Origin of the sequence: Streptomyces sp. MCA2 (assembly GCF_023544705.1) — a bacterium.
In the GTDB taxonomy this organism is placed as follows: Bacteria; Actinomycetota; Actinomycetes; order Streptomycetales; family Streptomycetaceae; genus Streptomyces; species Streptomyces decoyicus.
The window spans coordinates 1-57,671 of sequence record NZ_JAMJFM010000034.1 but is presented as its reverse complement, the minus strand read 5'-3'; the positions used below and the strand labels follow the sequence as shown (position 1 = coordinate 57,671).

33 protein-coding genes and 5 pseudogenes (1 of these 38 running past the window's edge) are annotated in these 57,671 nt (G+C 68.4%); 13 read left to right on the top strand and 25 right to left on the bottom strand.

From position 1 onward, the window contains the following. From M8I34_RS25800 to vanH, 8 genes are all read right to left on the bottom strand, one after another. A protein-coding gene (locus M8I34_RS25800) for a non-ribosomal peptide synthetase (RefSeq protein ID WP_250052942.1) crosses the window boundary here: on the bottom strand, nucleotides 1-11,021 show its 5' portion. The gene continues 1,384 nt to the left of window position 1, outside the view; the window shows 11,021 of its 12,405 coding nt (coding positions 1-11,021); it begins with the start codon at nucleotides 11,019-11,021; its stop codon lies off the left edge, out of view. Nucleotides 11,022-11,273: 252 nt separating this feature from the next. After that, complete coding sequence (locus tag M8I34_RS25795; RefSeq protein WP_308372718.1) at nucleotides 11,274-12,359, bottom strand: prephenate dehydrogenase; 1,086 nt, start codon at nucleotides 12,357-12,359, stop codon at nucleotides 11,274-11,276. A gap of 164 nt (nucleotides 12,360-12,523) precedes the next feature. Continuing rightward, complete coding sequence (locus tag M8I34_RS41430) at nucleotides 12,524-21,970, bottom strand: non-ribosomal peptide synthetase (RefSeq protein WP_284050802.1); 9,447 nt, start codon at nucleotides 21,968-21,970, stop codon at nucleotides 12,524-12,526. Further along, nucleotides 21,967-23,925 (bottom strand): ABC transporter ATP-binding protein, encoded by a 1,959-nt coding sequence (locus M8I34_RS25780; RefSeq protein WP_250053022.1) that lies wholly within the window; start codon nucleotides 23,923-23,925, stop codon nucleotides 21,967-21,969. The genes M8I34_RS41430 and M8I34_RS25780 overlap by 4 nt, the downstream gene beginning before the upstream one ends. 378 nt (nucleotides 23,926-24,303) lie before the next feature. Further along, a complete protein-coding gene (locus M8I34_RS25775; protein ID WP_250052940.1) occupies nucleotides 24,304-24,975 on the bottom strand; it encodes a hypothetical protein in 672 nt (223 codons plus the stop codon). Then, a complete protein-coding gene (gene vanX / locus M8I34_RS25770; RefSeq protein WP_250052938.1) occupies nucleotides 24,947-25,555 on the bottom strand; it encodes a D-Ala-D-Ala dipeptidase VanX in 609 nt (202 codons plus the stop codon). Before vanX ends, M8I34_RS25775 begins: the two co-directional genes overlap by 29 nt. Further along, the gene (vanA, locus tag M8I34_RS25765) at nucleotides 25,552-26,592 is read right to left on the bottom strand and encodes a D-alanine--(R)-lactate ligase (protein WP_250052929.1); all 1,041 of its coding nucleotides are present in this window, start codon (nucleotides 26,590-26,592) and stop codon (nucleotides 25,552-25,554) included. The genes vanX and vanA overlap by 4 nt, the downstream gene beginning before the upstream one ends. Further along, nucleotides 26,580-27,620: a D-lactate dehydrogenase VanH gene (vanH, locus tag M8I34_RS25760; protein WP_308372717.1), complete on the bottom strand. Its 1,041-nt coding sequence runs from the start codon at nucleotides 27,618-27,620 to the stop codon at nucleotides 26,580-26,582. The genes vanA and vanH overlap by 13 nt, the downstream gene beginning before the upstream one ends. Before the next feature lie 292 nt (nucleotides 27,621-27,912). On the opposite strand from vanH, the gene murF reads away from it, so the two are divergent. Then, entirely contained in the window at nucleotides 27,913-29,295 is a 1,383-nt protein-coding gene (gene murF, locus M8I34_RS25755; protein ID WP_250052927.1) for a UDP-N-acetylmuramoyl-tripeptide--D-alanyl-D-alanine ligase, read from the top strand. 16 nt (nucleotides 29,296-29,311) lie between these two features. On the opposite strand, the gene M8I34_RS25750 is transcribed toward murF, so the two are convergent. Then, nucleotides 29,312-30,436: a HAMP domain-containing sensor histidine kinase gene (locus tag M8I34_RS25750; RefSeq protein WP_250052925.1), complete on the bottom strand. Its 1,125-nt coding sequence runs from the start codon at nucleotides 30,434-30,436 to the stop codon at nucleotides 29,312-29,314. Beyond that, complete coding sequence (locus M8I34_RS25745) at nucleotides 30,429-31,124, bottom strand: response regulator transcription factor (protein WP_250052923.1); 696 nt, start codon at nucleotides 31,122-31,124, stop codon at nucleotides 30,429-30,431. Before M8I34_RS25745 ends, M8I34_RS25750 begins: the two co-directional genes overlap by 8 nt. Nucleotides 31,125-31,210: 86 nt before the next feature. Between M8I34_RS25745 and vanY-N the strand changes: the two genes are divergently transcribed. The 4 genes and pseudogenes from vanY-N to M8I34_RS25730 all read left to right on the top strand — a co-directional run bounded on the left by vanY-N (nucleotide 31,211) and on the right by M8I34_RS25730 (nucleotide 33,717). Continuing rightward, nucleotides 31,211-31,762 carry a D,D-peptidase/D,D-carboxypeptidase VanY-N gene (vanY-N, locus tag M8I34_RS25740; protein ID WP_250052921.1) on the top strand — a complete coding sequence of 184 codons (552 nt, stop codon included), beginning with the start codon at nucleotides 31,211-31,213 and terminating at the stop codon, nucleotides 31,760-31,762. After that, a pseudogene (locus M8I34_RS42010) lies at nucleotides 31,743-31,901 on the top strand (hypothetical protein); the annotation flags it as partial. The gene vanY-N and the pseudogene M8I34_RS42010, both read left to right, overlap by 20 nt. Before the next feature lie 25 nt (nucleotides 31,902-31,926). Further along, nucleotides 31,927-32,994, top strand: a complete 1,068-nt coding sequence (locus tag M8I34_RS25735; protein WP_250052919.1) for a hypothetical protein — start codon at nucleotides 31,927-31,929, stop codon at nucleotides 32,992-32,994. Between the two features lie 93 nt (nucleotides 32,995-33,087). Next, nucleotides 33,088-33,717: a hypothetical protein gene (locus M8I34_RS25730; RefSeq protein ID WP_308372716.1), complete on the top strand. Its 630-nt coding sequence runs from the start codon at nucleotides 33,088-33,090 to the stop codon at nucleotides 33,715-33,717. A gap of 504 nt (nucleotides 33,718-34,221) precedes the next feature. Here M8I34_RS25730 and M8I34_RS25720 read toward each other — a convergent pair. The 5 genes from M8I34_RS25720 to M8I34_RS25700 form a co-directional block, all read right to left on the bottom strand. Further along, entirely contained in the window at nucleotides 34,222-35,280 is a 1,059-nt protein-coding gene (locus M8I34_RS25720; RefSeq protein WP_250052908.1) for a transposase family protein, read from the bottom strand. A 70-nt stretch (nucleotides 35,281-35,350) separates the two neighbouring features. Continuing rightward, nucleotides 35,351-35,743 (bottom strand): hypothetical protein, encoded by a 393-nt coding sequence (locus M8I34_RS25715; RefSeq protein ID WP_250052906.1) that lies wholly within the window; start codon nucleotides 35,741-35,743, stop codon nucleotides 35,351-35,353. Between the two features lie 342 nt (nucleotides 35,744-36,085). Next, nucleotides 36,086-37,810 carry a hypothetical protein gene (locus M8I34_RS25710; protein ID WP_250052904.1) on the bottom strand — a complete coding sequence of 575 codons (1,725 nt, stop codon included), beginning with the start codon at nucleotides 37,808-37,810 and terminating at the stop codon, nucleotides 36,086-36,088. 263 nt (nucleotides 37,811-38,073) lie between these two features. Continuing rightward, entirely contained in the window at nucleotides 38,074-38,715 is a 642-nt protein-coding gene (locus tag M8I34_RS25705; RefSeq protein WP_250052902.1) for a hypothetical protein, read from the bottom strand. 8 nt (nucleotides 38,716-38,723) lie between these two features. Continuing rightward, nucleotides 38,724-39,323: a hypothetical protein gene (locus M8I34_RS25700; RefSeq protein WP_250052900.1), complete on the bottom strand. Its 600-nt coding sequence runs from the start codon at nucleotides 39,321-39,323 to the stop codon at nucleotides 38,724-38,726. Nucleotides 39,324-39,586: 263 nt separating this feature from the next. Between M8I34_RS25700 and M8I34_RS42005 the strand changes: the two are divergent. Next, nucleotides 39,587-40,194 (top strand): annotated as a pseudogene (locus M8I34_RS42005) (glutamate ligase domain-containing protein). A gap of 75 nt (nucleotides 40,195-40,269) precedes the next feature. On the opposite strand, the gene M8I34_RS25690 reads toward M8I34_RS42005, so the two are convergent. The 4 genes and pseudogenes from M8I34_RS25690 to M8I34_RS25680 all read right to left on the bottom strand — a co-directional run bounded on the left by M8I34_RS25690 (nucleotide 40,270) and on the right by M8I34_RS25680 (nucleotide 44,229). Beyond that, a complete protein-coding gene (locus M8I34_RS25690; RefSeq protein ID WP_250052896.1) occupies nucleotides 40,270-41,235 on the bottom strand; it encodes a ParB N-terminal domain-containing protein in 966 nt (321 codons plus the stop codon). Between the two features lie 177 nt (nucleotides 41,236-41,412). Continuing rightward, a complete protein-coding gene (locus tag M8I34_RS42000; RefSeq protein WP_367214388.1) occupies nucleotides 41,413-41,763 on the bottom strand; it encodes an FMN-binding negative transcriptional regulator in 351 nt (116 codons plus the stop codon). Between the two features lie 145 nt (nucleotides 41,764-41,908). Then, nucleotides 41,909-43,015 (bottom strand): annotated as a pseudogene (locus M8I34_RS25685) (SidA/IucD/PvdA family monooxygenase); the annotation flags it as partial. Nucleotides 43,016-44,022: 1,007 nt separating this feature from the next. Further along, nucleotides 44,023-44,229, bottom strand: coding sequence for a hypothetical protein (locus tag M8I34_RS25680; RefSeq protein WP_250052892.1), 207 nt, complete (start codon nucleotides 44,227-44,229; stop codon nucleotides 44,023-44,025). A 686-nt stretch (nucleotides 44,230-44,915) separates the two neighbouring features. On the opposite strand from M8I34_RS25680, the gene M8I34_RS25675 reads away from it, so the two are divergent. The 4 genes from M8I34_RS25675 to M8I34_RS25660 all read left to right on the top strand — a co-directional run bounded on the left by M8I34_RS25675 (nucleotide 44,916) and on the right by M8I34_RS25660 (nucleotide 48,740). After that, a complete protein-coding gene (locus tag M8I34_RS25675; RefSeq protein WP_250052890.1) occupies nucleotides 44,916-45,425 on the top strand; it encodes a helix-turn-helix domain-containing protein in 510 nt (169 codons plus the stop codon). Nucleotides 45,426-45,673: 248 nt separating this feature from the next. Beyond that, nucleotides 45,674-46,174 (top strand): hypothetical protein, encoded by a 501-nt coding sequence (locus M8I34_RS25670; RefSeq protein WP_250052888.1) that lies wholly within the window; start codon nucleotides 45,674-45,676, stop codon nucleotides 46,172-46,174. Nucleotides 46,175-46,296: 122 nt separating this feature from the next. Continuing rightward, a complete protein-coding gene (locus M8I34_RS25665; RefSeq protein ID WP_250052886.1) occupies nucleotides 46,297-47,484 on the top strand; it encodes an MAB_1171c family putative transporter in 1,188 nt (395 codons plus the stop codon). A gap of 455 nt (nucleotides 47,485-47,939) precedes the next feature. Beyond that, nucleotides 47,940-48,740 (top strand): trans-aconitate 2-methyltransferase, encoded by an 801-nt coding sequence (locus M8I34_RS25660; RefSeq protein ID WP_109893298.1) that lies wholly within the window; start codon nucleotides 47,940-47,942, stop codon nucleotides 48,738-48,740. Between the two features lie 383 nt (nucleotides 48,741-49,123). Here M8I34_RS25660 and M8I34_RS25655 read toward each other — a convergent pair. The 3 genes and pseudogenes from M8I34_RS25655 to M8I34_RS25645 all read right to left on the bottom strand — a co-directional run. Next, a pseudogene (locus tag M8I34_RS25655) lies at nucleotides 49,124-49,384 on the bottom strand (hypothetical protein); the annotation flags it as partial. A 123-nt stretch (nucleotides 49,385-49,507) separates the two neighbouring features. Then, entirely contained in the window at nucleotides 49,508-50,044 is a 537-nt protein-coding gene (locus M8I34_RS25650; RefSeq protein WP_284050808.1) for a tyrosine-type recombinase/integrase, read from the bottom strand. Nucleotides 50,045-50,137: 93 nt separating this feature from the next. Then, nucleotides 50,138-51,445, bottom strand: a complete 1,308-nt coding sequence (locus M8I34_RS25645) for an IS256 family transposase (RefSeq protein WP_374210987.1) — start codon at nucleotides 51,443-51,445, stop codon at nucleotides 50,138-50,140. A gap of 719 nt (nucleotides 51,446-52,164) precedes the next feature. Between M8I34_RS25645 and M8I34_RS25640 the strand changes: the two genes are divergently transcribed. Then, a complete protein-coding gene (locus tag M8I34_RS25640; RefSeq protein ID WP_250052874.1) occupies nucleotides 52,165-52,491 on the top strand; it encodes a helix-turn-helix transcriptional regulator in 327 nt (108 codons plus the stop codon). Nucleotides 52,492-52,918: 427 nt separating this feature from the next. Further along, on the top strand, nucleotides 52,919-53,320 hold the full coding sequence (locus M8I34_RS25635) for a hypothetical protein (RefSeq protein WP_250052873.1): 402 nt from the start codon (nucleotides 52,919-52,921) through the stop codon (nucleotides 53,318-53,320). Nucleotides 53,321-54,040: 720 nt separating this feature from the next. Here the strand turns inward: M8I34_RS25635 and M8I34_RS25630 are convergent. The 3 genes and pseudogenes from M8I34_RS25630 to M8I34_RS25620 form a co-directional block, all read right to left on the bottom strand. Beyond that, nucleotides 54,041-54,958 carry an AraC family transcriptional regulator gene (locus tag M8I34_RS25630; RefSeq protein ID WP_250052871.1) on the bottom strand — a complete coding sequence of 306 codons (918 nt, stop codon included), beginning with the start codon at nucleotides 54,956-54,958 and terminating at the stop codon, nucleotides 54,041-54,043. A 70-nt stretch (nucleotides 54,959-55,028) separates the two neighbouring features. Then, on the bottom strand, nucleotides 55,029-55,937 hold the full coding sequence (locus tag M8I34_RS25625; RefSeq protein WP_250052869.1) for a zinc-binding dehydrogenase: 909 nt from the start codon (nucleotides 55,935-55,937) through the stop codon (nucleotides 55,029-55,031). Nucleotides 55,938-56,711: 774 nt separating this feature from the next. Next, nucleotides 56,712-57,390, bottom strand: a pseudogene (locus tag M8I34_RS25620) (transposase family protein); the annotation flags it as partial. A 92-nt stretch (nucleotides 57,391-57,482) separates the two neighbouring features. Between M8I34_RS25620 and M8I34_RS25615 the strand changes: the two are divergent. After that, nucleotides 57,483-57,671 (top strand): hypothetical protein (locus M8I34_RS25615; protein ID WP_250052868.1); only part of this gene is annotated, 189 nt, incomplete at its 3' end.

Below are 57,671 nucleotides of genomic sequence, written 5' to 3'. Positions count from 1 at the left end.
ACGCCCTTGGGCACCCCTGTCGACCCCGACGTGTAGATCACGTACGCCGCGTCCTCGGGTGCCACGCGCGGCAGCTGAACAGCCGGATCGGCGGCGGGCAGCTCCTCAAGCACCAGCACCGTGCCCGCGAACTCCGCGGGCACGACCGCTCGTGTCGCCTTCGTGCACACCAGCACCTGTGGCGCCGAGTTCGCCAGGATGAACTCGATGCGCTCACGGGGATAGTCCGGATCGACCGGTACGAACGCCCCTCCGGCGAACGACACCCCCATCAGGGTCACCGCCAGCTCGGCCGAGCGCTCGACCAGTACGCCCACCCGGGCCTCACGCCGCACGCCCAGGCCCACGAGCAGTCGCGCCAGCGCGTGAACCTCGCCGAGCAAGTCGCTGTAGGACAGGCTCCGCGCCGCGTCCTGCACCGCGGGCGCGTCCGGTGTCCGCTCGACCTGCCGGTGGAAGAGCACCGGCAGTGTCTCCGGGGCGAGCGGCTCGTCGGTCCTGTTCCACTCGTCCACCACCAGGCGGCGTTGCTCGGGTCCGATCAGGCCGACCCGGCCCACCGGCGTTCGCGGATCGGCCACGACCTGCTCGAGAGCCTTGAGGAGCGAAGCGAGCAGCTCCTCGACCTCGGTCCGCTCGAACGCGTCCGGGCGGAAGATGACTTCGCCGTGGACGGGACCGGCTACGGATGCGCGCATGGACAGGGGATAGTGCCCGGTGTCGTTCGGGATTCCCGCGGGACGCATGACGATCGCGTCGGGTTCTTCGGACACGGGCGGCGGGGGCGGGTAGTTCTCGAACACCACGATGGTGTCGAAGGCCGCGCCGGGCCCGGCAAGCTGATGGAGCTCGGTCAGCCCGATGTGCTGATGCGGTATCAGCGCGACCTGTCGTTGCTGGAGGTCCGCCAGCATGTCGAGGAATGGTTCAGCGCCTGCCAGGCGGGCCCGCACGGGCAGCATGTTCATGAACAGGCCGACCGCGGACTCGACACCGGGGATCTCGGGCGGCCGACCGGCCACCGCGGCGCCGAAGACCACGTCCTCGCGACCGGTCAGCCGGGCGAGCAGCAGGGCCCAGACCCCTTGGAAGAGCGTGTTCGCCGTCACACCGTGATGGCGGGTGAACTCCCTCAGACGCCGGCTCAGATCGTCGTCGAGTTCGAACCCGACCCGGTCGGGCTCGACGGGCGCGATGATCGTTTCCGGTGGCACGACGTGGGTCGCCTCGTCGAGCCCGGCGAGTTCGGCCTGCCACGCCTGTCGGGCAGCTGTCTTGTCCTGGTGAACGGTCCAGGCCAGATAGTCGCGGTACGACGTCGGGGTCGGCAACGCCCGCCCTTCACCGCCCGCGTGGTATGCCGCAAGGACCTCACCGGTGATGAGCGGCAGGGACCATCCGTCCGCCGCGATGTGATGCGACGTGAAGACGAGCCGGTGCCGGCGCTCCCCGAGGCGCAGCAGGTGCAGACGCAGCTGTGGCGCCCGGGTCAGGTCGAACCGTTCGGCATGCAGCTGTGCCGCGAGACGGTCGACTTCCGCCAGTGCCTCGTCCTCGGGCAGCTGGGACAGATCGGTCTCCTGCCAGGGCGGCGTCACCTCGGCGGCGACCGCCTGCACCGTCGCGCTGGATTCGAGCTGATGAAAACTCGTCCGCAGGGCGGGGTGCCGGTCCAGAAGTACCTGCCACGACCTGCGGAAGCGGGCGACGTCCAGCGGTCCCTCGATGACGAGGGTACGCATGCTCGCGTAGACGTCCGGGCCGCGCTCGTCGGCGGCGTGGAACAGCAGGCCCTCCTGGAGCGGAGACAGCGGCCAGATGTCGAGCAGGCCCGGTACGGCGGCCTCGACCTCCGCCACATCCTGCTGCGTCAGGGCGGTGAGCGGGAAGTCGGACGGCGTGTGCCCGCCGGCGCCGTCGGCGTCGACGTGGGCGGCGAGGCCGGTCAGCATGGCCAGCCAGCCCTGCCCGAGCGACTCCGCCTCGGCTTCGCCGAGTAGGCGCCCGGCCCAGGTCACGGTCAGTTCGAGCTCGGGTCCTTCGGCGGAGTCCAGCACGACCGCGTCGATCTCCAGGGTGTGCCGCAGTGCCGTGTCCTGGTCCGTCGTACCGCCGATGGTCCCCACCATCTGCCAGGGCTGCGCGCCGCCGTCGGGCCCGGGCGAGAAGCGGCCGAGGTAGTTGAACCCGATCTCCGGCTTCGGCAGCGCCGCCAGCACCGGCCCGGTCTCGGCGTTGAGGTACCGCAGCATCCCGTAGCCGAGCCCGCCGTCGGGCACGGCCCGCACGTTCTCCTTGACGCTCTTCAGCAGTCGGCCTGCCGCCTCGCCGCCCGAGATGGCTTCGGCCGTGTTGATCCCGGCCACATCGAGGCGGAGCGGATGGATGTCGGTGAACCAGCCGACCGTCCGGGACAGGTCCAGGTCACCGATGGGCTGGCGGCCGTGCCCCTCGACGTCCACCACGACGGCCGTGTCGCCGCGCCAGCGGGCCACCGCGCCCGCCAGGGTGGCCAGCAGCACCTCGTGAACACCACAGTGGAAGGCCGAGGTTGCCTGCGCCACGAGTACGCCGGCCGTGTCCCGCGGCAGCCTCCAAGACCTGCGTCCCGCGGTCGACATGGTGTCGCGCGTGGGGTCGAACTCGCCCGGCCGCGACGGCGCTCCGTCGAGGATCGCCGTCCACGTCTCCAGTTCCGCGGTCCGGATCGCCGCCTGATCGGCCAGGGTGCGCGCCCAGCGCCGGTACGAGACGTCGACCGGATCGAGCGCCGGTTCCCGGCCCGCGGCCACGGCCGCACAGGCCACCTGCAGGTCCGGCAGCAGGACGCGCCACGACACGACGTCGGCCAGGACATGGTGCGCCACCACCACGAGCCGTCCGAGGCGGCCGGGTCCGGCGTCCACCCACACCGCCCTGACCATCACGCCGGCGGCGGGATCCAGGCGGGCGGCGGTCTCCTCGGCGCAGCGCTCCGCGATCTCGTCCACGTCACCGGCACCGGCCTCGACCCGCTCGACCAGCGTCGCCGCGGCTACCGCTGCCCGGTCGGCCACGACAAGGCGGGGCTGCTCCCCGTCGGTCTCGACGATCCGGCCGCGCAGCATGTCATGGGTGTCGATCACCGCGGCGAGGCCGGCCGCCAGCACGTCCACGGACAGGTCGTCGGGCGCGCCCACGGTCACCCACTGCGCCAGTGCGCGTCGGGTCAGCGCGCGGGGATCGCCCTCGAGCAGGGCCCGCACCACCGGCGTCCACGGGACCTCGCCGACGCCGTCGGCGACGTCGGCCCGCGCCGGTCCGCCACGCTCGGCGACCGCCGCGATCCCCGCGGGCGTCTTGCACTCGAAAACCTGCTTCGCCCCGAAGACGAGATCCTCGCGCCGTGCGCGGGCGGCCAGGCGCATCGACAGGATCGAGTCGCCGCCCAGCTCGAAGAAGCCGTCGTCGGCGCCGACCCGTTCCAGGCCGAGTATCTCGGCGAACAGGTCGCACAACACGCGCTCGGTCTCGGTACGCGGCTCGCGGCCGGCCGCCTTCGCGGTGAACTCCGCAGCAGGCAGGGCCGCACGGTCGATCTTTCCGTTGAGCGTCAGCGGGAAGCTGTCGAGGACCACCACCGCTGCGGGCACCATGAACTCCGGCAGCCGCGCGGCGAGGTGCTCGCGGACCGCGTCGGAGTCCAGGACCGGATCCCCTTCCGGATGCGGCCCCGGATCCCCTTGTGCGGTCACGTACGCGATCAGCCGCTTCTCGCCGGGCTGGTCCTCCCGCACCACCACGATCGCCTGCGCGACCTGCGGAGCCTCGGCCAGGGCCGCCTCGATCTCCCCGGGCTCCACGCGGTAGCCGCGGATCTTCACCTGGTCATCGGCCCTTGCGACGAACAGCAGCTCACCCTGATCCGTCCAGCGCGCCAGGTCGCCGGTGCGGTACATCCGCCCGCCCGTCGCCCGATGACCACCCACGGAGGCGAACGGATCGGCGACGAACCGCTGCGAGGTCGGCCCGCTCGCGCCCGGATAGCCGTGCGCGAGGCCGGCGCCGGCGAGGTAGAGCTCGCCGGTCACGTTGGGTGCCACCGGCTGGAGGAACGCATCGAGCACGTAAGCCCGCCGTCCGGCCAGCGGGCGGCCGATCGGCAAGGTGTCGCCCGTCTCGTCCTGCGGCTGAAGGAGGTGCCACGTCGCGCAGAGGGTGGTCTCGGTGGGGCCGTAGAGCTGCCGGACCCGAACCTCCGGGCACACCCGGCGCACCCGCGCGACGGACGCGAGGGGTACCGCGTCACCGCCGGTCAGGATCTCGCGCAGCCCGCGGAAGGACTCCGGCGACTCCTCGGCCACCACCCGGAAGCTCCCGGCCGTCAGATGGGCGGTGGTGACGCCGCGTTCGATCGCCTCGCGCAGCCGCTGCGCGTCGACCGCGCCCGGTTCCGCGACAAGCACGCGGGCCCCGTTGACCAGGGGCACCCAGATCTCGACCAAGGACGCGTCGAACGCGTGCGACGCGTGCAGCAGCACGCAGTCGTCCGGGCCCTGCGACCAGCCGGCGTCGCTCACCAGCGCCGCCACGCTGGCGTGCGGTACCGCGACGCCCTTGGGGACCCCCGTCGATCCCGACGTGTACATCACGTAGGCCACGTCGTGCGCCCCGACCGTGAGGGCCGGTGCCTCGTGCGGCACGTCCCCGAGCGCCGGTGCGTCCATGACCACCGGCTCGACCCCGTCCGGCACCGCGTCGCGGTTCGCTCCCACGCACAGGGCCACCGTTGCGCCGGCATCGGCCAGCATCCGGTCGATCCGTTGCGCGGGGTAGTCCACATTCACCGGCACCTGCGCGGCCCCCGCCTTCCAGACCGCGAGCAGGGCGACGAACAGGTCCGCGCCGCGTTCCATCACCACGCCGACACGGTCGCCACGCCGCACGCCCATCGAGGCGAGGTGCCCTGCCAGCCCATCCGATGTCCGGTCGAGGTCGGCGTACGACAGGGTGCGTCCCCCGTCCATGACCGCCACCGCGTCCGGGGACCTCTGGGCCTGCCGCCGGAACAGCTCAAGGACCGACCGCCCGCCGGCCGCTTCGCCGGTCGAGCTCCCGTGCTCCCGCACCGACGCGCGCGTCGATGCGTCCGCCACGGCCAGGCGGCCCACTGCGAGCGAGGGCTCCGCCACCATCCGTTCGATGACCCGCAGGACCTGCCTGGCAACCTCGGTGGCTGTTTCCCGCTCGATCCGATCAGGCCGGTAGGCCACGTCGATCCGCAAGCGGTTCCCGGGAGAGGCGCTCATGGTCAGCGGGTAGCTGGTACCGGTCCGGGTGCGGAGCGAGCTGATCGCGAAACCACCGTCGCCACCGGGACCGGCGGCGTCGTCCGGGTAGTTCACGACCATCACGATGGTGTCGAAGAGCGCGCCCGTCCCCGCAAGGCGCTGGATTTTCGAAAGCCCCAGGTACTGGTGCTCCGTCAACGCCGCTTGGCGTCTCTGCACGTCCTGGAGCATGTCCAGCACCGGCCGGCTGCCGTCGAGCCGCACCCGCACCGGGACGGTGTTGATGAACATCCCCACCATCCGCTCGACATCCGGGACCTCCGCGGGACGCCCCGACACCACGGTCCCGAACACCACGTCCGTCCGGCCCGCGAGGCGCGCAAGGACCAACGCCCATGCGCCCTGCACGATCGTGCTCAACGTCAGTCCGTGGCCGCGTGCGAAGTCGGTGAGCGCCCGCGTCGTCTCCTCGGGCAGCCATTCGGCATGCCCGTCCGGCATGACCAGCGTCTTGTCCGCGTCGGCGTCCATCAGGGTCGGTTCGTCCGACCCGGCGAGCTCGGACTGCCACGCCGCTCGCGTCGCCTCCTCGTCCTGACGGCTGAGCCACGCCAAGTAGTCCCGGTAAGACGGTGGCGTCGGCGAGCCCTGTCCACCCGCGTAACCCGTCGACATCTCACCCAGGACGATCGGTGTGGACCAGCCGTCCAGGACCACGTGATGCGACGTCACGACGAGCCGGTGCGTGCTGTGACCGAGACGGATCAGCAGCAGCCGGAGCAGCGGCGGTTGGGTCACATCGAACCGCTCCGCCTGATCCCGCGCGAGCAGGCGGTCGACCTCCGCCGCCGCGGCCGCCTCATCGAGGTGCGACAGATCGGCCGCACGCCAGGGGACTTCGACCTCGCCCTCGACGACCTGCACCGTTTCGCCGGATCCGAGCTGGTGGAAGCTCGTCTGGAGCGACGCGTGCCGGGCGAGAAGCCGTTGCCACGCCGCACGCAGCCGGTGCGCGTCCACCGGTCCGTCGAGGTCCAGGATCCGCTGACTCTGGTAGACGTCGATGCCGTCCTCGTCGATGGCCCGCTCGAAGAGCATGCCTTCCTGCAGCGGTGACAGGGGCCAGACGTCCGTCAGCCCCGGCGCCGCGGCCTCCAGCTCCGCCACGTCCCGCTGCGTCAGCTCTACGAGGCCGAAGTCGGACGGGGTGTGCCCGCCGGCGGCCGGGTCCTCGGCAAGGGCCGCGAAGCCGGTCAGCATCTCCAGCCATGCCTCGCCGAGCCGCTCCACCGTGGCGGGGTCGAGATCGTGGCCGTCGACGGCCAGCCTCAGCCGGGGTCCGGCGGGCGTGTCCTGGACGTCCGCGGCGACCTCCACCGGGTGGGGCGCGAGCATCCCCGGACCGCCGCCGAGCGACTCTTCGCTCCCCTGCCACACGGTGTCCTCGGTGGCGAGGCCGGACCGGCCGAGGTAATTGAATCCGATCCGCGGAGACGGCAACTCGGCCAGCCTGGCCCCGGTATCGGGGTTGAGGTAGCGCAAAAGGCCGTAGCCGAGGCCGTCGCCGGGGACGGCGCGGGCCTGTTCCTTCACGGCCTTCAGCAACTGCCCGGCCGCGGCGTTCCCCGCTGCCACGGCGGACAGGTCGACATCGGGGATATCGAGGCGTACCGGGTGGACGCTGGTGAACCAGCCCACGGTGCGCAACAGATCCTCACCATCGGCTCCATGGCGACCATGGCTTTCCACGTCCACCAGGATCCCGGTGCCAAAGCCGCGTCGGCGCGCAAGGGCACCCCCGAGGCCCGCCAGCAGGACTTCGTGGATCCCGCAGTGGAAAACCCCCGGCAGCCGGGCCACCAGACTGCGCGCCGTGGTTCCGGACAGCGTGCATGACCACGAGTGCGACTGTCCGGTCTGCCTTTCGAGGTGACCTTCGCCGTGACCTTCGACGTGACCTTCGGTGTGCCCTTCGAGGGACGAATCCGCACCCTCCAGTGCGGCGACCCAGTGGTCGAGTTCGGCGATCGTGCTCTCGCTGAACGCCTGCTCGGTCAGCCGCCGCGCCCAGTGCCGATACGACGTCGTCACAGGCTCGAGGGCGGGGAGCCCGCCGGAGATCACCGCGTCGTACGCCGATCGCAGATCCGGCAGCAGGATTCCCCAGGAGACCGCGTCGACCGACAGATGGTGCACTACCAGAGCCAACCGGCCCGGCCGGTCGCTTCCGGCGTCGACCCACACGGCCCGCACCATGATTCCCGCCGACGGGTCCAGCGTGCCGGCCGCCGTCCTGGCTTCGTGCTCGGCGAGCTCATCGAGGTCCGCGGCCTGCGTCGGCACCCGCGTGACCAGGCCGGCCGCGTCCACCGCGCCGCGCTCGGCCACGAAAAGCCGTCCGTCGGGCCGCACCCGTGCCCGCAGCAGATCGTGCACGTCCAGCACCGCCTGCAGGGCACTCACCAGGGCATCCGGGCTCAGGTCCGCCGGGGTGACGACGACTTTCGCCTGTACGAAGGTAGGGCGCACCGCGGCGTCTCCGAGGGCGCGCATCACCGGCGCCCAGGGGATCTCTCCCACGCCTGTGACCGCCTCGGAGCGGTCCCGTATGCGTGTCGTCAGGGCCTCTTGTGCCAGTGCCGCAAGGCGCTCGGGGGTCCGGTGCTCGAATATCTGCCGCGGGGTGAGGAAGATCCCTTCGCGTCGTGCACGGGCGGCCACCTGCATCGAGGAGATCGAGTCCCCGCCCAGCTCGAAGAAGCTGCCCTCGACCCCGACCCGTTCCAGACCGAGGACTTCGGCGAACACTGCGCACAGGATGCGCTCGGCCTGCGTGTCCGGCTCCCGGCTGTCCGCCTTCGCGGCGAAGTCCGGTGCGGGCAGGGCCTGCCGGTCCACCTTTCCGTTGACCGTCAACGGCAGCTGGTCCAGCACCAACACCGCGGCCGGAAGCATGAATTCGGGCAGCTTCTGTGCGAGCTGCTCGCGCAGCCGCACCGGGTCGACGTCGTGCCCCGCTTCGGCGACCGCATAACCGATCAGGTGCTGCTCGTCCCGTACGGACACGACGGCCTGGCCGACACCGGGCAGGCCGGCGAGGGCCACCTCGATCTCGCCGGGCTCCACTCGATACCCGCGGATCTTGACCTGGTCATCGGCCCGTCCGGCGAACGCCAGCGCACCCTGGTCCGTCCAGTACGCCAGGTCCCCGGTCCGGTACATGCACGCGCCCGTCGCCCAGCCACCGCCCCCCGCAACGGCGCTGTGCGCCGCCGCGTCGCCGGGAGTGAACGGGTCAGCGACGAACCGCTGTGCCGTCAAGGCCGCACGACCGAGATAGCCCTGCGCCACACCGGCTCCGGCGAGGTACAGCTCGCCCACCACGCCCGGAGGCACCGGTCGCAGGAACGCGTCGAGGACGTAGGTCCGCCGTCCCGCAAGCGGTCGTCCGATCGGCAGCACCGATCCTGTCGCGTCGCCGGGTTCGAGCACCCACCACGTCGCACACAGCGTGGTCTCCGTCGGGCCGTAGAGATGCCGCACCCGCACGCCAGGGCTGCCGCGCCGCACCCGCTCCACCGCCGCGGGCGGCACCGCGTCCCCACCGGTCAGCACCTCGCGCAGACCGGCGAGCGACTCCGGTGACTCCTCGGCCACCACCCGGAAGGTTCCCGCGGTCAGATGGGCGACCGTGACCCCGTCGGCCACATGTCCGGCCAGAGCCTCGCCGTCCACCGCGCCCGGTCCGGCCAGCACCACCCTGGCGCCCGAAAGCAGCGGCACCCACAGCTCGAACAGGGATATGTCGAAGGCGTGCGAGGCGTGCATCAACACGGCGTCATCGGGGCCGATGGCCCATCCCGGCTCCCCGACCAGCGCCGCGACGTTGCCGTGCGACACCGCGACGCCCTTGGGTGTTCCCGTCGACCCCGACGTGTACATCACGTAGGCGAGGTCGTCAGCGTGTACGCCAACAGACACAGGGGTGCACTCCGCCACCGCCTGCCGCGTCCGGGAATCGTCCAGGACGATCGGATCGAGCCCTTCATCCAGCACGACATCTCGGTACGCCGCTGCGCACACCACTGCCGTCGGCTCCGCATCCGCGAGCATGAACTTCAGGCGTTCCGCCGGATAGGCGGGATCCACGGGGACGTACGCCGCTCCTGCCTTCCACACCGCGAGCAATGTCGCGATCAGTTCGGGCGACCGGTCCATCACCACGGCCACCCGATCCCCGCGCCGCACTCCCCTGCTGCGCAGATAGCCGGCGAGCCGCTCCGCGCGGTCAGCCAGTTCCCCGAACGACATCGCCCGATCGCCATCGACGACCGCTACCTTGTCGCGGCGGCGCTCCACCTGGCGGTCGAACAGATCCGGGGCCGGTCGGCTCGGCATCGTGGCGGCTGTCGCGCCCCATTCCTTGACCACCACATCGCGCTCGGCCGCGCTCGTTACCTCGACCTCGGCCACCGTCAGGTCGCCCGCACCCGTCAGCTGACGCAGCACCTCCTTCAATCGCTCAGCGATGGAGAAGGCTGTGGCCTGGTCGAAGAGCTCCGTCAGATAGTCGAGTTTGAGGAGCATCTTTTCGCCGGGGACGCACACCAGCGTCAGTGGATAATGGGCGGCTGCCCGGCCCTGATGTATGCGAATGCCGAAGTTCCCTGCGGAGTCCGATTCGGCGGGCTTATTGGGGAACTTCTCGAAGACAATCATGGTGTCGAAGACCGCGCCGGGTCCTGCCGCCTGCTGTATGTCCACCAGCCCCACGAACTGGTCGGGTATGAGCGCCGACTGCCGTTTCTGCAATTCTGCAAGGAGTTCCATGACCGGCGTCGAGCCGCAAAGCCGCACGCGTACCGGAACGGTGTTGAGGAACAGCCCCGCCATCTCCTCCACGCCGGGCAGATCCGGCGGGCGCGCCGATACCGCCGCCCCGAACACCACGTCCGTCCGGCCCGCAAGGCGCGCAAGGACCATCGCCCACGCGCCTTGCACCACGGTGTTCAGCGTCAGCCCATGGCCACGAGCCAGCTCGTCCAGCGAGCGGGTGAGGGTCTTCGGCAGCTCGACCTCGACGCTGTCCGGCACGCCGGGTGCTCGCCCCGGATCGGCGGGCGCCACCAGCGTCGGCTCCTCGGCGCCGCGCAGGTGCGCCACCCATGCCGACAGCGCCCGCTCCTTGTCCTGCCTGCTCAGCCACGCGAGGTAGTTCCGATACGACGTCACCGCGGGCAGGGCACGCGGGTCGCCGCCGGCCGGGTACAGCTTCGACAGCTCGTTGACCACGACCGGCAACGACCAGCCATCCATGATCGTGTGATGGCAGGTCATCACCAGTCGATGCCTGCGGTCGTCGAGGCGGATCAGGGTCAGCCGCAGCAACGGCGCCTGCGCGAGGTCGAATCGCTTCGTGCGATCCTCCTCGGCCAGCTCCCGCACGGCCTCGTCGGGGTCATCGAGGTGGGAAAGGTCGACCTCCCGCCACGGCAGTTCCACCTCCTTGACGACGATCTGCACCGTCTCACCCGATTTACGCTGCCGAAAGCAGGCCCGCAGCGGAGCGTGCCGGGTCAGCAGCGCCTCCCATGCCGCGCGCAGCCTGGCCGCGTCCAGCGGCCCGTCCAGGTCCAGGATCCAATGGCCCATGTAGACGTCGGGCCCTTCGCCGTCATAAACCGCGTGGAAGAGCAACCCAGCCTGCAGTGGCGACAGCGGCCAGATGTCCTCGATCCGCGACTGGGCCATCAATATCTCCCTTAATCAGCAATCAGCTATGGGCTTGACGTGAGTCATCGAACTCAGCTGTGAATTCCTCAAACTCGCCCTGATCCGGGTCGAGGAGGTCGACGTCGAATGCGGAACGTGCCGCAGGAAGAATCATCCGCCTGACGGGCGAGCCCGGACAACATGTCCAGTCACACGTGTTCTGCCGGTACTTCGGGATCAGCCGGCAGGCGTACTACGGCTGGTACCGCCGCTACGGGCCGCGGCCGGCGCTCAGCGCTCGTGCCAGCCGCCGGTCCGCAGGGCTTCCCGCAGCGGTGCCGTCATGCCGGGAGCGACGCTGAGATGGACCAGGCCGGCCTGCCGGCCGGTGGCATGCTCGATGCGGATGTCCTCGATGTTGACGTCCGCGCGGCCCGCATCCGTCAGCAGCCGGGCCAGTTCGCCCTGCTGGTCCCCGATCATCACGGTCACCGATTCGAACTGCTCAGGCTGCGTCCCGTGCTTGCCGGAGATGCGGCCGCAGCCCGACACCCCCCTGCGCAGCATGGTTCCGACCATCTCCATGCCACTGCTGCGCTTGGCTTCGTCCGTCGCCGCCATGGCGCGCAGGCCGGCGACCATCTCGCTCAGATCGGCGCCCAGTTCGTCCAGGAGGTCCGCCACGACCACGGCGTTGCCGCCCAGGATGTCCAGCCAGAGCTGGGGGTCGGCTTCCGCGATCCGGGTCAGGTCCCGCAGCCCCGGGCCCGCCAGGCTCACCTCACGTTCCTCGGCGCTGTCCAGGCGCATCGCGACCAGGCTCGCCACCACATGGGGCGCATGGGACACCAGTGCCACCGCACGGTCGTGTGCCGCCGCCTCCATCAGCACAGGGACAGCGCCGCACAGCGTCACCAGCTCCAGTGCCGCGTTGAGCGTTTCGGTATCGGTGTCGGCCGTCGGCGTCAGCGCCCAGGTGCGGCCCTCGAAGAGGTCGCCCCGGGCCTTCAGCGGACCGCTGCGCGACGCACCCGCCATGGGATGCCCACCGACGTAGGCCGAGGTGTCGCAGTTGAGGGCGATGGCGTCGTGCTGCGTTTCCGCCTTCACGCTCGCCACGTCCGTGTAGTGCCGCGCCAGGTGCTCGCCCTGTGCGTCCGCCAGCACCTTGCCGACCAGCGGCGGCGGCACCGCGACGATCGCCAGGTCGACGGTTTGTGTGGGCGAGTGCACCGTACCGGCGCCCAGCGACGCGGCCGTCCGGGCGGCCGCCGAGTCGACGTCCCTGAGGTACACGGTCACGCCACGCGCCCGCAGCGCCAACGCCACCGACGTACCCATCAGTCCTGTCCCGATCACCAGCGCGGAGTGCATCACGGCCCCATCCATTCCTTCGATTGACCAGCATGCGAAACTCGGACTCGCTTCAGGCTTGAAGCAGCGGCCGCGGTGGGGGTCGTGTCTCGTCCGGTGGTCGAGCCGGTGCGGGACGGCCTCGTACAACCGCCCCACACCCCCGCCTCACCACAGAGGACATGGTCCTACTGGTGGTCGAACTCGGCCTCGAATGCGTCGATCTCCTCCTGGTCCAGGTCGAGGAGGTCGACGCTGGATGAGATGTCCGCGCCCGCAGCGGGATCATCCGCGCCCAGCTCCACGATCGTCGCGATGCCCGCAGGCGTCCGGTGCTCGAACACCTCCCGCGGGCCGAAGACCATGCCGTCACGGCGGGCCCGCGCCGCCAGTTGCATCGAGAGAAGCGAATCCCCGCCCAGCTCGAAGAAGCTGTCGTCCGCACCGACCCGCGGCAGATCGAGCACTTCGGCGAACAGATCACACAGCATCCGTTCGACCTCTGTGACCGGCTCCCTGTCCGATACGCGTCCGCTGAAGTCGGGCTCCGGCAACGCCTTGCGGTCGACCTTCCCGTTCGCGGTCAAGGGCAGCGCGTCGAGCACCACCACCGCCGCCGGCACCATGTATTCCGGCAACCGGGCCGCCACACCCTCGCGCACCGCGACGGCATCCACCGCCCTCTCCCCGGCGGCGGTCACATACCCCACCAGCCGTTCGCCGGCATGGCTGGCGCGGACCACCGCCACCGCCTGCCCCACCGACTCCTGTGCCACCAGTGCCGCCTCGACTTCACCAGGCTCGATGCGGAACCCCCGCACCTTCACCTGGTCATCGACACGACCGACAAAGACCAACTCCCCTTGCGGGTTCCACCAGACCAGATCCCCGGTCCGGTACATCCGCTCACCCGAACCGAACGGATCGGCCACGAATCGGGTCGCGGTCAACCCCGTTCGGCCCAGATACCCCCGCGCCACACCCACACCGGCTATGTACAACTCGCCCACCGCACCCGGTGGTACCTCACGCATCCACGCATCCAACACGAACGCCCGCGCATTCGCGGTCGGATACCCGACCGGCGGAATCTCATCACCGTCCGGAATGTCCCGACCGATGGTCATGGCGATGGTGGCCTCGGTCGGTCCATAGGTGTTGATCATCCGGCGCCCGCGCGACCACCGGTGCACGAGTTCAGGAGAACACGCCGCCACCCCCAGGACCAGGCACGGCAGTACCGTCTCGGGTGATTCGGGAACGGTGGCCAGCACGGGGGGCGGGATCAACGCATGGGTGATCTCCCGGTCGGCCAACACCTCGGCCAGCTCGCCACCGGCCACCACACCCTCGGGCGGAACCACCAGTGCCGCACCGCCGCCGATGGCCATGAGCAGTTCCAGCACCGAGACATCGAAGCTCGGCGATGCCAACGCCAGGACCCGGCTCCGTGGGGTCAGATCAAGGCGCTCGGCCAAGCTGTCGGCCAGGCTGGCCAGACCGGTGTGGGTGACCACAACGCCTTTGGGTTCTCCGGTGGAGCCGGAGGTGTAGATGAGGTAGGCCGAGTTTTCGGGCACGGCCCGCAACCGCACCGGATCGGTGGGGTATCCGCTGACGGCACGCACCACCGACTCGTCCACCACGACCGCGGGTTGTGCGTCGGCGAGGATGTAGTCGATACGCGCCTGGGGGTAGTTCGCATCGATGGGCAGCCAGGCGGCGCCGGCTTTGGTGACGCCCAGCACGGCGACCACCAGTTCCAGGCAGCGAGGCAACATGATCGCGACCCGGTCCTCAGGTCCGACGCCGTGGTCGATGAGCCAGTGGGCGAACTGGTTGGCGCGGACATCGAGCTGGGCGTAGGTCAGCGACTGGTTCTCGAAGATCGCCGCCGTCGCCTCGGGGGTGGCGGCGGCCTGCGCGGCGAACAACTCCGGCAGCGTCTGTGCAGGTACCTCGGCCGCGGTGTCGTTGAACGCCCGCAGCTGTTGCCGTTCGGAATCGGTCAGGACCGGCACCACGGACAGCGGCAGCTGCGGAGCGGCGACCAGGGCTTTGAGCACCTGCATGAACCGGTCAAGGACGGCATCGGCCTGCGTGGCCGTGACCAGCGCAGGCTGGCGCTCGAGGCGCAGCTGCAGGCCGTTGTCCGGGATGGCCGTCAGTGCCAGGGGGTAGTGGGTGGCATCGGCATCGGTCACACCCCGCACCCGCAGCCGATCCGGTTCCGCATCGGCGGCTCCGTCATCGATCGCGGCAGGCTTGGGGTAGTTCTCGTAGACGAAGAGGGTGTCGAACAGCTGCCCAAGACCTGCGGCCTGCTGAATGTCGGTGAGCCCGAGGTGGTGATGGGCAAGGACCGCTGTCTGCTCGCTCTGCAATCGCCGCACCAGCTCGGTGAAGGTGTGCTGCGGCCGCAGCCGGACCCGGACCGGGACGGTGTTGATGAAGAGTCCGACCATGGTCTCGATGCCGGGAAGCTCGGCCGAGCGCCCTGACACCACCGACCCGAACACCACATCGTCGCGACCGGTCATCGCCGCCAGCACCACGCCCCACACCGCCTGCAGCAGCGTGCTGACCGTGACGCCGAACTCGCGGGCCCGCGCCGCCAGAGCCTCGAAGAACGCCTCGTCCAGTGCGGCCCATGTCTGTTCGGACATCTGGACCTGCACCGGCCGGTCCGCCGCGACCAGGGTCGGCTCCGGCAAGCCGGCCAAAGCGTTGCGCCATGCGGCGATCGCGGCGTCTCGATCGGTTCTGCTCAGCCAGGCCAGGTACTGCCGGTACGGCGTCACCGGCGCCAGCGCGAGCGGATCTGCTCCGTTGCCGTACAGCTTGAACAGTTCGTCAAGGAGCAGGTGTATCGACCAGCCGTCGAGCAGGATGTGATGGGAGGTCAGCACAAGGCGGTACTGGTCCGGCCCCACCGCGATCACCATGAACCGCAGCAGCGGGGGCCGGGCAAGCTCGAACGGCCTGGCCCGTTCGGCCGCGGCCACCGCCACCGCTTCGGCCTGCGGATCTGCCGATTCCGTTACGTCCACCTGGGTCAAGGGCACCTCCACGATGCCGGCGATCACCTGGTAGGGGGCCCCGGCGGCGCTGTGCCGGAATCCGGCACGGAGGTTGGCATGCCGATCAAGGAGCCCGCGCACCGACGTCCGCAGCAGCTGCACATCCAGCGGACCGGTCAGGTCCAACACCGCCTGTGCGGTGTAGACATCGACGCCGTCGCCTACGTAGCCGGCGTGGAAGGCAAGGCCGTGCTGCAACGGGGAGAGCGGCAACACCTCGGCCAGCCCACCGGCACCCGAGTGTTCGGCCTCAAGGGCCTCGATCTCGTCCTGCTCCAGGTCGACGAGGCCGAAGTCGGATGCGGTGTGTCCGCCTGCGGCAGGATCATCCGCCTGTCGGGCCAACCCGGACAACATGTCCAGCCATTCCTGGCCGAGGCGTTCGATCTCGGCCTCGTCGAGCAGACCGTCCGGCCATTCCAGCGTGAGGGTCAGCTCCGGACCGTCCGGCAGGTCCTGGACGATCGCGTTGGCGTCCACCGCGTGCGGCAGGTCCGTGCTCGTATCCATCGAACTGCCGATGTCACCGGCCAACTGCCAGGCCCGCACACCGTTCTGGTCACCGCTCTGGTCACCGACAGCGAACCGGCCCAGGTAGTTGAACCCGATCCGGGGCGACGGCAGTGCCGCCAGGACCGGCCCGGTCTCATCGTTGAGATAGCGCAGCAATCCGTAGCCGAGCCCATCGCCGGGCACCGCCCGCGACTGCTCCTTGACCACCTTCAGCAGGCGCCCGGCCGCCGATCCACCGGAAAGCACCTCCGTCAGGTCGATCCCCGCCACATCAAGACGCACCGGATGCACGCTGGTGAACCAGCCCACTGTCCTGGACAGATCCATGCCGTCGACGGGATGACGGCCATGGCTTTCCACATCCACCAACAGCGCGTCCTCGCCGTGCCACCGTGCCACCGCGCCGGCCAGGCCAGCCAGCAGGACTTCGTGCGCCCCGCAGTGGAACACCCCCGGAGCCCGCCCCACGAGGACCGACGTCTCCGCCTTCGGCAGGGCCCACGACCGCGAGCGCACAGCACCGCTCGCATCCTGGCCTGTGGTCAGCGCGCGCGCACCGACCGGCTGATCCTCCTGCGAGACGATCGCCTTCCACGCCGCCAACTCGCCGACCCGCTCCGCGGAGACCGCCCACTGCTCCAACAGACCTGCCCACCGCCTGAACGACACCCCTACGGGTTCCACCACCGGCTCCCGCCCGGCGGCCACCGCCTCGCAGACGGTCTGCAGATCCGGCAGCAGGACCCGCCACGACACCCCGTCGACCGCCAGGTGATGCACCACCACCACCAACCGCCCCAGCCGATCAGGCCCCGCGTCCACCCATACCGCCTGCACCACCACACCCGCCGCGGGATCAAGCCGCTCCACCGCCTCCCGCGCGGCGTCCTCAACGACCTCATCCAGCGGACGTCCAGCAGCCGCCACGCGCGTAATCAACCCGGACGGATCCACCGACCCGGGCTCACCCACCACCAACCGCCCCGGCTCCACCCGCACACGCAACATGTCATGTGCGTCCATCAGCGCCGCCAGCCCCGCCGCCAGCACGTCCTGCGTCACATCCGGCGGCGCACCCACCACCGCCCACTGGGCGAACCCCGCCCCTACCACCCCATCCCCCAGCATCCGCATGACCGGCGTCCACTCGACACCACCCACACCATCGGCCGCGAGGGAACGATCACTGTGCGGCAGCGGCGATCGGGCCGCAAGGCGCGCGAGCCGCTCCGGCGTCCTGCACTCGAAGACATCCCGCGAGGTGAACCTCAAACCGGCATGGCGTGCCCGCGACGCCAGCTGCATCGAGAGGATCGAATCCCCACCCAGCTCGAAGAAGCTGCTCTCCGCACCGACCCGGTCGACACCGAGCACCTCGGCGAAGAGGTCGCACAACACCCGCTCGGCCTCCGTGACCGGCTCCCGTCCCGCCCCCGCGGCGGCGAAATCGGGATCGGGCAGCGCGCCCCGATCGATCTTCCCGTTCGCCGACACCGGCAGCGCGTCAAGGGCTATCACCGCCGCGGGCACCATGTGCTGAGGCAACCGGGAGGCAAGCCCCTCGCGCACCGCGCGCGGATCGATGTCGCTCGGGGAAACATAGGCAAGGAGTCGGTCCGCGCGGACGGTCACCGCGGCTTGGGAGACCCCTGGGTGGTCGGACAGAGCCGACTCGATCTCGCCGGGTTCGATCCGGAACCCACGGACCTTGACCTGGTCATCGGCCCGTCCGGCGAACACCAACTCACCCTGGCTCGTCCAGTACGCCAGATCCCCTGTCCGGTACATCCGCTCGCCAGGGGCGGACGGATCAGCCACGAACCGCTCCGCCGTCAGCCCCGCGCGCCCCAGATAGCCGCGGGCCAACCCGATTCCGGCCACGTACAGCTCACCAGTGACCCCTGGCGGCAACGGAAGCAGGAACGCGTCCAGCACATAACAACGGCCTCCCGCGATCGGCGTCCCGATCGGGACCACATCCCGGCCCGCCGCCAGCGGCGTACTCATCGCCGCGCATACCGTGGCCTCGGCCGGCCCATAGGCGTCGATCAAGCGCCGCCCCTTGGACCAGCGGTCCACCAGGCTCGGCGGGCATGCCTCGCCCGCCACTACCACCGTCTGCAGCTCGTCCGGCAAGGCGTCGGCCGTGCCGAGGACCGACGGCGGAACCGTCACATGCGTGGCCTGCCACCGTTCCAGCGCCTCGGTCAACGACACCTGCGGCGGCAGATCCCGCGCCGGTGCCATGACCAGCGTCGCCCCCGACAGCAAGGCCATCAACACCTCCGACACCATGGCGTCGAAGCCGAGGGCCGCGAACTGCAGGACCCGTGACGAGCGCGACACACCGAACCGGTCGATCTGCGCCGCCGCCAGATTGCCGAGCCCCGCGTGGGAGACGACGACCCCCTTCGGAGCGCCCGTCGAGCCCGACGTATACATCACGTACGCCGCGTCACCCGGGCCCACCTGCGGCAACTCCGCGTCCGAGCCCCCCGCCGGATCGGCCTCGCCGACCACTACCAGTCGATCCGCGAACTCCTTCGGCACCGCCGACCGGGTGGTTCCCCCACACACCACCGACACCGGATCGGCATCGTCCAGAATCCACTTCACGCGTTCGGCCGGATACGCCGGATCCACCGGAACGAACGCACCACCCGCCAAGGACACGCCCAGTATCCCGACCAGCCACCACGACGACCGCTCCACCACCACGGCCACCCGGCGCTCCGGCCCGACCCCGCGAGCCCGCAGCACAGCGGCCAGGCCCACCGCCCGGTCCCACAACTCCCCGAACGACAGCTCACCCTCACCGTCCACAACGGCCACGTCGTGCGACCGCTCCGTCACCACCCGCCTGACCAAGGCCGGCCATGGTTCGCCCACCGCCAACGCCGGGTGCGCGTCATGCACCTGGCCCTCGGCCACACCGACCCGCCCCACCAGTCCGGACGGATCAGCGACCAGCGCGGCGAGCGCATCGACGAACCACTGCAGAGCCGACTCGGCAACGCTCTGTCGGATCTGCCCGTGCCAGTAGCTGAGCTGGATCCGGAAACGATCTCCCGGGATGATGCCGAGGGTCAGCGGATAGTGGGTCCCCTCGACGGTGCCGAGATACGTGAATTGGCCTGCGAACTCGCGCGGATAGTTCTCGAACACCAGCAACGTGTCGAATGCCGCGCCGGAGCCGGCCGACTTCTGGATCTCCGGCAGCCCCAGATGCTGATGCGGGATCAGGGCCGTCTGCCGGTGCTGCAACTCGGTGAGCATGTCTATGACCGATTGCCCGCCGTCCAGTGGGGCCCGGACCGGCACCGTGTTCATCATGAGGCCCGGCATCGACTCCACGCCCGGGAGCACCGCGGGACGGCAGGCGACCGTGGCGCCGAAGACCACATCGGTCCGCCGCAGAAGTCGCGCAAGCACCATCGCCCACGCGCCCTGCACCACCGTGTTCAACGTCAGACCGTGGTCGCGGGCCAACCGCGTCAGCCGGGTGTGCAGATCCGTCGGCAGGTGGACGACGCGGTGGCCGTAGTCCGCCGCGGGAGCCGCTGTCGCGATGAGCGCCGGCTCGTCCAGACCGGACAGCTCCGCCCGCCAAGCCGCACGTGCCGCATCCTTGTCCTGCCGGTCCAGCCAGGCCAGGTAATCCCGGTAGGAGGCCGAACCCGCCCGTTCCGGGAGCTGCCCACCGGCCGTGTACGCCTTGGCCGCCTCGTTGAGGATGACCGCCACCGACCAGCCGTCGATCAGGGTGTGGTGGATGACGGCCAGCAGGCGGTGCCGGTCCTCGGCGATCCGCATCAGCACAAGGCGGGCCAGCGGAGCCTCGGTGAGATCTAACCGCTTCTCCTGTTCCCGTTCGACCAGGGCGTCGACGGCCGCATCGACATCGCTCGCACCCGTCAGATCCACCTCCTGCCACGGCAAGGTGACGTGCCGGTGGACGACCTGCACCGTCTTGCCCGACGGGAGTCGATGGAAGCTCGGTCGAAGCTGGGCGTGTCGAGCGAAAACCGCTTCCCATGTGGCCCGCAGCCGGGCCGTATCCAGCTCTCCGTCCAGCTCCACGAGCCAGTGCACCTGGTAGATGTCGCGACCCTGATCACCAAGGCCATGGTCATCGAGGGTCGACTGGAAGAGCAACCCCTCCTGGAGCGGTGCAAGGGGCCAGACCTCCTCCGCCTCCGCGTCGACGATCGCAAGCTCCGCCTCGTCCTGCGCGGTCAGGGCGATCAGCGGCCGGTCGGTGGGGCGAGAAGCCGGTACGGCACGCGCCACGGCCGCGAGGCGTGCGGGGGTCTGCTCCTGAAGGATCTGGACGGGTGTCAGCAGCAGGCCGGCTTTGAACGCACGTGCCGCCATGCGCATCGTGACGATCGAATCTCCGCCCAACTGGATCAAGCTGTCGTCGACACCGACGCGTTCCAGGCCGAGCATCTCGGCGAAGAGATCGCACAGGACGCGCTCCGCCTCGGTCACGGGTTCACGGCCGGTAGTACTCGCCGCGAACTCGGGCGCGGGCAACGCCGCTCGGTCCACCTTGCCGTTGCCGGTCAGTGGCAGCGCGTCCAGCACGATCACCGCGGCCGGAATCATGTGCTCCGGCAGTTCCGTCCCGAGGCGCTCGCGGATGAGATCGGGATCCGTGTCCCCGTCCGCCACCACATAGCCGATCGGGCGCCCGTCGATCGCCACCAGCACGGCGTCGTGGACGCCCGGCTGAGCCGTCAGCGCGGCCTCGATCTCGCCGGGCTCGATCCGGTATCCGCGGATCTTCACCTGGTGATCGACCCGGCCCGCGAACAGCAACTCACCGTCCGCGGTCCACTGGGCGAGGTCCCCGGTCCGGTACATCCGCCCACCCGTCACCTGATCACCGCCACCCTCAAAGGCGCTGTCGGGTGCGTACGGATCCGCCACGAACCGCTCCGCCGTCAGGCCCGGCCGGTTCAGGTAGCCGTCCGCCAGACCGGCACCGGAGAGGTACAGCTCACCGACCACACCCGGCCCCACGGGCCGCAGCGACTCATCGAGCACCTGGGCCCGGCGGCCCGGCAGCGACCGTCCGATCGGCAGCGTCGGCTCCATCACGTCACCAGGCTCGAGCACATGCCACGTCGCCCACACCGTCGCTTCGGTCGGGCCGTACAGGTGCCGGATCCGCGCTCCGGGACAGGCATCCCGCACCCTTTGCACCGCGTGCGCGGGCACCAGGTCGCCACCGGTCTGCACCTCATGGAGCCCCGCGAACGACTCCGGCGACTCCTCCGCCACCGCGCGGAAGTTCCCGGCGGTCAGATACACCCTCGTCAACCCGGCCGCGACCAACTCCCGCAGGCGCCGGGCATCCACCGGCCCCGGCCCGGCGATCATCACCCGGGCGCCCCACGCCAGCGGCACCCAGATCTCGAACATGGAAGCGTCGAACGCGTACGGCGCGTGCATGAGGACCGCGTCGCCGGGTTCCATCGCCCAGCCGGAACTCTCCACCAGCTCCACCAGGCTGCGATGCGGGACGGCCACCCCCTTCGGGGTGCCCGTGGAGCCGGAGGTGTACATCACGTAGGCCAGATCGCCCGGGTGCACCGTGACCGCCGCCGCGTCGTACGCGCCGTCGTCCGTGGCGTCGTCCGTGGCGGCGTCCCACTCGATCGACTCGATCCCGTCCGGTACGCCGTCGCGCGCCGCGACCGAGCACACCATCAGGGACACCCTCGCGTCCGCCACCATGAACGCCACCCGCCTCGCCGGGTAGGCGGCGTCCACAGGTACGTACACCGCCCCCGCCTTCCATACGGCGAGCAGTGCCACCAGCAGGTCGGCCGAACGGTCCATCATGACCGCGACGCGGTCGCCGCGGCGGATGCCCCGACTGATCAGGCGCCCGGCAAGCCGGCCCGCGTGCTCATCGAGTTGCCGGTACGTCAGAACCCGGTCGCCGTCGACGACGGCCACCGCATCGGGCGTCCGGTCGACATGCGAGGCGAACAGCTCAAGGACCGTAGGTGTGGCCTGCGCTGTGGAATTCATCGTTCTCCTTCACGAACCGCCTGATGCACCGACCGGAGTGTGTCGTCCGGTCCGGGCCCGGTCCCGAGTCCGGCGGGCTCGGCGCCGTTGTCTCCCGGCTTGACGAACTGCGTGTGATAGAGCTCGGCATAGAGGCCACCCTCGGCCAGCAACTCTTCGTGCGTCCCGTGCTCGCGGACCTGTCCGTCGTCGATCACGAGAATCTGGTTGGCCTCGCGGATCGTGGACAACCGGTGGGCGATCACCAGCGAGGTACGGCTGCGCAGGGCGGTCTTCAGTGCCCGCTGGACGGCGGCCTCCGACTCGGAGTCCAGGTGCGCGGTGGCTTCGTCAAGGACGACGACCGAGGGTGCCTTCAGGAGCAGCCGGGCGATGGCCAGTCGTTGCTTTTCCCCGCCCGACATGCGGTAGCCGCGATCGCCCGAGACGGTGTCGAGCCCATTGGGGAGGGATGCGATCAGATCCCAGATCTGGGCCCCTTTGCATGCCTCGATCAGCTCGTCCTCGGTGGCACTCGGGCGAGCGTAGAGAAGGTTCTCCCGGATCGTGTCGTGGAAGAGGTAGGTGTCCTGGCTGACCACTCCTACCGTTTCGCGGAGCGAGTCGAAGGTGAGGTCCCGCAGGTCGTGTCCACCGACGCGAACGGTCCCTGAGTTCGAGTCGTACAGCCGGGACACCAAGTGACTGATGGTGCTCTTGCCCGCGCCGGACGGGCCGACGAGCGCGGTGAGGGTTCCGGCCCGCACGTGAAAGCTCACGTCGCGCAGGACATCCGGCGTCGCTGTCCCGCGCTCGCGATCGGTCCGCAGATGCTCCAGGGATGCAAGTGAGACCTCGTCCGCGGTGGGATAGCGGAACGACACATGCTCGAACTCGACGTCCGGCGCCACGTTCTTCGCGAGCGCGACCGCATCGGGGCGTTCCTGGATCAACGGCTTCAGGTCGAGCAGTTCGAAGACCCGGGAAAAGCTCACCACGACGGTCTGCGCGATCTGCTGCATCCCGGACAGCTGGGTGATCGGCCCGAACAGTCGCTGGAGCAGGGTGGCGATGGCGATCAGCGTGCCGAGCTGGAAGGCCCCGTCGAGCACGAGCCCGCCACCGACCCCGTAGACCATCGCCGTGGCGAGCGAGGCCATCAGCGTCATCATCACGAAGGCCATCCGGCCCCAGACGGAAAGGTTGACGCCGATCTTGCGGATCCTGTCGGCACGATCCGCGAATTCCGCCATCTCCTCGTCCGGACGGCCGAAGAGCTTGGAGAGCATCGCCCCTTGTACGTTGAACCGCTCCTGCAGTTGTCCGCCGAGGCCGGCGTTCTCGTCCATCTGCCGTCGGGTGCGCCGCTGTATCACCTGCCCCACGCGAATCCAGGGAACGATGAATATCGGGACCAGCGCCAGCGTGATGAGGCCGACAAGCCACGACAGGTAGAACAGCTCGGCCAGCACCACTACGACCATGACCGCGCTGGTGGCCGCCATCAGCAGGCCGCCGAACTGCTGCTGCGCCATGATCAGTTCGGTGTGCAGCCGGCCGACGAGCACCCCCGTCTGGGTGCGGGTGAAGAACGCGAGCGGCAGCCGCCGGACGTGGTCGAGCGCCTGGACCCGCAGGTCGTAGGTGACCACCTGCCCGATCCGTCCGGAGATGTAGGCGGACACCAGCGACAGCCCCGCGCCCAGCAGGGCAAGGCCGGTGGCCAGGCATGCCGTCAGGATCACGACCCCGCGATCGTTCTTGACGATGCCGTTATCGACAAGCTCCTTCAGCAGCAAGGGAGTTGTGGCGACGGCAAGCGCCTCCATCGTGGCGACTACGACGAAGAGCGCCACCATGCGGCGGTGCGGGCGAAAGTAGGTGAGCACACGGCGCACCGTCCCCGGGTGGATCGTGGTCTGCCAGGGATCGGGATCGTCATCGCTCTTGTTCACCCCCTGGTAGCGCAACACCATTTCCACGCGGGTGCCCCTCTCACACGGCTCTCAGACGGCTCACGAAGTCAGCGAAGCTCAATCGTGCTGAACCAAGCCGATGTCCACGAGTGAGTCCAACTGAAGATTCCGGGCACTTGGACGCATCTGCCGGCGTCGGTACCGCAAGGCTGCCGCGGCACGGGGGACCACCGCGATCGCCCAGGTGACGGTCTGCGAGCCGCCACGAGCAAGGCCCCGGGCCGACGGCCCGGGGTGCAGGTGCAGGTGCGGGAAGTCGCCGTACCGCAGGTCATCGGACTCGGCACCGGTTATATCTCCGCTTCCCCACGGATCGCCAGCGACCAGCTCTGCCTCGACCGCTGCCGGTGGGCGCCGGGCCGTGGGGGACGACACTCCTCACGGTGTCGCGCTGATCAGGATTCCTCGTCCCGCGTGGAAGCGCTCGAATACGTGCATGGGCAGCGATGCGGAGTCCGCATTGTGGGAGTAGCCCGACGGATTGTGGAACCGCACCGTCCCGCCATGGGCCTCATGAACCAGCACAAGATGCCCTCCCCGTCGGGGTGTGCAGGTGCTTGGGTCACGAATCTCAGGGGACACGGAAGCGATCAGGGCTTGCCCGGGACGCACCGCTCGGGCGGATTCCTGGATCGGCGTGTGCTCGACCAGTTGGCAGGTGAATCCGAAGTGTGAGCTGACCCAGGCCATGAATGGCCGGTAGATCAGTCCCTGGACCTTTCCTTGGGGTTTCACTACGTAGCAGCCCCAGTCGAGGGCCCGCGAAAGGAGTTCACGCATCGACAGCCGGATGTCCGTCCAGCCGTGGAGCAGGGACTGCAGGCATGCCAAGCCGCAGACTTTGCGGGACCAGAACAGGTACTCCTCACGCGAGTGGTATCCGTCGGCGGTCCAGTCGTGCAGGTGCGAGGGATCTGTGTGCCTCAGGAAGACGTCGAGCCTCGCTGGGGCGGCACGCCGCATGACGACTTCGTCGTTCCGGTCCAGGCTTCCCCACTGTGATATGTAAGGGAGGCTTCCGTCATGTGATGGGAAAGTCGAAATAGACATCTGCGTAAGGCTCGCTTTCCAGCGTGTAGTGCCACCACTCGCAGGCGTAGCGAGCAAATCCGCAGTCCTCCATGATGGAGCAGAGGTGCTCGCGGTTCTCCGCTTCGATGGCACTTATTCCTTCTGCTCCATGATGTGAGATCGAGTCCATGAGGTCATGGCCACCACCCATGCAGGCATTTTCTCCGGTGGCAAGGGTGTAGAGCGTCAAGTCGACGGAACTGCCGCGGCTGTGGCCCGAGTTGGCGGCCACGTAGCCCTTGTCGAAGAGCTCGGACCTGTCGATATTGGGGTAGTGGCGCTGCTTTGTCCGGCCGTCCTCCGACTGTTCCGACCAGCGCCGGAAGCAGTCGACGGCGCGTTGTGGACGGTATCCGTCCCAGACGAGCAAGCCGAAGCCGCGGGACGCGGCCTTTTCCTGCGCTCGCCCCAGGGCCGCGCACAAGGCTCTGGTGCCGACTATCCGATTCACCAGGTATCCGTCCACCGGCTTTCCGGTGAAGTTGTCCCGGGTGGCGTACTTGGCATCCCAACGGATACCGGGCACAAGGTCGTCCAGGTACGCGAAGTCGCTGTTCATCGCTTCTTCTGATGCAGCGTCATGGACACGAGTCGGTCGATGACGTCGGAAAGCGGCATTCCCGCGGCGGCCATCATCCGGGGATAGCGGCTGTAGGAGGTCATGCCGGGAAAGGTGTTGACTTCGTTGAGTACCACCTGGCCGTCATCCTGGAGGAACATGTCCACGCGGGCGAGCCCCTGGCAGCCCAGTGTGCGGTAGATGGTCTTGGCACTCTCCTGGACGAACCGGCGCGATTCTTCGGAGATGTCGGCGGGAACGATGAACGCCGAGTTCTCCGAACCAGTCTCGGGTGACTCCTCCTGATGGATCCTGAAGAACCCGTGGGAGAGGGCGACGCGGTCCACCTCACCCGCGATCGGGTTGGCGGGGTCCCCCAGGATCGCGCAGCCGATCTCGCTCCCGGCCACCGCCTCTTCGATCAGGACCTTCGAGTCGTACTGCCGCGCGTCCTCCAGCGCACTCGGCAAGTCCTCCGCTCCGGCGACTTTGCTGACGCCGAAGGACGAGCCCGAACGGGCCGGCTTCACGAAGACGGGGTAAGGAAGCCGGTCGGCGTCGACCTTCTCGTCCGCCGCGACCACCCAGAAATTCGGCGTGGCGATGCCCGCGCTCTTGGCGACGGTGTAGGTCAGGGACTTGTCCATGCATATGGCGGAACTCTGGATGTCACAGCCCGCATAGGGGATGCCGGAGAGTTCCAACAGGCCCTGGATCGAGCCGTCTTCGCCGAATGTGCCATGCAGGACGGGCAGCACGAGGTCCAGACGGATCACTTCGAATCGGTCCTGTTCCAGGACGAGCAGTCCGTGAACGCTCCGGTCGGGTGACAGCATGACCGGCCGAGCGTCGGTGCTCTCCCAGTCTGTGCCAGGGGAGTCACAGAGCTGCCAGGCACCGGACTGCGTGATGCCGATCCAGTACGGCTCGTATTTACCGGTGTCGAGGTTCTTTGCGACCTCTTGGGCGGACTTGACGGAGACGGGGTGTTCTTCGGAAGAGCCCCCGAAGATGACGCCGATCTTCAACCTGTCCATGTTTTCCCGCTTTCGAAGTCGAGGCAGTTGATGAGGCTGTTTCTGATGGTGTCGCTCAGCGCGTGGTCGGTGTAATAGGCCGTGTGCGGGCTGATGAGCACATTCGGCAGCTCCTGTAGTCGCAACAGCTGGCGGTTCTCTATGGGCTGGTTCCGGCAGTCGGTGTAGAAGATTCCTTCCTCACCGTCGAGGACGTCCAGCGCCGCGCCGCCCAACCTGCCGCTCTCCAACGCCGAAAGAAGGGCTTCGGTATCGACGAGTGGCCCGCGTCCGGTGTTGACGATGAACGCGCCGTGTTTCATCTGGTCGATACGTCGGCGATCGACGAGATGGCGGGTTTCCGCGGTGAGCGGAGTGTGGAGCGTCACGATGTCGCTGTGCCGAAGCAGCTCGTCGATCGGCGTGTAATCAGCGGCGGTCTTGGGGCGGTTGTCGTAGGCCAGCACGCGGCAGCCGAAACCTCGCAGCCGGTCGATGACCGCTGAGCCGATACGCCCCGTGCCGACCACTCCGACCGTCAGGTCGCGCAGCTCTTTTCCGCGTGTCTCACTCAGCCGGTAGTCATGAGCATCGGTGCGGCGGACGGTGGCCTTCGCATGGCGCACTGCCATCAGCATCAGCATCAGCGTGTAGTCGGCAACGCTGTCGGGAGAATATGCCACGTTTCCGACAGCGATACCGACGCTGTCCGCGTAGCTCACGTCGATGTGGTTGCATCCGACGCTTCGTGTGGAGAGATACTCCACACCGGCGCGGCTCAGTGCGCTGAGCGTGGCACGGGTGACGCGCGTCTTGTGGCCGATGCTGATGCAGCGGTTCCCGACTGCCAGGTCGATATTGGCCTCAGATACCGGTTCCTTCGTGATGGTTGGCACCATGCCAAAGCGAGACGCCATCTTTCGGAAGAGCAGGGCCTCATCCTGCTCGCACCCATAGACTGTGATTCCCGTCGTCGAGACAGTCCCTGAGGACGACACCGGTGCTCGGGTGCGGCACGCCGCCGCTCGTGTTGGTCCGCTGGAGCTCATGCCTACCAGTCAAGAGAGCATGGTGTTGCCAGCGCGTATGCGTTTTTTGATACGCCGACGATATGTCGCCGGCCGACACCCCGCGAGAGCATGGCTGCGGCTGGTCGACCGCACCGGCTTCGCCCGTGGGATCGACCGGCCGCGCCGGTAGCGGTCGGCAGCATACATATCGTCGGCGTATCGAAAACTGCATACGCGGCGGCAACACCACGCTCCCTTGACTGGCAGCCATGAGTTCCAGCGAATCAGCCTCTGCCATCCTCTGCCTCGCCGACCCTTGCGCGGTCCGGGCATGATCCCCCTCAGCCTCGATGAGATCGCCACAGTCGTCGGCGGGACGGTCGCGGGCGACGGCGCCGTGACCGTGACCGCTCCGGCCGTGCTCGACGGTCGGCAGGCCGAGCCGGGCGGCCTCTTCGTCGCCTTCGCCGGCGAACACGTCGACGGCCACGACTACGCCCTCCAGGCCGGCCGGGCCGGCGCGGTGGCCGTGCTCGGCTCCCGGCCCACGGCGCTGCCAACCGTCGTGGTCGAGGACGCCCAGGCCGCGTTGCAGGCACTCGCCATCCACGTCGTGGCACGGCTGCGCGACGGCCTGACGGTCGTCGGGGTGACCGGATCCCGCGGCAAGACCAGCACCAAGGACCTGCTGACGGCCGTGCTGTCGAGCGCCGCGCCGACGATCGCCACGATCGGCTCGCTCAACAACGAACTCGGCGTGCCGCTCACCATGCTGCGTGCCAACGCGGCCACCCGGTTCCTCATCCTTGAGATGGGAGTCCGCCGCATCGGCGACATCTCCAAACTCACCGGCCTGGTCGCGCCCGACATCGGTGTCGTCCTCAACGTCGGCCAGGCCCACCTCAGCCACCTCGGGTCACGCGAGACGATCGCCCGGGCCAAGGGCGAGCTGGTGCAGGGTCTTGCGCCCGGCGGCACCGCGGTCCTGAGCGCCGACGATCCCCGGGTGGTCGCGATGCGCTCGCTCACCGACCGCCCGGTGCTGACGTTCGGCCGGGCGGAACACGCCGACGTACGCGTACGCGACGTGGTCCTCGACCGGCTCGCCCGGCCGTCCTTCACCCTGCGGACCGCCGCCACCTCCGCTCGCGTCGAGCTGCCGCTCGTAGGCACTCATCAGGCGCTCAACGCGTCGGCTGCCGCGGCGGCGGGGCTGGCGGCCGGCGTCTCCCTCGATGGGGCCGCGGCGGCACTGCCCACGGTCTCGCTGTCGCAGTGGCGCTTGGAACTGCGTGACCTCGTCGGCGGCGCGACACTGCTCGACGACTCCTACAACGCCGACCCCGACTCGACCCGCGCCGCCCTGGACACGCTGGCGGCGATCGAGGGCGGACGCCGCATCGCCGTCCTCGGCGAAATGCTCGAACTCGGCGACGGCAACGAGGCCGAGCACCGCGCCATCGGGGAGTACGCCGCCTCCCGGGCCGACGTGGTGGTCGCGGTCGGCGCCCGGCCGATCGCCGCCGGTGCCGGAGAGCGGGCGGTAGCGCTGGCCGACAACGCCGCGGCCGTCGAGTGGCTGCGCGGTCGGCTCACCGCCGGCGATGTGGTGCTCGTCAAAGCCTCCCGCGGGGCACGCCTCAACGAAGTCGCCGCCGCGCTCGCCTCCGAACCCTACGACGTGCTGGTAGATCGCCCCATGGACGACAGGTAGGAGCGGCTGCCGTTCGTCAGGCGTACTCGCCCTGTGTTTGTGCGTGCGCTGACGCGGCGGGGAGGTGCACCGTGACGCGGAGCCCGCCGGCGGGGCGGGGGGTGAGGGTGAGGGTGCCGTCGTGTGCCTGGGCGATCGTCTTGACGATCGCCAGGCCGAGCCCGACACCCGCGTGGCGGCTGCTGTGGATGCGTTCGGTGCCGCGCTGGAATGGCTCGGTGAGTGTCGAGACCAGCTGTGAGGTGAGCTTCTCGCCGGTGTTCTCGACCGTGAGCACAACCGTGCTGGGGCAGACGCTGGTATGCACCCATACGACGCCCTGTTCAGGCAGGTTGTGGCCGATCGCGTTGTGCAGAAGGTTCATGACCATCTGGAGCAGGAGCGCCGGTGAGCCGATGGTGGTGCTCACGTCGCCGGAGGTTTCGAGGGTGACGCCATGCTTTTCCGCCAAGGGGAGAAGCGTTTCAGTGGCTTCTTCCGCCAGGAGGGACAGGTCGACGTGTTCCCTGGTGAGTGACCGCTGGTTGGCGCGGCTGAGCAGGAGCAATGCTTCAGTGAGGTCGATGGCCCGGGTGTTGACCACGCGGAGGCGCTCGACAAGCTCGCCGGTGTCGCGGTTCGGATCGTTGCGGGTCGCGTCGAGAAGCGTCTGCGTGACCGCCAGCGGGGTGCGCAGTTCGTGCGAGGCGTTGGCCGCGAATCGCTGCTGTTCGGCGACATGGGCTTCGAGCTTCGCCAGCATGGTGTCGAAGGAGTCGGCGAGTTCGCGGAACTCATCTCGGCGGCCGGGCAGCCGGATCCGGTGGGAGAGCGGGCCGTTCGCCACTCTGCGGGTGGCGTCGGTGATGCGTATCAGCGGGGCGAGCATCCGGCCGGCCAGAATCCACCCGCCCACGAGACCAAACACCAACAGGAATGCCAGCGCCAGGATTCCCGCCGGGACGAAGACGACTGGGCCGAAATTGCTCGGGTTGAAGACGCGTAGGAAGTCGGACCCATCGGGGACCGACAGGCTGTTCGACCTTCCCCGTAGAAGGAATACCCACACGGCGGCGAGCAGCAAGGCGCCCGCGATCACGAGGAATCCGGCGTAGCTGAGGGTGAACTTGAGGCGGACGCTCAGCCCTTGACGCCTATCCACGCACCGCTCCCCGGTCATCGGCGTCCGGGCCTGCGTCGATGCGGTAGCCGACCCCGGGCACGGTGGCGATCAGCCAGGGTTCGCCGAGGCGTTTGCGCAGGGCCGAGACCGTGATGCGCACGGCGTTGGTGAACGGGTCGGCGTTCTCGTCCCACGCTCGCTCCAGCAGCTCCTCCGCGCTCACGGCACCGCCTTCGGCAGCGACGAGGACTTCGAGCACAGCGAACTGCTTCCTGGTCAGCGCGATGTAGCGGCCCTCGCGGTAGACCTCGCGGCGGAACGGATCCACACGCAAGCCCGCGATCTCTCGCACAGGTGGCCTGCTGTGGGCCCGCCTGCGGTCGAGTGCTCTGAGCCTGAGCACGAGTTCGCGGAGGTCGAAGGGCTTGGTGAGGTAGTCGTCGGCGCCGATCTCGAACCCGGTGGCCTTGTCGTCGAGCCGGTCGGCGGCGGTCAGCATGAGGATCGGCATGCCGCTGCCGGAGGCGACGATGTGTTTGGCGATCTCGTCACCGGTAGGTCCGGGGATGTCCCGGTCGAGGACGGCGATGTCGTAAGCGTTGGTGCTCAGCAGTTCCAGAGCGGTATCACCGTCACCGGCGGTGTCGGCCGCGATCGCTTCCAGGCGCAGCCCATCGCGAATGGCCTCTGCCATGTAGGGCTCGTCCTCGACGACTAATACGCGCATGGACTGATGCTACGAGTTGGTGCATATCGTCGCTATATCGAAAACTGCATACGGGCCGGCAACATCACGCCCCCTTGACTGGAGGCATGAACGAGCCACACGTTATCCCACTTCGGCCCCGTGACCGGCTGTTCTCCGTACTCGCGGTGGTGCTCGCCGTGCTCCTGCTCCCCGTCGCGTTCGTCCGCGATCCCAGCCGTGCCCGTGAACTGGCCTGCCACTGGGCGTTGGGGATCCGATTTCCCGCCGAGGACCTCACCGGGCTCACCGACGGTGCCAGGGCGGCGTTCACCGCCGCACGCGCTGCGGCGCTCTGGCGCCACGGGCAGCTCGTCGGCCTCACGTCGGGATACCGCGATCCCCTCGCCCAGCAGCGGTTGTTCGACGAGGAGGTGCGCCGCGTCGGCTCACCGGCCGCGGCCCGGATGTTCGTACTGCCACCGGCGGAATCCAGGCACGTCCAGGGCACCGCGCTGGATGTGCGCCCGTTCGAAGGCGCGCGCTGGCTCGAGGAACACGGTGCCCGCTACGACCTCTACCGCATCTACGACAACGAGTGGTGGCACTTCGAATACCGCCCGGACGCCGACGTGCCACCACCGACCCAGGAGATCCGCGATGCTCTGCAAGTTCGTTGACGAGGGGCAGCGTGCGAAGCGCCTGGAAGGGCGTCTCCAGGCCGCGCGGCACCGTGCCTTCGTCGGACGAAAGGAAGAGCTCGCCGCGTTCGAGGAGGCGCTGTGCACCGGCGGCCGGGTGCTGCTCGTTCATGGCCCCGGTGGTGTCGGCAAGTCGGCGCTCCTTGGCCGCTTCGCCCAACGGGCCGCAGCAGCCGGATCGCACCCCACTGATCCTGGACGGGCGGAATCTCAAGGAGTCCCCCGCGGCCTTCGTGGCCGAGGCCGGGGCGGTGCTCGCCGACGAGCGCGCGGTGCTGCTGATCGACACCTTCGAGCGCGTGCAGGGCCTGGAGCGCTGGCTGAGCGAGCAGTTCCTGCCGGTGCTGCCGACCGGCGCGCTGGTGGTGATGGCCAGCCGCATACCCCCGGACATGATGTGGCAGGCAGACCCGGGCTGGGCCGGCGTGGTGCAGATCATCGAGCTGGGCGATATGGGGCGCATGGACGCCGCCGCGCTGCTGGACTCCCGCGGTGTGGCCGGTGAGCTGCACGAGCCGCTGCTCACCTTCGCCAGCGGGCACCCGCTTGCCCTGTCGCTCGGTGCCGCTGCACCTGCCGGCCAGGATGCCGCCAGCAGCACCGCGGTGGCGGTCAGTGACAGCGCCGCCGGCTCGCACTGGACGCCTGCCCATGATGTGTTGGCCACCCTGCTCGACCAGCTCGTCGGTGAAGTGCCCAGCCCGGCGCACCGGCATGCCCTGGAGGTCTGCGCGCACACGTACATGTCCACGCAGGACGTGCTGCACGCGGCGCTGCCTGGCGAGGACGCGGCGACGCTGTTCTTCTGGCCGCGGCGGCTGCCGTTCGTCGAGCCGGGCCCGTTCGGGTGGTATCCACACGACGTCGTCCGTGAAATCCTCGAAGCCGACCTGCGCTGGCGCGACCCGCGGGGCTACGCCGACATGCACCGGCGTATCAAGGCCTGCCTCACCCAGCAGATCCGTGCCGCCGAGGACGCGGACGTGTTCGGGGCCGTCGGTTCGCTGTTCTACCTGCACCGCGGCGATGGCCGGAGAGCAGAGCCGCACGTGTGGCTCGGTGCAGGCGAGGTGTATGAGGACGTCTTCCGTCCCGAGGACGCCGAGGACCTGCTGCGCCTGGCCATCGAGCAGGATGCGGGGGCTGTTGCCGCTGTCTCCCACTCGATGGCCCGGCAGGCGCAGGCGGACCCAGTCGTCGCCACGGCCTGAGCCACCGCCCGCGCCAACGCTCCGCTGCGGCCCGGCGAGCACTTGGCCGTCTACCGCAGCTGGGTGCGCGAGTGCCACCGGGGCTTCTCACCGATGATGAATCTGATCCAGTGGCGGGCAGTGGCCTGGTTCCTGCGCTCGCAACACTTGGCCTGGTCGTTCCTCGCTGTGCGCAGTGACGACCGCTCGAGCGGTCGCTACGAGTACTACAACATGCACGATCTCGGGGATCATGCGCAGGAAAGCGACGCCGAGTATGTCCTGACCGCGCACGACTGGCGGGCCGTGCCGACGCAGGTCTGGCTCGACCAGCTGCTGGCGACCGGTGCGCAGGAGGCCCCGGCCACGCACGAGCCGGAGCTGGTGGTGCTGTCACAGGAGGAGTTCAGAGACGCCATCCGCCAGGCTCTGCGCCACCTGCCGATACACGGGGAGCTGGCCGCCAACCCCCTCACCCGCACCAGGCTGCTCGCCGGCCAGGCCACCCCTGCCCGGGCGCTGCGCGAGCTGCTCGAAGACAGCATCCGCGACCTGGGTCGGGATCCGTGGGCGGGCAAGCCGCACCGCGCCCTCGACGTCACCTTCCTGCGTGGCGCCCCCACCCAGGAAGCCGCCGCCGAGCGCCTCGGCCTGTCCTTGAGCACCTACCTCCGTCACCTGAACGCCGGTATCGAACGCATCTCCGACGACCTCTGGCGCCGCGAACTCTGCGGGCCGGGCTGAGTGCGAAAGCAGCCGCCGCCTCCGCGTGTAGCCGGGCGCTTGGCAGCAACGGGATGACGGTGTCCTTGTCGGTGATCAGCAGCTCGATCTCGGTGCAGCCGAGTATGACGGCCTCGGCGCCCTGGGCTGCCAGGCCGACGGTCGTGCGCACGTAAGCATCCCTGGACTCCGGCCGCAACGCCCCGCGTATCAGCTCCTCGAAGATCACCAGGTGGATCAGCTAGCGCTGACCTCGCCGCCCACTGGACCTCGTCGTTGACCCGGCTGAAGGTGTTGCTGCAGATGAGGAGCAGTTCGGCCCCCATGGCCTCCAGGCTGACGCCCGCGCCGGCGAGCAGCTTGCCTGCCTCGGCCCACCGGCCGCGAAGATGAGGTCTTCGACGGTCGTGTAGTCGACTGACCCGATCAGGCTGTTGGCGGAATGGCTGCCGCCGAGGCGCTCGCGCACCCGCTGATTGATGACCTGGTAGTAAATGACCGTCGATTCCCAGCTCAACCCGCCGATCAGCCCGATCGTACGCATTGCCCTCCGTCACCACTCAACATCGGCGCCGCACACCTGTCGCGCATGGGCGGAGGGCTGGCGGACACGGCCGAGGCCAAGGGGAGCTGGTGGAGGCTCTGACGCCCAACGGGTACGCGCTGCTCAACGCCGACGGCCCGTACGTCATGGGCATGGCGGAGCGCACCAAGGCCCGGACCGTGCTGTACGGCCGGTCGCCGGGCACCAGTGTGCGAGCCAAGGAGGTGTGTCTGGGCGAGCAGGGCACGCAGGAGGGTGGTGGCGTGACGGACGTCCAGGCGGAGCTTGGTGAGGATGCGCCAGTTCTTCAGGTGGGCGAAGGCGTGTTCGCAGACCGCGCGGACGGACGCGATGAGCTTGTTGACCTGCTTCTTCGCCGACGTGAGCGGTTTGGTGCGGGCGGCCTTTAAACCGGTGATGACCACGGGGTTGTCCGCATCGTCGTCCAGGCCTGTGAAGCCGAGGTCGCCGATGGCGCCCAGCTCGTGGGCCCGCAGGCGCTCGACGAGGTGGTTGTAGCGGGCGGTGGTGATCTCCGAGGAGCGTCCCGGCCGGGCCGCGGACAGCCACAACAGGCGGCCCCTGTCGTCGGTGAGCGCGAGGAAGAGCAGGCCATGGGTCTTGTGTTTCCCGCTGTAGTTACGGCGGTTGTCCGCGCCGGTGCGGCGCCGGGTGCGGATGAGGGTGCCGTCGGCCAGGACGATGTGGCCGCCCTTTCGGATGACTTTCTTCAGCGCGCGCTGAAGACGCTCGGCCCGCGTGGCGAGCAGGCCGATCACCTCCATCACCCAGCGCCGCACCGTGGTGGCGGAGATGCGGTTGCCGCCCGCCATGTCGGCGAGCCGCTGGTCATGGCGGAGAACCGCGAGGACGATCGTGGCGATCTGCCCGGGCGGGAGCTTGCGCCACCGCGACCCGATCTTCTTCAGATGGCCGCGCAGCAGGTCACCGAGGAAGGTCAGGGTGGCCGGGGACAGCCGCAGACTGGACTGGTAGACAACCCTCTCAGTGCCCCTGGCGGGGCTGGTTTTGTTTGACATGCACGATCAACTGCCACTGGGAGCACGGACGTTACGGCTCGGGCCGTGTCCCGCGGGCGGCAGAACGGGCTCACAGTGTGGTGGTGAACTTCCCGTCGGCCAGCTTGCGCAGCCAGCCCCGCTCGGCCAACCGGTTCAGCTGCGAACGCATAGCCTCCGCACGGGCCCGCTCGGTGGAGATCCCCAGCCCATCGCAGACCTGTTTGACCATGACCGGCCCATCCGCCTGCCGCACCACCTTCATGATCCGCTGGTAGTCCGCGGGCAGCACCGCCTCATCGGCGCCGCGCTCGCGCTGCGGCACCAGCAGCACCGCACGGCCCGCAACCTGCCCGGTACCCCGGGAGGGCGTCGCTTCCCGCTCGGTTTCGGCGTGCAGCTGCTCGGCCAGCCGGCGTGCGACCCGCTCGGCGACGGTGAGCTCCTCCAACTCGTCGCGCACCTCCTGGAGCTGCTGGCTCAACTTCTCAGCCTGCAATTCCAGTTCGGTCCGGCGGGCCGCGATCAGCTCACGAAGCTCTGGTTTCGCATGCCCGGCTTCCACCTCACGGGGGTGCCGATGTAATTGGGGGTCTCGTGCCGACGTATTGGCTTGCTGGTGATCGTTTCGGGGTGTTCGGGGACGTCGTCAGGGCCGTGGTGGCGTCTTCGGGAGGGTGAGCGCCTGGTCGGGGTGGCGAAGGCGGGTCTTGTGCGCGGTTTTCTGCTGGCCGGGGCCGGTTCGGGGCAGCGTCGGGTGCCGCCGCCGGGGAGGGGCGTACGGGGTGGTGCGGTATGGGTGGACGCGGTGGGTGCTGGCGCTCGGTCAGGGGCCGTGCGGGGGTGTGTCGGGGGAGAGTGTGGGGTGGGTGTAGCCGCGCGGGGTCCAGGAGCCGTTCGGCGGTTTCTTGCGTCTGGGTGGGCGGCGGGTCGGCTCGCGTCCGTTCTGCGGGAGGGCTGCTTTCCAGTTGGTGATCTTGCGGGTGTTGGCGTGGGCGAGCTGGAAGGCCAGCAGGATCGATTGGGCGGCGTGTCCGCGTACGCGCCGGCCGCGGGCGTCGGCGATGTTCTCGAATGCCCCGTCCTTGGCGTGGCCGTTGCCGCCCTCGACGCTGGATCTTCCCAGGTGGTAGGCCTGCTGCCAGGCCGGGGTGCCGAACGGGAGGGGCTGCCAGTGCTTGGAGCCGGCCTCGGGTCCGATGGTGATCGAGCCCTGCGCGCACAGCTTCAGCGTCCCGCCGGGGCCGGGTTCGGGGTCCAGCAGCGGGGCCCCGGCCCGGTAGTGCTCAAGGCTTCTGGGCTTGAGGGGGCAGCGGACCGTGCCCGCCTCGGCGGGGCAGCGCCAGCGGCGGTAGCCGTCGGCGTCCGCGGCGCCCTTGGGGGCGAGGAGGAAGTCCTGCCGGGCTGTGATCCGCTCCACCCAGTCTTCGCGGGCCTGCTCGCGGGCTTTGGGGGCGTCGGCGGAGCCGAGCTCGCCGGCGGCGTCGATCTGCCGGTGCAGGGCGGGGGTGGCGTCCTTCAGTTCGGCCGGGGTGTGGGGGCAGGTCCAGGAGCCCTCCAGCAGACTCGCGCCGCCTGGGCCGGGTTCCTGGACGCCCAGCGCATCACGCGGGTAGTCGTAGACGGGGGTGAAGCCCAGCTCGCGGACGGGGAGTTGGAAGGTTTCGGGGACGCTGTTGTTGAACGCCCAGTCCGCTGCCAGTGTCCCGGCCGGGTAGCCGCGGCGGCAGGTGGCGTCGGCCAGGGCCCGCACGGCGCCTCCGCCCGGGTCGGCGCCGGGAACATTCGTGGACATCGCCAGGATGACCGCGGGCGGGCGGGTCCCGGCTGGCAGACCGGCCGCGGGGTGCAGGACGGTGGGCGCGACGATCTCAAGCGTGGTCTCGTAGCCGAACAGCATCTTGACGCGTCTGCTCCGCCGTGATCGCTTCTTCCCGGAGCCGGAGCCGGAGCCGGGAAGGGTGTCGGGGTCGTGGTGGTCGCCGTCGCGGACGTACCAGCCGGCGTCCGGGTCGGTCGCGGTGAGTGCTCCGGTGGTCTTCACCCCGCGGGCGAAGGTGGCGAACGCGGTGCCGTCCACCGCGCAGGATCCGGCCCAACCGGCCGTCAGGCAGGGGCGGACGGGGGTGAGGGAAGCCTCGAGGATCTGGTTGCAGACGGCGGTCAGCAGCTGCCGGGCCCGCTCGGCGCGCTCCGGGGCGTCGGCGTCCCGCAGCCGCTGGGCCTCCTCGCGGTCCAGGCGGCGGTTCTTCGGCAGCGGCGAGGGGTCGCAGACGGTCTCGATGTCGTGGAACAGGCGGCGCACCCGGCCTTCCAGGGCCTCGAAGGCCGAGGCGGTCTCGACGGCGGGAACGTCGGTGATACCGAGTCGCTCACGGGCCTGGGCGGGGATCCACCAGCCGAGGATGCGGGCGGCCTCGGCCAGATGCACGCGCTGCCCGCCGGAGCCGGCGCAGGCCAGGTGGAGGCCGACCAGCAGGCCGAGCACGGTGATCTTGCGTTCCGGGCCCGGCCCGCCGGAGTGGAGGTGCGGCGTGAGCAGGTCCGCCACCGGCCCCATCGCCTCTGCTGCGGCCTCGACCTGGGAAGAGGTGAAATGCCGCCGGATACCCGTAACCTCAGCACCCGGCGAGGCGTCCGCCTTCGACGACGACGAAGAAGAAGGTTCGTTGCCTGACGGGGTGTCGGGTTCGGTCACCGGTCAGCCGTTGCGCAGCTGGTCGGCGGCTTCGTCGGTATCCGGTCGCTGGAGGTGGCGCAGGATGCGGGTCAGGGCGCCGAGGTCGGTGATGCCGGCTGCGGCGGCCAGGACGGTCAGCGGAATCCGGGATTCGGCCAGTTCCTTGATCCAGCCGGCGCGCAGGCGTCTGGGCTGGGGGCGGGGGCAGCCGTCCGGGAGCCGCAGACTGCCGGTGACCTTGTGGACGATGCCGGTGCGTGCGAAGCAGGCGAGCAGGTAGACCACCTGACCGGTGTGGGCGTGGGCGCCTGGGCGAGGGTGTGCTCGAAGGCGCGGCGGACGATGACCATCCGCCGCTGGGTGCGGCCCCGCGCCGCGACGACGACCGCGGCGCCGGCCGGGCGTACGTCGTGCGCGCGGACGCGGGCGATCTCAGCTGCGGTCAGTCCTGCGCCGGCCCCGAGGGCGAGGAGGATTCTGGCGTCGCGGCAGCGTTCGGGTGTGTTCTGGTCGCCGGCGGCCTGCCACAGCGCCGCGAGTTCGGCGGGGGTGTAGGGGGCGTGGACGTCCCGGCCGGAGATGGGCACCGGGTGGGCGAGGGAGCGCACCCGGGAGGCGATGGCCTTGCGGGTGGCGGGCGAGAGGTCGGGGCGGCCGGTGCGGCAGAACACCGCGAGGCTCTGCCCGTCCAGCCAGACATCGCTGGTCTCCCCCAGGCCGCGCCGGTGGTAGAAGACGGCGAGCTGCCACAGCGCGGCGGCCAGGTCCGCGGCCATCCTCGCGTTCAACGGATCCGCGCGGCCCACCAGTTCACGCACCCGGCGCTTGACGCGGACCCACAGCCCGGCCTCACCCGCACCGCGCGGCCGCGGCCGCCAGGAGGCGAGCGCGTCACGGACCGGGGTGCGCCAGTCGAACACCCCCGCGTCCGGCACGAACTGCCACTGAAGCACCACCGGCGGCTCACCTGCCCCGGTAGGAGCCGCGCTCCACCCGGGCGATCCCGCCCGCGCTGCTCCAGCCTGGACAGGGCCGAGTGCACCGAGCCCGGCGAGGCACCCAGGGCCCGGTGGACCTCCTCCGGACTCCAGACCCGGTCGGGATCCTGCGCCAGCAGCAGGGCGATCTGCTCGATCAGCGGCGGATCGGCCCCGACCCCCGCCGCCTGCGCCGCCGCGGCCGCCTCCGGCGCCCCTGCCGACACCGCCCGGGGCAGCGTGGCGACCTGCCGCCACCGCTCCACGGCGGCCAGCACCGCCTCCCCCGCCGCGATCTTCTCTCTCACCCGCTCGATCCGCTCGGCGAGTTCCTTCTCCTCACGCCGCAGCCCGTCCAGCAGCTCGGCGTCGCAGAGGAGCGCGGCTATCGCATCCGCATCGTTCATGATCGACAGCATCGTCACACCCCACCGCCATCGAACGGTAATCCGCCATCAGATCACTCATTCGAGTGAGGAGCTTGGCGATCCCGCCCCCACCACATCCGCAGCGCGGTAATGGGGGCGGCCACGACCGCCGCCGGCACGGGGTTCAACCAACTCCATGGAGCGATCGCCCAATGCGACGATCACCCACGGAAGATGATCTCCGTTAACGCGGAACTACCGTCCCGTAACCCGAACATCGCCGCACGTCAGCCAATTCATCGGTGCCCCTCACGCACCTCCCGCCCGGATCGTACGGGCGGGAGGTACGCCCGCGCCGGGCAACCCGAGGAGCCGTGATCACCGAAGCGGCAGACGATCTTGACGTCGGACAACCGCCCGCGACCAGCACGAGAACACGATCAACGACTCACACCAGCCCCGATGACCTGCAGCTTCGAAGTTGGTCGATCTTCATTGACGAGATCGCCGCCGGGCTGAACGCGGCTCAGCGCCGCTCATCAGGCCGCTTCGAGATCATCGATCGGCCCGACTGCGTCACCATCAACGACGCCTACAACGCCAACCCCGAATCCATGCGAGCTGGGCTGCACGCGTTCAGGGCACTGGCCAGCTCCCGCCGCACCATCGCGGTACGGGCAGCAGGCCGACGTCGCGGTCCCGGCACGAGCAAGTGGGCCGACTGGTGGCCGAACTCGGCATCAACGTGCTGATCGCAGTCGGCGAAGGCGATCCACGGGCCATGGCACAGGAGGCGTCCAACGCGGAGGTCGCGGTACACACGGTCGAGGACGTGGCCGGGGCTGTCAGGGTGGCCACCGAGCTGATCGCGCCGGGAGACGCGGTGTTCCTCAAGGCTTCCAGCGAGTAGGGGCTGGGCACCTGCGCGCGTGAGCTGGCCGCATGTTGAGAGGCGCCGCCTGCGGCAGAACGCCGCCGAACGCGATCATTCTGCGGCCAAACTGGTCACCCGGTTCTCCAGGCGATCCGCGAACCCAGTCCAGACCCGGGCGTGCTCTCTGGCGAACTCGGCGACCACGCTGTACAAATGCGGCGGGATGCGATGCAAGATCCTTTCCCACTCCTGCCCGTCGATGGAGTGCATGATGAGCATTCGCAACAGGATTCGGCCAGTCTCGCTCAGCCGCAACGCCGGATCGGCCTTGAGGCGCTCCAGCATCGCGAGACGATCTCGACCCACAGTGCGGCCGAAGTCCGGCTCCGTGCGATGTAGTGGATGCGGCTCGGCCCGTAACCTCATGCTCCTGTCCCGGACCGGGCTCTCACCACGCTCCAGCCGACCTCGCACATCCCGGACCGTCTCCGGGGAGATGCCGACCTGCTTGGCGACCTGCCGGAGCGACAGGCATGGATCACTGCGGATGAGCTCGGCAGCGAGTCTCCTCCGCCCCGAACCGTCGGCCGGACGGATGCGCCCATCCCGCCCGATCCTTGCCTCGGTTCCGCTGTCTCCGCTGCGCCTGCGCAGGTCGGCCACCGTGCCGGCAGAGAGGCCGGTCGCCAAGGCCACCCGCCGATCGGACCACTGCGGATGCGTCCCGATGATGTGAACGGCCGCACGCTTGCGATCAGCGAGCGAGAGCGGCAAACCATGCCGTATGTTCGCCTCGACGGCTAGGACGAAGGCGTCCGTTTCGGTGCCATCGACGAACCTTGCCACGATTTTTGTATCGCCTCTGAGTCGCGCCGCCTTCAACCGGTGCAGGCCATCAACCACCCGCATCGTTGGTCGGTGAACGAGAATAGGCGGAAGCTCTCCCTCTGCCGATAACAGTGTCTCGACGTGCTCCGGATCCTCACCTGAGGTTCGAGGCGAGGATACGGAAGACAGCCGGGACAACTCGATTTCGACGACAGGGAGAGCGACTATGTCAACGCTCGTCGGATCCACCTAAACTCCCCCATTCGAATCTCTTCTTCTTCATCAACGTTGCGGTGTGGTACAGAACTCATCGTTGCCACTAATTACCTGATCGGTGTCGAAGGTGCAGGCTCAAAATTTTCTCCGCGAAGGAAAACCAGGGCGGCGTCGAAGGCCCATGAAGGGGCGCCGCCCACGAGACTTACGTCATCTCAGCCTCCTGATGGAGAGGGACGCGGCGGTGCGTGATGGCATGGGAGGCAGGCCGTGTCGGCGAACCTTGCAGGGCAGCGCCGCCGTGCAGCCGCCCGCACGTCTTGGCGCGAAGCGATGTGCGGGTTGAGCGGTCTGGGTCCCCCAACTGTGCGGGGTGGCCCGGTCGAGGTGTCCGAAGAGCACCCCCTTGGCGCCCCGCGTGCGGTCGAGGATGAGCGGTATTTGTGTCACAACCGGCTCGCCGGTACCTCGCACCGAGACGAGCGTCGTCGAAGATCTCCTTGGCTCGGAAGGGCAGCAGGGACAGCAGGGTGTCGCCAAGCCCGAAGTTCGCCTCCCCATATCCCTGGAGATAGAGGCCGCCGCGCAGCCCGGAGGCACGGACCCGGTGGTGCCGGGAGACCGAGGGCGCGCCGACGTGGTCAGCCTCCAGGTGGGGCAGCACTCCGGCGTAGATCTCCGGCGGCAGTGAACGGTCGTAACCGGTGGCCAGCACCAGTCCGTCGCAGCGCAGCGTCTCCCTCATGCCCGTGAACCGGTCCTCGAGGGTGGCGTGCAGCTCGGCCCCGTCCTGCGTGACCTCGTCGAGCAGCCGGTGGGTACGGAGGAACAGCCGCTGTCTGCCCTTGACCTCGCCCAAGTACGCGGTGTCGTACAGCTCGTTGATGAGGTCTTCCCTGATGACGCCGTAGTTGGAGGCGCGCAGCTCCTGCAGCAGGGAGGCGTGGGAGTCCTCGTCGAGGCCGTAGAACTGCTCGGTGCGCTCCGCGTAGTACTGCTCGTTGACGAACGGGCTGTTGTCCGTAGGGCGCGGCGCGAACCCCGACATCACCATGTGGACCTGGGCGTTCTCGTAGCGCTCCAGGACGTAGGCCACGATCTCGCCCGTGCTCTGCCCGCCGCCGATGACGGCGAAGCCGTACGGGCTGTCGTGGTCAGCGAACGTGGCAGGGAAGCGCTGCAGGAACTCGCTGGAGTGCAGCAACCCGGGCGCTCCCACGGGCACGCCCTTGGGGTAGCGAGGTCTGCCTCCCCCGGCATGCACGACGTTGCGCGCGTAGTGGACGGTGCGCTCGCCCGTGGAGCCAGAGCTGACCTCGACCTGGAAGAGACTCGGTTCGCCCTCGCCCAGCGGGTCGACCGGGGTTACCCGGGTCACGGTGCTGTCGTAGCGGACCTGATCGGCGAAGTCACCCGCGACCCACTTGAGAAAGTCGCTGTACTCGAGGCGGGTGGGCCGGAACTCACCCAGGTTGACGAAGCGTTCGAGCCTACCGCGCGCCTTTGTGTATTGGAGAAAGCTGTAGGGGCTGGCCGGGTTGCGCGGCGAGACCAGGCTCTTGAGGAAGGAGATCTGCATCCGCGCGCCGTCGAACAGCATGCCCGGATGCCACTGCACCCGCGGACTCCGCTCAAAGAACATCAGATTCCGCGTCGGGTCGACTTCTCGCGCGCACACTGCAAGCGCGAGGTTGGAAGGGCCGAAACCGACGCCAATAGCGTCGAAGGGATCGGTCACACTGCCTGTGGCACGTGCGCTTCCCTGTACCGAGGGTTCGGGGGCCGCATGGCCCGGAACACCATCCTTGCCCATGTCAACTCCTTGGGGCTATCAACTGACGTTGCTCGACGTCAATCCCGCGCTCTCAGCCTCGTGTCCGCTCTCGGCGTCAGCCCCGGAGCATGCCTCCACCCGTTCGGCGAACTGCTATCAGTGCCAGGAGCCGGCGTATGCGGGATCGGCGACGGTTTCGCGCCACCGGAGCGGCATCCGCCTGACCAACAGCCGCCGCTGCCCCGAGTCAGCGAGTGGGTGCTCAGCCAGAGCAGCAGCCCGCCGGCCGAAGGCCCAGTGAGGGGGCCTTGCGCGCATGCTCAGTAAGACGGTTTCGATGTCGACGGAGACCGAGCTCGATGGGAGCAAACATCGGATGTCACCACGTCGAGGAGAGTCGTCGGTGCCGACCCAATGGCGCCAGGGCACGGCCGCCCGCAATCTGCACGGTCCCGGGTCCTCAAGGAAGTGCCGTGTCAGATTCGGCGAGCAGACACACATGCCGACTGTCGATACCTTCCCTGCGGGGCGAGTCGGCCTGGCGAAGCAGGCCGATCGGGACCTCCTGCACCTCGGACAGCGGGAGTCCCGGCCCCTCCGGAGCCTGGCCCCCTTGGCCATGTCCGGGCACCCGGCCCGCTCGGCACCCGGCGGGTGTCTGCGTAATGGCAGTTTCAGTGCTCATCAGTGTCCTCCGAGAGTGGACCACGTGTGGTAAGCGCCGCCGCTGGATGCCAACTCAGGACTTTGTCGCAGCGATCGAGACATCGGCTGAGAGCTGTCTCGTAAATGATCTACGAGTCGAGTTCGATGCAGCCATCCAACAGGCGAAGTTCCCGCCTATCGAGGGTGAGATTGTGCGGGTGGGCGATGCCGAGCATGGCGTGGTGGACGCCGTTGTCTTCGAGGCGGCAGTCGCGGAGGGTCTTCCCTCTACATCCGCGCAGGTGTACTCGATGCGGACGCAACCATGCGGTGCAGGGTGTTCTGCTCCTCCGTCCAAGCGGGCAGTTCGTTCTCGCCCTGGCGGCGGTAGTGCGGAATGGTCAACCTTTGCCTTGATGACCGCCGTCGGCGATCATGAGCGTGGCACCGACGGCGTTCTGGGCGCCGAATTCGGCCCAAGCTCGGCAGTCGTTGCAGTTGTGGGGGCAGCCGTCCGTGCAGCGCTGCGTATCGCCACGAAAGCTGAAGCCATAGGAAGACGGTGACAGCAGCAGCTGCAACGGCAAGTCGCCGATCTTTAATCCCATCTGCTAATTCCATGAATAGTCCGGGGTGCGACGCCCTTGCGAGCCCTTCCCCCCTTCCCCTTTCAATCCGTGCGTCCCAGGGAGTCGGCTGAAGAAGCGAGGTACAGGTCCATCACTTCTCCCCTCCTTCGCCGCAACCACCCCTACCTCGTGGCCCGCCATGTACGGTCCAGGTTCATGTAGGGAGGCAACAGGAGCCATCGCCACCCTCGCGCGGTCCTACTTGCCATCGCGCCGCAGGTGAACTGGTCTCCCGGGCAGTCAACTGACTATCTCTCGCCGAAGGCGTGAGGCGCTGGCCTGTCACGCTGTCCTCATCTTGAGACCGGTGTCGTTCGTAGTGCCGAACCGACCAGGGGCACTGGGTATGTGGCCTTCGTCCAGCCACTGCCCGGGCAGTGGGATAAGTCGCCGTGACAATCAACACCGACGGGGCCGTTGACACGCTTCGGCGTCAGCCCGCCACCCTGTGGGTATCTCACGAACGAGTCGCACCGCGAAGATCATGAGCCGTCAGCCTCCGACGCCATCCCGAGGTCAACCTCAGCAGTCCTGAGGTCTATCGCCATTTCCCGATACTCCCTCTTGAGGTTCACCCCCATGGGTGAAGACCATAGACGGGACAGACCACTGTTGCAACAAGCTGCGTATGTGTTGCAACATACTGCAAGACGAAGAGGAGGATGATGCACGCTAACCAGCCGTCCGCCGGGGAAGCATCACAGTCGTTCCTCGACCACCAGGCCCATGCGGCGAAGGCCGCGATCGCTGTGCGGCTGCGGCACGTCCGTCAGCACCACCCGGAGGGCCCTTTCAGCCTGGCCAAACTCGCCGAGTTGTCCGGGGTCTCCAAGCGCACACTGGCCTCGGCGGAGTCCGCCGAGGGGGCGAACCTCACTATCGAGACTTTGGTGAAGGTCGCTCACAGTCTCGGCATCCAGCGCTGCGCCTATTTCCTTGACGAGCATGTATTCCAGCAGATCAATAATGAGTTGGAGGCGCTCAAGGGGCTGCATCGGCAAAAGTTTCAGGGGCTCACCCTGCGAACGTCTCACCCGACCCCCCATCACACCGCTGCCGATCAGCTCTCGCAGCTTCTGAGCGGGATCATCGACGCCGCAGCCCAGGCTCGCGATACCCTGCACGGCGCACCGCTGACTGAAAACGAAGTGAAGAGTCGTTCCAGCGGTGCGTAGATATCTGTGCGAGACAGTTGACCCTCTGGGCCCTACGGCGCTGGCGGTCCTGGGAGCTTGGACAGGGCCGGGTTTCTTCCAGCGTCGCGAGACGTCGCGCCACGTTTCCGGAATGCCATATCAGGTGCGGAGGGAGGGAGCAGATTCCGGTACTCGCCCCAAAGAACAGACCGACAGAAGGCTGGTTCTGAAGCATGCATCGAGTAGACGTTTTCTACAGGTGTCCAATTGGGGAGCAAGGTGACGCTATGACCGCACGGCAGACCCGCAAGCGGTGCCAGGCGTTAGTCAACACACTCGAACTGCCCAGACCGTTCTCCGTGGATGCACTTGTCTGCGAGTTATCCGCGCATCGAGGCCGACCAATCCGGATTCACACCGTGCCGATCAGCGACGCGACCAACGCATGCGGCCTGTGGGTCTCCACCGACGTCAGCGATGACATCTACGTCGAGAAGAAGACCACCAAGTTCCACCAGGAACACATCATTCTCCACGAGATCGGCCATATCCTGTGGAATCACTGCATCACCGACCAGGAAACCCGCAGTGCACTCAGCACGCTCTTCCCCAACCTCAGCCCAGATATGGTCGGTCGACTCCTAGCGCGCACCAACTACACCACTGAGCAAGAGCAGGAAGCCGAGCTCATGGCTAGTCTGATCCACGCCACCGCGAAGAAACTCGTTCGCCCGCTGTCGACCGGAGTGTGCGGCGAACTCGAAGCCGCCCTGGGGATTCGCAGGTAGGAGACATGGGCAATCATTCTCTCTGCGAGCTGGGTTCCCGTGTGGAACTCCCCAGCGCACTTCCCCCGCGTGATCATTAACGGCCGACGTTATATGAACTAAGACTGCATTGGGATACAAGGATGCCTGAGCTTATCCGCTTGGTATTGCTCTACTTATGCTGGGTGGTTGTTATCGTCCGCGTTTCTGCGTTGCGGTCGAAGGAACAACGTCCGCTATGGTTTGCGCTGCTCATGCTGGCCCTAGGCATGACAATGCTGCAGCAACCAGCAAAACGAGCAGTCCAGCACCTCACTGATCTTCCGCATATCGCAAATCTGGTGTCGAGCCTCATGGCGGTCGGAGTTGCGACTACCATCTTGACATTCGCCGCACGAGCCTACCTGGCAGGCAGATCGCCCCGCACCCCGTTCAGACGGTCCCATTTAATCTCCTGCGGAATGACGCTCGGGATCATGATCGTAATGTTCTCGATCGTCACGATCCAACGAATTCCCACGAGGGACCGATTCCTCCCCGTTCCCGGAACATTCACAGTACACAGCATTTACTGGGCAACCTACCTGACGTACATGCTGATCGTCACCGGCATTACGTCGGCCCTGCTTGCCATAATCCTGTGGACGGTCCGCTCGCGGCTTGTACGAATACCGGTAACCCTTCTGGCGATCGCCACCAGTGCATTCATGGCCTTTCTCGGTAGCCGAGTAGTAGCCGTATTCACCTACTCGACCAAGCTCATTGAGTACGGCACATACATATCATCGGTCCACACCGTAGGCGTCGCCCTGGGCTGCTCGATAGCAGCTTTCACACCTATAATTCAAGGCTTTGCTTCATGGCGCAAGGCCAATACGCTTTATCCCATGTGGAAGGCCTTGTGCACCGCCCTACCGCATATTGCGCTCTATCCTCCCCGCTCTCGACTCGTCGACGCGCTCCTGCCGCACGGCAGTCAGTTGCGGCTGCACCGCCGACTCGTCGAGATCCGTGACGGACTACTGATCATGCGCGGCTGGGCCAGCCCGGTCGACATCGACCGCATACTGGCAGTGATGGCCGAAGAGGAGGTCCCCCGTGACCAATCCGAGGCCGTGGTGACAGCGTGCTGGCTCAAGGTGGCGTTGGCGGCACACCAGGCATGCCTGCCACATGCACAGCACACACTCGACCTAGCCCGCCAAGGCGGGAGCGATGGGGATTCCGAACTCGACTGGCTCCGTAAAGTAGCCAACGTCTGGTCGACACCCCTGGTAGAGCGCTGTGTGTCCGCAGTCAACACTCACCGCCCACAAGGAGAAAGGGCCTGAGGGGGCATGGACCGTCCTGATGTCAGCCCCCGCTTGGTGACCCATCCGTCCACAGCCCGCGAACGATCACGCCGGTTCAACCCCACTTGAACTGGGCTGGTAACACCGATGACCTGCGTCAGACTGTCATCGGTACCCGGTGCGAGGTGAGGCCAGACAGGGAGCGCCCGTACGGCCGTTGATACTCCGTCACAACAGCCGCTGTCCTCCCCGGCCCTGCCGACAAGCCCTGGCGTCGCACTGCCTTATGGATTCACCGCGTGCACGAGTGCGGCCGTTCCGCGCCGGGCCGTTGATGCACCGGGCAGGGGTCATGAAGTATCGTGACGGCGCTGGCAGTACCGAACCGTCAGGTCCCCGCGATCGCGGCGTGCCCTCGTGCCGCCGGGCGAGGCACCGGCCGTCGGGGCCCAGCCCGCCGGCACACCGCTGAGGACGAGGACGCCGACACACTCATGAACGCGCAATTAAGGACCGATGCGTACAGCACGGGCCCGTTCAGCATGGACGAGCTCACCGAGCGGGACCGGCTGCTGCTCTTGGAGCAGACCAAGGACCCCGCAACGATCCACGCCCTGGAGTCGCTTCCCCTGCTCGAGACGTGGCGATGCCTCGAGATCGGCGCCGGTGCAGGATCGATCGCCCACTGGCTCGGCGAGAGGTGCCCACAGGGCCATGTCATCGCCGCCGACATCGACACCCGGAACCTGGATCCACACCGTTCACCCAACGTCGAGGGCCAGGAAGTCGACATCTCCACGCACACGTTCGCCCCGTCCTCCTTCGACCTGATCCACGCACGGGCCGTTCTCTGCCACCTCCCAGCCCGGGACGAGATCCTCGCGCGCGCCCTCGAGTGGCTCGCCCCCGGCGGCTGGCTGCTCGTGGAAGACGTCTACACCCTCCCCGTGGGCTCCAGCCCCTACACGGCCATGAACCACTACGCCGCGGCCGCCCGCCACGCCGCACAGGCACGGGGCGCAGACATGCAATGGGGCAGCAAAATCCCCGGCATCCTGGCCACACTCGGATTCGGCAACGTCACCGCAGAATCCCAGCTCCGCCTCGTGGGCACGGGCGGAGCCCTGGATGACCTCTGGCGCATCAATCTCCAGCAGGCCGGAAGGCATCTCGTCCGCGACGGGCACCTCGCCCAGAATGACCTCGACGCATGCCTGGCACTCCTCGACGACCCGAACTTCACCGACATCCGGTACATCGGCATCACCGCCAGGGGCCAAAAACTCCCGGCGTAGCCCCCGGGACATGAGGTGGCAGGAGGTAACTGATCAGTACGAGCCGAGGACGCTCTGGTTGATGCGGCAGCGGCTCGCATCGCACTGAGCAGGAGGCTGCGGGCGGGGCAGATATCCACACCGACGCCGTAGAACTTCGCGCCCGCTGCGAACGCCGCGGTGACCTGACCGCTGGAGGGGCCCTTCCGTACGAACTTGGCGGTTCAGTACGAAACCTACGCTCGTCGCCTTTTACACCACCTTCTGGACGCGACCTGGTCGTTGGGGGTCATGAGGAACCTGCCTGGCGAAGGTGGTGGGCGGTGGTGGCGTGGCGGCCCGCGACGTCGGGGAAGGACGGCATGCCGAGGTCAACGGCGGCGATGCGGCGGGCGATGAGGTTGTCAAGCTGGTCGAGTTTGGTGTTGCCGCGGCGAGGCTGACCTTGAGCCCTTCGGCTTCGCCGGCCCAGCCTTCGCGTTCGGCCTCGGCGATGCGGGCGATGAGGTTGTCGCGGATGTCCACCAGTCGCGGTCGTTGCGATGGATCGGCTCGTAGGAGTGGACATCGGATGCAGCTGTGCTCATGGATGCAGCTTGCTGGGTGGCCGTCCAAGAGGCGCAGAAGACCAGCAGCTTGGCGGTGAAGTTGATCCACAGCAGCAGTGGCTCAGATTTGATCATCGTGGACCTATGTCGAGCCCGCGACTATGCCGAGTGGTGTGCTCGCCGCCTTGGGACAACTGGCCTGAAGGCCGTGTTGCTCGGCATAGTTGAGGCGGTGCGGCGTCAGAGACGGTCGAGGAACGCGAGGACCTTGTCGGCGGGTTGGTATCGGCCTGGCCGGACAGTGACCGGTGTGGTGCGGGCGAGGGCCTGTTCCTTGATGGTCGTGTCGGCGTGGACATAGGCGTCGGTGGACCGAACGCCGGCGTGACCGAGCCAGAGCGCGATCACTGTCGTGTCAACTCCGGCCTGCAGCAACGACATTGCGCAACTGTGCCGCAAGACGTGCGGATGGACACGCTTCTCCAGCAGGGACGGACAGACTTTCACCGCCGCCGACACGTGGGTGCTCAGGCGCTGCGCGACAGCGTCTCGGGTCAGGCGACGTCCGGTGCGGGTGCAGAACAGCGGGTCGCCGCCTCTGTCGGCGCGCTCGTTAAGCCACGAACGCATCAGGTCCTGGACGGGGCGGTCGAGCGGGACGGCGCGTTGTTTGCGCCCCTTCCCCTCGCATTGGACGGCGGCATCGTCGCCGAGGGCGATATCGTCGCAGTTCAAGCTGGTCAACTCGGGGACGCGAAGACCGGTTTGAACGGTCAGTCGGATGGGCGCGTCGGCGATGGCGAGCCAGCGGTTGGCTTCGTGGGCGAGGGGGGGTCTGTCAATCGAACGGTGTATCGAGGGTGGTTGGGGTTACTGACGGGCTGCGGAAAGCCGGCCGTCGAAGGTGATGTCGAAGGCGTTCAGAGCGGTCTTCCAGCGCAGGGTCCAGCGGGTTTGTCCCCTGCCGGTGGGGTCCAGGGACTTGATCGCCATGTAGACGCATTTCAGGGCGGCGGTCTCGTTCGGGAAGTGGCCTCGGGCCTTGACCGCCCGCCGGATCCTGGCGTTCACCGACTCGATCGCGTTGGTCGTGCAGACGATGCGGCGGATCTCGGTGTCGAACCGCAGGAACGGGGTGAATTCCTCCCACGCGTTCTCCCAGAGCCGGACGATCGCCGGATACTTCCGGCCCCACGTGTCGGCGAACTCGGCGAACCGTTCGAGCGCGGCCTCCTCGGTCGCGGCGGTGTAGACCGGCCCGAGGACACGCGCGATCTTGTCCCAGTCCTGGCGGGCTGCATAGCGGAAGGAGTTCCGCAGCAGGTGGACGACGCAGGTCTGCACGATCGTCTTCGGCCAGACGGTCTCGACCGCGTCGGGCAGGCCTTTCAGCCCGTCGCAGACCAGCATCAGAACGTCGTTCACGCCGCGGTTCTTGATCTCGGTGAGGATGTGCATCCAGTGCTTGGCGCCCTCGCCGCCGTCGCCGGCCCACAAGCCGAGGATCTCGCGCCGGCCCTCGACGGTGACGGCCAGGGCCACGTAGATCGGCCGGTTGGCGACGGCACCATCGCGGATCTTCACGTGGATCGCGTCGATGAACACGACCGGATAGACCGGGTCGAGGGGCCGGTTCTGCCATTCGGCCATACCATCGAGGACCTTGTCGGTGATCGTGGAGATCGTCTGGCGCGAGACATCGGCGCCGTAGACCTCGGCCAGGTGGGCCTGGACCTCGCCGGTGGTCAGGCCCTTCGCGGACAGCGAGATGACCATCTCGTCCACCCCGGTCAGACGCTTCTGCCGCTTCTTGACGATCTTCGGCTCGAACGAGCCGTCGCGGTCACGCGGCACGGTTATCTCCACCGGACCGACGTCCGTCAGTACGGTCTTCGCGCGGGTGCCGTTGCGCGAGTTGCCGCCGTTCTTCCCTGCCGGATCGTGCTTGTCATAGCCGAGATGGTCGGTGATCTCGCCCTCCAGGGCGGACTCCAGCAGCCGCTTCGTCAGCTGCTGGAGCAGTCCGTTCTCGCCGGTCAGCTGCAGTCCCTCGGCCTGGGCCCGGGACACCAACTCGTCGATCAGCCGGTCGTCCACCGCCCTCGCCGACTGAGGCTCTACTGCCTCGCTGATCTCGGCTTCGGCCACGTTCTCACTGGTCATCGGTGCATCCTCCATGATCGGGAGTTACACCGAACGATTTACAGTCCCGGGGGCAGACTGCGAATCTGGTGGCTGGCAAGCCCTTGAGATGCCGGCTCATCTGGACCCGGACGGTCGAACGGGTGATGCTGCATCACCTCGATGAGGTGAAGCCCGCTCCTTCCTGGAGAACTCGCCCTTCACCGACGAGCAGAAGGCCGACATCGGCCACCGCAACTGGGAACGCCTCACCGCCCGCGCCAAGCGCCCGACGGCCTGAAACCCCCAGGGCCGGCCGGAACGCCACCGAGCGCTCCGGCCGGCCCTCACGGCCCCACGGACCTCGGCGCACGCCGGATCTGTGGCGAACGCGGTCTTGCCATCCTTGCCTGACGGCCCCCCGCGCTCAGGCGCCGGGACAGTCGACCCCCGCCTGTCGGCAACCAGTCGGGCTCTCTGGCCGTCCGAGCGAGGCCCGCGGATCGGGGTCCAGCGGTTGGACTCCCGCTTCGCCGCCTACCGGGACGCCGTCGGTCTGGCCCCCGCGCTGGAGTTCCACTCGTTGCGCAGTCCTACATCACCCACCTGGTCGAGGACGGCCACGACCCGCTGTTCGTCCAGCAGCAGGTCGGCCATGACCACGCTTCTACCACCGCGATCTACACCTGCGTCTCCTCTGATTTCCGCACCCGCTCACTGTGTCGCGTCCTGGACGCCACCATCGAGGCCGCTCTGGGGCCGGGAAGGACCTCCTGATGCCACGCCAGATCAGCTACCGGTGGCGCCTGCGCGAACTGATGGCCGCCCGTGGCATGTTCACCGTCGCCGAACCGATGCCGCACCTGACCGAACGCGGCATCACACTGTCCTCCTCCCAGGTCCACCGCTTGGTCTCCGGCACTCCCGAACGGCTGTCCCTGCCGGTGCTGGCCACCCTCTGCGACATCCTCGACTGCACGCCCGCCGACCTGATCGCCACCTCAGCCCAGAACCTGCCAGCCCGACGCGTCGCCGGCGAGGAGGCGCCGATCAATCTGGCCGCCCGGCGGCCCGCACGGGTCCGCCTGACACCCGAGGGATGAGCAGTGACGCCGGAGGAATACGAGCGGTGGCATGTCCGGACCTGCGCACGCTGTGGCCGGCGGGCGGCGAAATCCGCCGAGTGGTCAGACGGTCCGATCTGCCGGACCTGCACGAACGCGCGAGGCGCGTCCGCGGTTGCTGCCCCGGCTGCCGAACTGACCGACTGTTGCCGGGAAGAAGCGATGCTGGTGCACCGGTCTGCCGCGACTGCGCGGGCATCGTCCGCGACTTCTTCTGCGACCGCTGCGGCTTCGAAGGGCTCTTGCTCGGCAGGCGCCTATGCGAACGCTGCACCCTCGCTGACATCCTCGGCCGACTCCTCGACGACGGCACCGGCCGTGTCGCTCCTTCACTGCAACCGCTGGTCACTGCCCTGCTGGAGATGGCCGGCCCAAGAGCCGCCTGATCTGGCTCCGCAACCCCAACGTGGTCCGTCTCCTGCGGGACCTGGCCACTGGCACCGTCCCGCTCACCCACGACGGGCTGCACCAGGAAACACCCTGGCGAACTGTCGTCCACCTGCGTGATCTGCTGATGGACAGCGGCGTCCTGCCACACGTCGACCGGCAGCTCATGCTCTATCAGCGTTGGCTGACCGAACGGCTCGCCACCATCGAGGACCCCGAACACCGTCGTCGTCGTCTTCAGCACTTCGCCACCTGGCACCATATGCGGCGCCTGCGGAGCATGGCGGAGAAGGGACCGCTGGGACACTCCCAGACCAGCCAGACGAAACAGGAAATCACCCAGGCCGACGCCTTCCTCACCTGGCTTGCCGACCGAGGCCACAACATCGAACACTGCCAACAGGCCGACCTCGACGCCTGACACACGGAGAAGCCGGCCACCCGGCGCCCGGCCCAGACATTCCTGCGCTGGTGCATCAAGACGAGCCGGATGTCCCGCCTCACCCTGCCACCCAGGTCATCAACCAGGACCAGACGCCGCTGCACCTGCATCGCCGACTCGCCATTCTCCGACGGGCCCTCAACGACGATTCTCAGCCCCTGCGGGCCCGGGTCGCCGCCGCCCTCGTTCTCCTCTACGCGCAACCCGTCACCTGCATCGTCCGCCTCACGTCGACGACGTCCTCGACGACGGCGCCACCGTCGCCGTCCGGCTGGCAGATCCGCCGTCCCCACTGCCGGAGCCCGTCGCTGACCTCATGCGGGCCTACATCCAGTCCCGCCGGCAGTCCCGCCGGCACCTGCCCTACGCCAGCAGCAGAAGCCCACAGTGACTCTTCCCCGGCCGCCGGCCCGGACAGCCGACGAACCCGGTCAGCCTCCAAGCCCACCTGCGGGAGATCGGCGTCCCGCCACAGCGCGGCAGGACCTCCGCGATCCGACAACTCGTCCTCCAGGCCCCGGCCCCGTCATCGCGAAGGCCCTCGGTTACCACGACAAGACAGCCCCCCGCCTGGTCACTGAAGCCGGAGGAACCTGGAGCCGATACGCCTCCGGCGACCACACACGGTGACACCAGGCACGGCCTCAACGAGGAATACGCGACACCTCAACATGCGAGCACACCAGTCCCGAGGCCGGATCACTTGCGAAGTCGAGAACGGTACTCGCCAGGGGCCGTGCCTCGGGCACGTCTGAAGGCACGGCTGAAAGCGTGCGGAGAGCCGTATCCGACCGCGCCGGAGATCGACTCGACCGGCTCATCGGTATCGCGGAGCCGGACGGACGCCAGGTCGATGCGCCACTGCGTCACGTACGCGCCCGGCGTCTGTCCGAGGGCGGACCGGAAGCGCCTGGACAGCGTCGCCCGGGAGACGCTCGTCGCAGCGGCCAGGGTCTCCGTGGTCCAGGGGTGTTCCGGTTGGGCGTGGACACATGCCAGAGCGTCGCGCACGACCGGATCACGCATCGCTCCCAGCCATGAGCCGGACTGCTCCTGCGGGTGGCGGGCCAACCAGGCGCGTACGAACTGGACGAGCAGAAGGTCGATGATGCTGTTGACGGCGGCGGTGGTGCCGATCTGCGGCTGTGCGAGCTCCGCAGCGAGAAGTTCGACGGTCCTTCTGAGCTGCGCGTTCTCCCGGGCTGTGACGTGCATCGGCCGAGCGAGGGAGGTAAGCACCGGTGTGCGCACCTCCGGGTCCTGCTCGTAGTGCAGCACGATCACTTCCGTCTCTACCGGCGCCGAGCCCAGACGCAGGGCTCGGCCATCGCCAAAAGACCGGGCCGCCGCCTCACGGTCGCAGGAACCCATCGTCACGCCGGCGCCGCCGGCTATCCCGTGTGCGGTGCCCGGCGACACCAGGATGGCGTCTCCGGCCTGCACCTGAAGAGGATCCTCGCCTGGGACGTGGAGCCACAGGGTGCCGCGGGACACCACGTGCAGTGCCGCTCCTGGAGAGGAGTCCAGCCGCAGGCCCCAGGTTCCTCCGGCCTTCAGCATGATCCCGAGCGCCCCACGCGCACCCGAAACACGCAAGACCTCCGCCAGCACATCCATGGGTCCATTCTCGTCCACCACGGCGAACCGCCCACCGGCAGGCGAGGCGCATGTGTCCTCGTCCACAGCGTCAGGCCACGTCAAGAACGGCCTTTCCGTGCACCTTCCGCGCGAACAGCGCCTGGACAGCGTCGTCCACGTCCTGCCAGTCGCCTCGCAGTCCGACCGGTGCCGAGAGCCTCCCGGCGGCCATGAGGCCCAGCAGGTCCGTCAACTCCCCGCCGGTCGGCGTCATGTCGCCGTAGGTGGCGATGCTGCGGGGTTCGCCGAAGCCGAACAAGGTCCCTGACGGGAACGTGGTTTCCTGCCCCGAGGAGTAACCGACCAGGTGGATGGTGCCGCCCTCGGCGAGGGAACTCCAGGCCTGGGCCACCAGTGGTCCGCCGACCGTGTCCAGGACGAGGTCGAACCGGTCCCCGGTCTCGGCCAAGTCGGTCAGGACCTTGTCGGCGCCGAGTTCACGGAGTCCGACGGCCCGCTCCGGCGAACCGACGAGTGCCGTCACCCGGGCGCCCGCCAGCGCCGCCAGCTGGACGGCGAAGTGCCCCACGCCCCCGCTGGCGCCGGTGATCAGAACGTTGCGCGCCAGCAGGGAACGCTTGCGCAGCACCCGGAATGGGGTGACTCCGGCGATCCCCAGCGCGGCGGCGTCGGCCAGGTCCACGCCCTCGGGGACGGTGCCGAGCGAGGCGGGGCTGACTGCCACCCGCTCCGCCCACGCGTGGGGAGCCATTCCCACTGCGACGCGCGTACCTTCGGGCGGCCCCGAGCCGTCGGATGCGGCGCGCACCACGACGCCGGCCGCGTCGTGACCGTGCACAGCGCCGGCCGGCCACTGGTCCACGTAATTCAGCTCTCCGAAGTTGAGACCGATGTGCCGTATCTCCACCAACGTCTCACCGGCGGACGGTACGGGCTCATCGACATCGGCGAACCGGACGGGTCCGGCCTCACTGTGATCGACCACAAGGGCGCGCATAAGGGGTGTGTTTCCTTCTCTCGTGGGTGCGCCTGAACACTCGGCGCTGCAGCAGATCGAGTGCGCAAATGCCGCACTGCCGTCTTCTTGAAACCCTACGCAGGACCGGGACAGCGACCAGACCCGTGAGAATCAATCAGTTGACGATCTGTGTCAGTGCGACTCGCGGCGCGTCGAGCCCGGCACCCGTCCGGTGGATGACGCTGTGACGGGCACAGACACGCCCGGCAATAATGATCTTGAGGCGTCAGCTTCCGTCGGGCGGCGGGGTCGGGCTGGGCGACTTGCCGGGCGACCGCGTCGACGCCGGGGGGGCGTTCCGCTCCAGGGAGGGGACGGAGATGTGGCAGGAGCGGGCCAGGAGCATCGAGGTGAAGGTGCCGCTCCGCGCGGGCAGCCGCGCGTTCGGCCAGCGCCTCCAGCAACGACGGAACGTCAATGACCGCGATGGGGACGGCAGGGGAGCACAATCGCCGATTCCGCCCCCAGGGATCCGGGCAGTCTCCAAGCCCACTTGCGGGAGATCGGCGTCCCGCCACAGCGCGGCAGAACTCCGCGATCCGCCAACTCGTCCTCCAGGCCCCGGCCCCGTCATCGCGAAGGTACTCGGTTACCACGACAAGACAGCCCCCCGCCTGGTCACTGAAGCCGATGGAACCTGGAGCCGATACGCCTCCGGCGACCACACACGGTGACACCAGGCACGGCCTCAACAAGGAATACGCGACACCTCAACATGCGAGCCCACCAGTCCCGAGGCCGGCCTCAGCCGCGGATCTTCCAGGTCTTCATTCGGGCGAAGACGTGCTCGACGCGGGCGCGGACCTGATTGTGGGACTTGTTGTGAGCCTGCTTCCAGTCGGGAAGCTCCTCGCCCTGGCGGTGCCGGTGGGGCATCACGAGTCCGGTGCCCGGGTAGCCACCGTCGGCGATCTTCGTTGTCGTGCCGACGGCAGCTTTCGCGCCGGACTCTTCCCACGCCTTGCAGTCGTTTCGATTGCCGGGCAAGGGCCGGCCGACCACCACGACAAGGCGGGTGTCAGCGTCTATGACGACCTGGTGATTGGTGGAGTACCGGTAGTTTTTCGACTGCTCGGCGACAGCGTGATCGTGGGTGGCGCCAGGTGCCGTCGACGATCAGCGCGGTGTCCTTGGCATACTGCTTGCGGGGCTGGAGGGCGAGCATCGGCCCGAGGTGATCGATGATTCGGTCCGCCGCCGACTTGGAAACCCCGAACAGTGGGGCCAGTTGGCGCATGGTCAGGTTCGTGCGCCAGTAGGCCGCGACCATCAGCGCCCGGTCCTCCAACGGCAGGCTCCACGGCCGGCCCTTGCGGACCGCGTCCGCACCCTCGCGCCGCAGCACAGTCACCAGCTTCCCGAACTGCCGCGGGCCCAGCCCGGTGAACGGGGCTATCCAGGACGGCTCCGAAGCCGTGATCACACCAGCCATAACAAGATCATCCCACTGTGACCGGTTTGCTCAGGCGCCTCAGAGTCGCCCTTCGCTGATCCATCCCGCGATCACGTCGTACCCTCCCCGCCATGACAATCGATGTCCTCGCCGAGGATCTCCAGCCCGGCGACCTCCTGGAGCTCTCGACCGAGTTGGGCACCCAGATCCTCCGGTTGACCCATGTGGAGCGGCGTACTCAAGGCATCAAGTTCATGGGTCGCAATCACCAGGGGGCGCTCTACTCCAGCGGCATGAAGTACGGCGAGCTGGCGCGGTGC

Coding starts and splice junctions, on each gene's coding strand:
- vanY-N (WP_250052921.1), top strand. CDS start 31,211: ATGAACGAGCCACACGTTATCCCACTTCGGCCCCGTGACCGGCTGTTC.
- M8I34_RS25670 (WP_250052888.1), top strand. CDS start 45,674: ATGACCGCACGGCAGACCCGCAAGCGGTGCCAGGCGTTAGTCAACACA.
- M8I34_RS25720 (WP_250052908.1), bottom strand. CDS start 35,280: ATGTCAAACAAAACCAGCCCCGCCAGGGGCACTGAGAGGGTTGTCTAC.
- vanA (WP_250052929.1), bottom strand. CDS start 26,592: ATGGACAGGTTGAAGATCGGCGTCATCTTCGGGGGCTCTTCCGAAGAA.
- M8I34_RS25630 (WP_250052871.1), bottom strand. CDS start 54,958: ATGGATGTGCTGGCGGAGGTCTTGCGTGTTTCGGGTGCGCGTGGGGCG.
- M8I34_RS25645 (WP_374210987.1), bottom strand. CDS start 51,445: ATGGAGGATGCACCGATGACCAGTGAGAACGTGGCCGAAGCCGAGATC.
- M8I34_RS25675 (WP_250052890.1), top strand. CDS start 44,916: ATGCACGCTAACCAGCCGTCCGCCGGGGAAGCATCACAGTCGTTCCTC.
- M8I34_RS25745 (WP_250052923.1), bottom strand. CDS start 31,124: ATGCGCGTATTAGTCGTCGAGGACGAGCCCTACATGGCAGAGGCCATT.
- M8I34_RS25660 (WP_109893298.1), top strand. CDS start 47,940: ATGAACGCGCAATTAAGGACCGATGCGTACAGCACGGGCCCGTTCAGC.
- M8I34_RS25775 (WP_250052940.1), bottom strand. CDS start 24,975: ATGTCTATTTCGACTTTCCCATCACATGACGGAAGCCTCCCTTACATA.
- M8I34_RS25625 (WP_250052869.1), bottom strand. CDS start 55,937: ATGCGCGCCCTTGTGGTCGATCACAGTGAGGCCGGACCCGTCCGGTTC.
- M8I34_RS25680 (WP_250052892.1), bottom strand. CDS start 44,229: ATGGGATTAAAGATCGGCGACTTGCCGTTGCAGCTGCTGCTGTCACCG.
- M8I34_RS25780 (WP_250053022.1), bottom strand. CDS start 23,925: ATGGTGTTGCGCTACCAGGGGGTGAACAAGAGCGATGACGATCCCGAT.
- murF (WP_250052927.1), top strand. CDS start 27,913: ATGATCCCCCTCAGCCTCGATGAGATCGCCACAGTCGTCGGCGGGACG.
- vanX (WP_250052938.1), bottom strand. CDS start 25,555: ATGAACAGCGACTTCGCGTACCTGGACGACCTTGTGCCCGGTATCCGT.
- M8I34_RS25730 (WP_308372716.1), top strand. CDS start 33,088: ATGATGAATCTGATCCAGTGGCGGGCAGTGGCCTGGTTCCTGCGCTCG.
- M8I34_RS42000 (WP_367214388.1), bottom strand. CDS start 41,763: ATGGGGAGGCGAACTTCGGGCTTGGCGACACCCTGCTGTCCCTGCTGC.
- M8I34_RS41430 (WP_284050802.1), bottom strand. CDS start 21,970: ATGAATTCCACAGCGCAGGCCACACCTACGGTCCTTGAGCTGTTCGCC.
- vanH (WP_308372717.1), bottom strand. CDS start 27,620: ATGAGCTCCAGCGGACCAACACGAGCGGCGGCGTGCCGCACCCGAGCA.
- M8I34_RS25640 (WP_250052874.1), top strand. CDS start 52,165: ATGCCACGCCAGATCAGCTACCGGTGGCGCCTGCGCGAACTGATGGCC.
- M8I34_RS25705 (WP_250052902.1), bottom strand. CDS start 38,715: ATGGCCGCGGACCTGGCCGCCGCGCTGTGGCAGCTCGCCGTCTTCTAC.
- M8I34_RS25700 (WP_250052900.1), bottom strand. CDS start 39,323: ATGAACGATGCGGATGCGATAGCCGCGCTCCTCTGCGACGCCGAGCTG.
- M8I34_RS25665 (WP_250052886.1), top strand. CDS start 46,297: ATGCCTGAGCTTATCCGCTTGGTATTGCTCTACTTATGCTGGGTGGTT.